The 57,671-nt window shown below is 41.9% G+C and carries 45 protein-coding genes, 2 tRNA genes, 1 rRNA gene and 1 riboswitch (1 of these 49 running past the window's edge); of the genes, 2 read left to right on the forward strand and 46 right to left on the reverse strand.

Going from position 1 to position 57,671, the window contains the following annotated elements; translation table 11 throughout:
- The 32 genes from BLO53_RS09225 to BLO53_RS09380 all read right to left on the reverse strand — a co-directional run.
- Positions 1-232: ribosomal RNA gene (locus BLO53_RS09225) — 16S ribosomal RNA — on the reverse strand; the annotation flags it as partial.
- A gap of 158 nt (positions 233-390) precedes the next feature.
- Positions 391-479 (reverse strand) — tRNA-Ser (locus tag BLO53_RS09230).
- A 56-nt stretch (positions 480-535) separates the two neighbouring features.
- Positions 536-621: transfer RNA gene (locus tag BLO53_RS09235), tRNA-Ser, on the reverse strand.
- Between the two features lie 262 nt (positions 622-883).
- On the reverse strand, positions 884-1,936 hold the full coding sequence (locus BLO53_RS09240) for a glycosyltransferase family 4 protein (protein WP_092060800.1): 1,053 nt from the start codon (positions 1,934-1,936) through the stop codon (positions 884-886).
- Positions 1,937-1,979: 43 nt separating this feature from the next.
- The gene (gene ispD / locus BLO53_RS09245) at positions 1,980-2,687 is read right to left on the reverse strand and encodes a 2-C-methyl-D-erythritol 4-phosphate cytidylyltransferase (RefSeq protein ID WP_092060803.1); all 708 of its coding nucleotides are present in this window, start codon (positions 2,685-2,687) and stop codon (positions 1,980-1,982) included.
- A 50-nt stretch (positions 2,688-2,737) separates the two neighbouring features.
- Complete coding sequence (gene tsaD, locus BLO53_RS09250; protein ID WP_092060984.1) at positions 2,738-3,823, reverse strand: tRNA (adenosine(37)-N6)-threonylcarbamoyltransferase complex transferase subunit TsaD; 1,086 nt, start codon at positions 3,821-3,823, stop codon at positions 2,738-2,740.
- A 44-nt stretch (positions 3,824-3,867) separates the two neighbouring features.
- Complete coding sequence (locus BLO53_RS09255) at positions 3,868-4,434, reverse strand: DUF6715 family protein (protein WP_092060805.1); 567 nt, start codon at positions 4,432-4,434, stop codon at positions 3,868-3,870.
- Positions 4,435-4,493: 59 nt separating this feature from the next.
- The gene (locus BLO53_RS09260) at positions 4,494-5,414 is read right to left on the reverse strand and encodes a ribonuclease Z (protein ID WP_026488752.1); all 921 of its coding nucleotides are present in this window, start codon (positions 5,412-5,414) and stop codon (positions 4,494-4,496) included.
- A gap of 32 nt (positions 5,415-5,446) precedes the next feature.
- The gene (tsaB, locus tag BLO53_RS09265) at positions 5,447-6,682 is read right to left on the reverse strand and encodes a tRNA (adenosine(37)-N6)-threonylcarbamoyltransferase complex dimerization subunit type 1 TsaB (protein ID WP_092060807.1); all 1,236 of its coding nucleotides are present in this window, start codon (positions 6,680-6,682) and stop codon (positions 5,447-5,449) included.
- Between the two features lie 23 nt (positions 6,683-6,705).
- Positions 6,706-7,143: a tRNA (adenosine(37)-N6)-threonylcarbamoyltransferase complex ATPase subunit type 1 TsaE gene (gene tsaE / locus BLO53_RS09270; RefSeq protein ID WP_026488750.1), complete on the reverse strand. Its 438-nt coding sequence runs from the start codon at positions 7,141-7,143 to the stop codon at positions 6,706-6,708.
- Positions 7,144-7,247: 104 nt separating this feature from the next.
- Positions 7,248-8,027, reverse strand: a complete 780-nt coding sequence (locus tag BLO53_RS09275; RefSeq protein ID WP_092060809.1) for an ECF transporter S component — start codon at positions 8,025-8,027, stop codon at positions 7,248-7,250.
- A gap of 129 nt (positions 8,028-8,156) precedes the next feature.
- Positions 8,157-8,274, reverse strand: a riboswitch (FMN riboswitch).
- Positions 8,275-8,350: 76 nt separating this feature from the next.
- Positions 8,351-9,643, reverse strand: coding sequence for a UDP-N-acetylglucosamine 1-carboxyvinyltransferase (locus tag BLO53_RS09280; RefSeq protein ID WP_026488748.1), 1,293 nt, complete (start codon positions 9,641-9,643; stop codon positions 8,351-8,353).
- A gap of 112 nt (positions 9,644-9,755) precedes the next feature.
- Positions 9,756-11,345, reverse strand: a complete 1,590-nt coding sequence (locus tag BLO53_RS09285; protein ID WP_092060812.1) for a M23 family metallopeptidase — start codon at positions 11,343-11,345, stop codon at positions 9,756-9,758.
- Between the two features lie 33 nt (positions 11,346-11,378).
- Positions 11,379-11,876 carry a hypothetical protein gene (locus BLO53_RS09290; protein ID WP_092060814.1) on the reverse strand — a complete coding sequence of 166 codons (498 nt, stop codon included), beginning with the start codon at positions 11,874-11,876 and terminating at the stop codon, positions 11,379-11,381.
- A gap of 257 nt (positions 11,877-12,133) precedes the next feature.
- Positions 12,134-12,790 (reverse strand): GTP pyrophosphokinase, encoded by a 657-nt coding sequence (locus tag BLO53_RS09295; protein WP_092060816.1) that lies wholly within the window; start codon positions 12,788-12,790, stop codon positions 12,134-12,136.
- A 32-nt stretch (positions 12,791-12,822) separates the two neighbouring features.
- Positions 12,823-13,761 carry a glycosyltransferase family 2 protein gene (locus BLO53_RS09300; protein WP_092060818.1) on the reverse strand — a complete coding sequence of 313 codons (939 nt, stop codon included), beginning with the start codon at positions 13,759-13,761 and terminating at the stop codon, positions 12,823-12,825.
- A 112-nt stretch (positions 13,762-13,873) separates the two neighbouring features.
- Positions 13,874-15,223 carry an LCP family protein gene (locus BLO53_RS09305; RefSeq protein ID WP_092060820.1) on the reverse strand — a complete coding sequence of 450 codons (1,350 nt, stop codon included), beginning with the start codon at positions 15,221-15,223 and terminating at the stop codon, positions 13,874-13,876.
- A gap of 97 nt (positions 15,224-15,320) precedes the next feature.
- Positions 15,321-16,727: an undecaprenyl-phosphate glucose phosphotransferase gene (locus BLO53_RS09310; protein ID WP_092060822.1), complete on the reverse strand. Its 1,407-nt coding sequence runs from the start codon at positions 16,725-16,727 to the stop codon at positions 15,321-15,323.
- A 28-nt stretch (positions 16,728-16,755) separates the two neighbouring features.
- On the reverse strand, positions 16,756-17,715 hold the full coding sequence (locus tag BLO53_RS09315; RefSeq protein ID WP_176757228.1) for a glycosyltransferase family 2 protein: 960 nt from the start codon (positions 17,713-17,715) through the stop codon (positions 16,756-16,758).
- Positions 17,715-19,142 (reverse strand): glycosyltransferase family 2 protein, encoded by a 1,428-nt coding sequence (locus BLO53_RS09320; protein ID WP_092060826.1) that lies wholly within the window; start codon positions 19,140-19,142, stop codon positions 17,715-17,717. Before BLO53_RS09320 ends, BLO53_RS09315 begins: the two co-directional genes overlap by 1 nt.
- 21 nt (positions 19,143-19,163) lie before the next feature.
- On the reverse strand, positions 19,164-20,903 hold the full coding sequence (locus BLO53_RS09325) for a phospho-sugar mutase (protein WP_092060828.1): 1,740 nt from the start codon (positions 20,901-20,903) through the stop codon (positions 19,164-19,166).
- A 67-nt stretch (positions 20,904-20,970) separates the two neighbouring features.
- On the reverse strand, positions 20,971-23,064 hold the full coding sequence (locus BLO53_RS09330) for a glycosyltransferase family 2 protein (protein WP_092060831.1): 2,094 nt from the start codon (positions 23,062-23,064) through the stop codon (positions 20,971-20,973).
- A gap of 13 nt (positions 23,065-23,077) precedes the next feature.
- Positions 23,078-25,204 carry a glycosyltransferase family 2 protein gene (locus tag BLO53_RS09335; RefSeq protein WP_092060833.1) on the reverse strand — a complete coding sequence of 709 codons (2,127 nt, stop codon included), beginning with the start codon at positions 25,202-25,204 and terminating at the stop codon, positions 23,078-23,080.
- On the reverse strand, positions 25,201-27,360 hold the full coding sequence (locus BLO53_RS09340) for an SAM-dependent methyltransferase (protein WP_092060835.1): 2,160 nt from the start codon (positions 27,358-27,360) through the stop codon (positions 25,201-25,203). The genes BLO53_RS09335 and BLO53_RS09340 overlap by 4 nt, the downstream gene beginning before the upstream one ends.
- Before the next feature lie 79 nt (positions 27,361-27,439).
- Positions 27,440-28,813: an ABC transporter ATP-binding protein gene (locus BLO53_RS09345; RefSeq protein WP_092060837.1), complete on the reverse strand. Its 1,374-nt coding sequence runs from the start codon at positions 28,811-28,813 to the stop codon at positions 27,440-27,442.
- A 60-nt stretch (positions 28,814-28,873) separates the two neighbouring features.
- A complete protein-coding gene (locus tag BLO53_RS09350; protein ID WP_242875349.1) occupies positions 28,874-29,875 on the reverse strand; it encodes an ABC transporter permease in 1,002 nt (333 codons plus the stop codon).
- Positions 29,872-30,417 (reverse strand): dTDP-4-dehydrorhamnose 3,5-epimerase, encoded by a 546-nt coding sequence (rfbC, locus tag BLO53_RS09355; protein WP_092060841.1) that lies wholly within the window; start codon positions 30,415-30,417, stop codon positions 29,872-29,874. Before rfbC ends, BLO53_RS09350 begins: the two co-directional genes overlap by 4 nt.
- A gap of 35 nt (positions 30,418-30,452) precedes the next feature.
- The gene (locus tag BLO53_RS09360; protein ID WP_092060843.1) at positions 30,453-30,938 is read right to left on the reverse strand and encodes a hypothetical protein; all 486 of its coding nucleotides are present in this window, start codon (positions 30,936-30,938) and stop codon (positions 30,453-30,455) included.
- Positions 30,939-30,996: 58 nt separating this feature from the next.
- Entirely contained in the window at positions 30,997-31,866 is an 870-nt protein-coding gene (rfbA, locus tag BLO53_RS09365; protein WP_092060845.1) for a glucose-1-phosphate thymidylyltransferase RfbA, read from the reverse strand.
- A 12-nt stretch (positions 31,867-31,878) separates the two neighbouring features.
- Complete coding sequence (gene rfbB, locus BLO53_RS09370) at positions 31,879-32,964, reverse strand: dTDP-glucose 4,6-dehydratase (RefSeq protein WP_092060847.1); 1,086 nt, start codon at positions 32,962-32,964, stop codon at positions 31,879-31,881.
- 66 nt (positions 32,965-33,030) lie between these two features.
- The gene (locus BLO53_RS09375; RefSeq protein ID WP_092060849.1) at positions 33,031-34,782 is read right to left on the reverse strand and encodes an LIC_10190 family membrane protein; all 1,752 of its coding nucleotides are present in this window, start codon (positions 34,780-34,782) and stop codon (positions 33,031-33,033) included.
- Between the two features lie 11 nt (positions 34,783-34,793).
- A complete protein-coding gene (locus BLO53_RS09380) occupies positions 34,794-38,450 on the reverse strand; it encodes a GH25 family lysozyme (protein WP_092060851.1) in 3,657 nt (1,218 codons plus the stop codon).
- Between the two features lie 765 nt (positions 38,451-39,215).
- Here BLO53_RS09380 and BLO53_RS19200 point away from each other — a divergent pair.
- On the forward strand, positions 39,216-40,868 hold the full coding sequence (locus BLO53_RS19200) for a diguanylate cyclase (RefSeq protein ID WP_176757229.1): 1,653 nt from the start codon (positions 39,216-39,218) through the stop codon (positions 40,866-40,868).
- 66 nt (positions 40,869-40,934) lie between these two features.
- On the opposite strand, the gene BLO53_RS09390 is transcribed toward BLO53_RS19200, so the two are convergent.
- The 13 genes from BLO53_RS09390 to BLO53_RS09450 all read right to left on the reverse strand — a co-directional run bounded on the left by BLO53_RS09390 (position 40,935) and on the right by BLO53_RS09450 (position 54,851).
- On the reverse strand, positions 40,935-41,285 hold the full coding sequence (locus tag BLO53_RS09390; protein ID WP_026488729.1) for a multidrug ABC transporter: 351 nt from the start codon (positions 41,283-41,285) through the stop codon (positions 40,935-40,937).
- Positions 41,278-41,700, reverse strand: coding sequence for a DMT family transporter (locus BLO53_RS09395; protein ID WP_051196936.1), 423 nt, complete (start codon positions 41,698-41,700; stop codon positions 41,278-41,280). The genes BLO53_RS09390 and BLO53_RS09395 overlap by 8 nt, the downstream gene beginning before the upstream one ends.
- Before the next feature lie 28 nt (positions 41,701-41,728).
- Complete coding sequence (locus BLO53_RS09400) at positions 41,729-42,730, reverse strand: SGNH/GDSL hydrolase family protein (protein WP_176757230.1); 1,002 nt, start codon at positions 42,728-42,730, stop codon at positions 41,729-41,731.
- A 47-nt stretch (positions 42,731-42,777) separates the two neighbouring features.
- Positions 42,778-43,974: a hypothetical protein gene (locus BLO53_RS09405; RefSeq protein ID WP_242875350.1), complete on the reverse strand. Its 1,197-nt coding sequence runs from the start codon at positions 43,972-43,974 to the stop codon at positions 42,778-42,780.
- 395 nt (positions 43,975-44,369) lie between these two features.
- Positions 44,370-45,824 (reverse strand): MBOAT family O-acyltransferase, encoded by a 1,455-nt coding sequence (locus BLO53_RS09410; RefSeq protein ID WP_176757231.1) that lies wholly within the window; start codon positions 45,822-45,824, stop codon positions 44,370-44,372.
- Positions 45,825-45,949: 125 nt separating this feature from the next.
- Positions 45,950-47,161 carry an NAD-dependent epimerase/dehydratase family protein gene (locus tag BLO53_RS09415; RefSeq protein ID WP_092060857.1) on the reverse strand — a complete coding sequence of 404 codons (1,212 nt, stop codon included), beginning with the start codon at positions 47,159-47,161 and terminating at the stop codon, positions 45,950-45,952.
- A gap of 148 nt (positions 47,162-47,309) precedes the next feature.
- Positions 47,310-48,023, reverse strand: coding sequence for an IspD/TarI family cytidylyltransferase (locus BLO53_RS09420; protein WP_026488724.1), 714 nt, complete (start codon positions 48,021-48,023; stop codon positions 47,310-47,312).
- Between the two features lie 97 nt (positions 48,024-48,120).
- The gene (locus BLO53_RS09425; protein ID WP_092060859.1) at positions 48,121-49,053 is read right to left on the reverse strand and encodes a LicD family protein; all 933 of its coding nucleotides are present in this window, start codon (positions 49,051-49,053) and stop codon (positions 48,121-48,123) included.
- Between the two features lie 117 nt (positions 49,054-49,170).
- Entirely contained in the window at positions 49,171-49,956 is a 786-nt protein-coding gene (locus tag BLO53_RS09430) for a hypothetical protein (protein ID WP_092060861.1), read from the reverse strand.
- A 65-nt stretch (positions 49,957-50,021) separates the two neighbouring features.
- Positions 50,022-51,230: a DUF6077 domain-containing protein gene (locus BLO53_RS09435; RefSeq protein WP_092060864.1), complete on the reverse strand. Its 1,209-nt coding sequence runs from the start codon at positions 51,228-51,230 to the stop codon at positions 50,022-50,024.
- Positions 51,231-51,343: 113 nt separating this feature from the next.
- Positions 51,344-51,973, reverse strand: coding sequence for a uridine kinase (gene udk, locus BLO53_RS09440; RefSeq protein WP_092060866.1), 630 nt, complete (start codon positions 51,971-51,973; stop codon positions 51,344-51,346).
- Positions 51,974-52,241: 268 nt separating this feature from the next.
- The gene (locus tag BLO53_RS09445) at positions 52,242-53,180 is read right to left on the reverse strand and encodes a glycosyltransferase family 2 protein (protein WP_026488720.1); all 939 of its coding nucleotides are present in this window, start codon (positions 53,178-53,180) and stop codon (positions 52,242-52,244) included.
- Positions 53,181-53,261: 81 nt separating this feature from the next.
- Complete coding sequence (locus BLO53_RS09450) at positions 53,262-54,851, reverse strand: NAD(P)/FAD-dependent oxidoreductase (RefSeq protein WP_092060868.1); 1,590 nt, start codon at positions 54,849-54,851, stop codon at positions 53,262-53,264.
- 311 nt (positions 54,852-55,162) lie between these two features.
- Between BLO53_RS09450 and BLO53_RS09455 the strand changes: the two genes are divergently transcribed.
- The gene (locus BLO53_RS09455; protein WP_092060870.1) at positions 55,163-56,347 is read left to right on the forward strand and encodes an SGNH/GDSL hydrolase family protein; all 1,185 of its coding nucleotides are present in this window, start codon (positions 55,163-55,165) and stop codon (positions 56,345-56,347) included.
- Between the two features lie 635 nt (positions 56,348-56,982).
- On the opposite strand, the gene BLO53_RS09460 is transcribed toward BLO53_RS09455, so the two are convergent.
- Positions 56,983-57,671: the 3' portion of a lipopolysaccharide biosynthesis protein gene (locus BLO53_RS09460; protein WP_092060872.1), read on the reverse strand. 514 nt of this gene lie beyond the right edge of the window; 689 of the gene's 1,203 nt are visible here — the last part of the coding sequence; the start codon falls outside the window, past its right edge; it ends in the stop codon at positions 56,983-56,985.

The raw sequence follows: 57,671 nt of genomic DNA on the forward strand, positions 1-57,671 counted from the left end.
GAGTTTTTCACACTGAGTCATGCGACTCTAGTGCGCTTATGCGGTATTAACAGTCGTTTCCAACTGTTATCCCCCAGTATGAGGCAGGTTGCCCACGCGTTACTCACCCGTCCGCCACTAAGATTTAACAAGAATCCGCCGAAGCCTCATCAGCGTTAAATCTCCGTTCGACTTGCATGTGTTAGGCACGCCGCCAGCGTTCATCCTGAGCCAGGATCGAACTCTCACGTTTAAAAGTTTGATCTGGCCAGAACTCAAGCTTGGCTTTTTGTTCTGTCCGTTATTTACTAATTTGTTCTGAATAAATTCTCTTAGAATTTTTCAGGGTTGCATTACTGTTTATTTGTCAAGGTGCTTATAATTATGAGCCTTACTAGTTGCATAAGGCAACGCAGAAGGAGGGATTTGAACCCTCGCGCCGCTATTAACGACCTGCACCCTTTCCAGGGGTGTCTCTTCAACCACTTGAGTACTTCTGCAAAATAGTTGATTAACAATAATTATATTGCTGTATAGCAGCGTGTTCATAATTAAGCGGAGCGAAAGGGATTCGAACCCTTGTGGCGTTGCCGCCAAACGGTTTTCAAGACCGCCTCGTTATGACCGCTTCGATATCGCTCCGAGTGTCTTATTATTAAAATAAGATTCGCTTTCGTGTGAGTGTTTGTTTCGCTCACCGCAGCGCAAGATTTATATTAACAAAGCAAACCTAAAGTGTCAACATGTTTTTTCTATTTTTTTTAAAGTTTTTATAATATTACGCTATTTTAGGCAGAGCTTTCACGCTTATTCAAACCACTTTTTCACCATTAATAGCACCAGAAGCCGCATGGTTGATGCATTCTGCAGCTTTTCCCATTTTGCCAAAAATCGCCAAAATCTTTTACAGAATTTTTTTGTAAATTTCCAATAATCTCCTGATATTAGCCTCTACAGAATACTTCTCAACCACTTTTTTCTGGCCCATTTCTCCCATTGAAAGTGCTTTTTCTTTATCACTCATCGCCTTTTCAAGCGCATTCTTTACCGCATTCTTATCCTTGGGCTTAAATAAAATACCATCAATCCCATCATCAATTATTTCAGGAATACCCCCTACAGCACTAGCTGCCACCACACACTTATGCAAAAGAGCTTCTATTATGGATACAGGAAATCCTTCATAATATGACGGAAGTACCAGTACACCACACTCATCAAGGTACTTGTTCTTTTCCTCGCCATTTATCCATCCAAGGTAAGTCACAAAGTCACTGCAGTTTTCCACTTTTTCTTTATATTCAGAGTCCTCATATATTCCGCCTAAATAAAGATGCGCATCCTTATTGACGCTATATATCTGCTTCATTGCTTCCAAAAGCTCATCAATTCCCTTATCCCGGCATATTCTCCCCAGGAACAGCACCTTATTGTAGTCCTTCTCGCCCTGTACATGGCAATCTGCAACCCTTATACTGTTTGGAAATACTTCTATCTTGTCCGGATCTGTTATCTGTCCAAAGAAATCCTTCCACCCCTTAGTCAGAACCAGCATTACATCACCCATGTCCAGAATATTCCGGACATAGTCCCTTTTTGCATCACTTAGCTGTTCATTAAAATAGGTCTTAAAATCCCCTCCATGCTGATGAAGCACTATTTTCTTGCCGCTTTTTCTGGCTCTTTTTATAAAAAAGGACTTCCTCATAAAGCTGGAATCTGAAGAAAAGTGTATATGCACAACGTCGCACCAGGAAAGCTCTTTTACAAAACGACAATAAGCAAAGGCAGCCACCAAAAGCTTTCTTAGTTTGCTGCCCTCTTTCATTGTTCCTATGTACTTAAGACTTACTTCCTGATCAAATCCCGCAGCATAGAGCTCATTGACAACTGCAGATATTCCACCGTGAACGCCTCTATCAGGCCCCACCATCAGCACCTTAATCTCTGTGCTCATAAATTTAAATCTCCCAACGTACTAGTAAATGGTATAAATAGCATCACATATTCCTTAAAATAGCCTCTGCAGAGGGAATATCATCTGGCGTCGTTATTTTTATATTTGTATAAGAACCCTCCACCAGCTTGACTTTTTTGTCAGTAAAATACTCCACAACCATGGCATCATCCGTTATGTTGACACCCCTAGCCATAAGTTCTCCCTCTTCTCTGTCAAGTCGCTGATACAATTCCAGGATCATCTTGTAGGAAAAGACCTGTGGCGTCTGAATAAGCCAGGTATGAGCCCTGTCTGGAGTGCTCTCGGCAAAGCCCTTGTCGTCAGCAATTTTAATAGTATCCTTGACAGGCATACCAACAACACAAGCGCCATACTCCTTTACAGCATGCAATGCCCTTAAGATAATGTCGTCTGTGATAAAAGGCCTTGCGCCATCATGGATAAAGGCATACTCACAGTCTGGAGCTGCTGCCATCAGGCCAAGTCGAACACTGTGGTATCTGGCTAATCCACCTTCCACAATTGCTGTAACCTTATCGAACCCATACTTTTCCACAATATCTCTTCTGACATAATCCACATCACCGCGAGAAACCACTAGGACTATATCATCAATTATGCTTTCTTCAAAAGCCTTCAAGGAATAATAAATTAGAGGTTTTCCCCCAATCTCCATGTACTGCTTTTTAACATCAGAATTCATCCTGCTGCCGCTTCCTGCAGCAAGTACAATAGCCACAGTTTTCATACAAAACCTCCAACGAATCAATCACATACTTATCATTTCAGATCAGACATTCAATTCCCTCTTCCGTGGAATTTGCGCTCTCTGTCTCCTAGTGGCAGATTCGGTACGGCATTCATATCAAGGCCAAATCTCACGCCTTTTTTGTACTCATAATATGCAGCTGCTCCGATCATAGCAGCATTGTCAGTGCACAAAACTGGTGATGGCCTGTAGAACTGTATCTTATTTGCCTTGCACTCTTTTTCCATAAGTTCTCTAAGTCCAGAGTTAGAAGCAACTCCGCCTGCAATAGCAAGCTTATTGTAGCCATATTCCTTGCAGGCCTTGATAGCATGCGATACCAAAACCTCCACAACTGCCTTTTGGAAAGAAGCAGCTACATCGGCCTGATCTAGCTCCTGTCCCTGCATTTTAGCCTGATTTATATAGTTCAGAACAGATGATTTTAATCCGCTAAAAGAAAAATCGTATTCCGCGTCTGGAATCTGCGCCTGCGGGAAAGTGAAAGCATCAGGATTTCCTTCCCTGGCGGCCTTATCTATCTTGGGGCCTCCCGGATAACCAAGGCCAATTGCCCTTGCCACCTTGTCAAAGGCCTCCCCTGCCGCATCATCTCTGGTCTGTCCTATTATCTCGTATTCACCATAATCTTTTACAACAACAAGATGAGAATGGCCGCCGGAAACAACAAGACATACAAAAGGCGGCTCAAGATCCTTATTTTCAATAAAATTAGCGCTGATATGGCCCTCAATATGATGCACACCAATAAGAGGCTTACCTGTGGCAAAAGAAATAGCCTTTGCCTCAGATACTCCCACTAAAAGAGCTCCTACAAGACCAGGGCCGTAGGTTACTGCAACAGCATCAATATCTTTAAGTGTAAGATGGGCTTCTGAAAGAGCTGCCCTGATACACCCATTCATCTTCTCAACATGCTTTCTGGATGCAATCTCAGGAACAACACCGCCGTAAATAGTATGCAGTGCAATCTGAGACGAAATAATATTTGAAAGAACCTCTCTTCCGTTTTTGACAACTGCAGCTGCAGTTTCATCACAGGAGCTCTCTATAGCAAGAATAAGCACATCTCCTGAGTCCTTGACAGCATCGGAATTGCCGTCCTTTATTGACATAAAGATGACACCGTCATCTTCAACATTTTTATCTATCTTCATTATTATCCCTCTTTAGTCTGCCAACCCAGGATTTTCCACCTGCCATCGCCATCCTGTCTTAATAAAAACTGATATATCGCTGGAATTCCAGCTGTTCCCTGCCTTAAATAAATATAGCAGTCAACTGTGCACGCATTTCTACCGTCTAACTTTCCTTCCATGCCTATACGCTGCACCTGATATACTGACATAGAATAATCATCTTTTTTTCTCTGAGTAACTTCATCCTTGATGGACTTGTTGAAATTGACCTGATTATCAAGAAGTTCACTGTCCATGATACCAGATAAAACATTTATCATCTGATCTGCCTGTTCATCTGAATATGTCTCTTTATACATTGTCTGCATGATCTTGCAATAAAACTCAACCACCATTCTAGGGTCAGCGGGATAATTTTTGTCCAAGTTAGTAGTTGTGATCTCATCAACCACTGTAAGCTTGTAGTTCTCACTATTATCGACATGTTTTCCCCTAGTCAGGACAAAATAGATTCCCAGAATAAAAATAGCTCCAAGCAAAACCAAAACTACTGATTTGATAAGTGCAGACTTTGTACTGTTTTCCATTTCCCCTCTTTTCTGGCAGGTCATCCCTGCGCATCAGTTAACAATACTGTTATTACACGTCATTCCTCAAAGCGAAGTTCTACGCTACGTCCGTCCTTGGCTGCAATAGTCTTTGAAAAGATCTTCTTAGCCTCCGGAAGATATTCAGCAGGATTGACCAGAGATGGGCTGTAGTGGGTAAGCCACATTTCTTTTACCTTGGCATCCCTTGCCATTCTGGCTGCCTCATAGAAAGTCATATGCTTGTACTCTCTGGCCTTGGCCTGTTTGTCTGGCTCGCCATACATTCCTTCACAGATAAAAAGATCTGAATCTGCCGCATTTCGAACAATACTATCCGTAGGTCTTGTGTCAGTGGTATAAGTCAGCTTGATGCCCTTTCTATCGGCCCCCAGCACCATATCTGGCGTAAATACCCTGCCATCCTCAAGAGTGATAGTCTCACCCTTTTGCAGGCTGTTCCAATACTGCCTTTCAATTCCTGCGGCAGTTGCAGCCTCTACATTAAACTTGCCCTGTCTCTTAAGGCTCATACTATAGCCATAACAGGTAATATTATGATTAACCTTAAATGCCGTAATACTAAAGCCCGGCATTCCATCAATTTCAAAGGTATCTTCCTCGGTGGTAAGTTCCTTGAATCTTATTTCGAAAGGAAGTTCCGGAGCTATAGTCCTAAGCGCATTTACAACTCTCTCAACCCCCTTTGGCCCAACGATCAAAAGAGGTTCCGTCCTCTCTGCATTTCCCATAGTCAGCAGCATTCCCGGAAGACCTGAAACGTGATCTGCGTGAAAATGCGTGAAGCAAATAACATCAATTGGTTTAGAGCTAATGCCCTTCTTTTTCATAGCGATCTGCGTAGCCTCACCACAATCGATGAGTACGCACTTTCCGTTGTATCTCACCATAAGAGATGTGAGAAAACGGTTAGGAAGTGGCATCATTCCGCCAGTTCCAAGTAAACATACATCTATCATAAATTCCTTATTCCTCTGTAAAAAACTAAATATTACTCTTCCTGTCTACATTTCCAGTAGATGGCAGCATCTTCCTTGGGTTCATCATAAAAACCTGGTCTTAACCCCTCAGACACAAAGCCAAGCCTCTCGTAGAGCTTTATAGCATGTTCATTGCCAGCCCTGACTTCCAAAGTATAGTCCTTGATTCCGATACCACGACCTCTCTCAAGGAGCTGCTTCATCATCTTGTAGCCAATGCCCTCGCCTCTGCAATCTCCTGCTACAGACACATTGGTAACCTCGCCGTCTCCAGAAATATTCTGAACACCGCACATGCCAACAATCCTTCCGGCTTTCTCAGCCACAAGATAAATCGTATCATCCCTTGTAAGAGCTGTAGCAAGCTGGTTCTGAGTCCAGGCCTCTTTTCCAAGATTCTCTTTTTCCAAAAGAGCTGCATCTGTAATATCCTCAGCTGTCATCTGCCTGATTCTGACAATTCCAGGAGTTTTACGGGATTCAAGCTTTCTCTTCTCCCTATCTGTAGTCTCACCAGTGCCTTTTTCCCTGGCTTCCCTTTCAGCCTGGGATAGCCTTAGATACTCAGGTGCAAATTCGTCAGAAGAGACCATCCTGCCCTCTTTAGCATACTGCATAGCAAGAGCGCAAAGCGCTGCTCCACTCTGCCTGTTCTGGTGCATAGGTGCAATAGAAAACGGAACCTTCAAAAGTTCCTCAATCTCATCATGATAAGCTGGAACTCCATCTCCTAAAAGAACCACTGGCTTACCAAGCTCATTGATCCTTGTAGCAATATCCTCGATGGATGTTGCAAACTGCTCATGGATCACCTGCATGTCAAAGGTTCTCTCAAGGCTCTTGCCTTCTGGCGTATTGGGCACAAAGGTATAAAGACCTGTGTACACCTGCTTTCTCTTAGCATCCATCATAGGGCATATTATCTTTTCTACTCCATACAGGTTATACGCAATGGCATCCACTGTAGGAATCGGTATTATCGGTTTATCAAGAGCAAGGGCAAGTCCCTTGGCTGTGGCACTTCCGATACGAAGCCCCGTAAAAGAGCCAGGGCCCTTAGCCACAGCTATAGCATCAATACTGGACAGATCAAGATGTATCTTCTTGCAAATGTCCTCAAGCATTGGCATTAAAATCTCAGAATGTGTTGTTTTATATTGAACTGAAAACTGGGAGACAAGCATATCGCCGTCAGCAATAGCCACAGCTCCCACCAGTCCTGATGTGTCAATTCCTAATATCTTCATAATCTACTCTTTATCTAATTAATTTATTTCTTGGTCATAGTGATCAGACGATAATCAAAACCTTTTTCAAGATTCTTTTCAATGACTATCTCTGTGTAATGCTCAGGCAAAAGCTCCTCTATAAGATTAGCCCACTCCACAAAGCAGATTCCATCTCCATAGAAATAGTCCTCATACCCAATCTCGTCCATTTCGCTCACATCGCCGATCCTGTACACATCAAAATGGTAAAAGGGGATTCGGCCTTCATCATACACCTGCAAAATAGTGAATGTAGGACTGCTGACAGGCCCTTCTATTCCCAGGCCTCTTGCTACTCCCTGGGTAAGCACCGTTTTACCAACTCCAAGATCACCCACAAGAGTATACACCATTCCAGGCTGAGCATTTTCTCCAATTCTACGACCAATTTCAAAGGTTTCCTGAGCGCTAAACGTCTCATGCTTTGTAACAATATCCATAAAAACCTCGCAAAAAACAAAATCTCTCTCTTGTAGTATATCATAAAAATGGCGCCCCTCCAAAAAAGGGCGCCATCTCTAAACTTATTTAGTTTTGAAAATATTTATGCCTCAACAACTTTCTTTTTGGGTACTGCCATCTGGTCAGCCTTAAGAATTGGGCTAAGCTGCTTGTATACAAGGAATGTGATTGCCGAATCAGCAAGTCCCTTAACAAGGTTAAATGGAGCAACTGCAAAGAGGCAGAATGTAGTTACATTTGTGATTGCAGGATTGATTGCAGCTCCCATCTGTACAAAAGCATCAATTCCGCTTCCGAACATGATTGCATAAGCAGGAAGAAGGAAAAATGCATTAAGAAGTGCTCCTACAAGTGAAATACAAGCAGTTCCAACAAAGCAGCTGATAAGGGCAGCTTTTCTTGTTTTCTTAAATCTGTAGATGATTGTTGAAGGCAGAATAAATGCAGCTCCTACAACAAAGTTTGCAATCTCACCTACAAATCCGGATGTTGTTCCCTGAAGAAGGATGTTGAGAGCAACCTTTATAAACTCAATCATTACGCCTACAAGGGGCCCAGCAGCAAATCCGCCTATAAGAGCTGGAATATCACTAAAGTCAAACTTATAAAAGCCTGGCGCAAAGAAAAGTGGAAACTCAAGGAACATAAGAACAAATGCAATAGCTGAAAACACACCAGTTATGGCAATCTTTCTGACGCTTAAAAGTCCTTCTGCATGTCCTGTGAGCTCTTTTTCCTTCTTGCTGGCAATCTTCTCAGCAACGATAGTAATTGCAATAGCGCCTACGATCAAAAGCACCAATGCCAGGAAGGTTGTCCAGTTGTTTCTTACTGTGTCTAATAATGTCTGTGTCTCGTTCATGTTTTTCTCTCCTTTTCACATCGGGTTGATAAAACTGAGAGATTGGGTTCTCGCACCATTATTTTTGGGCAAAAGAAAAAGCTCCAAGTCAAAAACAAGACCTGGGGCTATTAATCCATAAAACCTTTTCTCATTCTTCTCTCATCCAGACTATACTGTCGGTTTTGGAATTGCACCAAATCAGCCGCCTAAGCGGGTCGCGGACTATACCGCCGGTTGGGATTTACACCCTGCCCCGAAGAATCTCTTTTCTAAAACTTATATTAGACTTCTATGTATACTGTTGTCAATACTAATTGCATAAAATTTAATTTTTCTTTTTATCAAGCATGTTTCATCTTAAACTTCTGGATATCTCTGTCGGAGTCCACCTTCTCAATCTGTCCTCCAAGGTCGCGGATCTTCTGATCAAAATCCTCATAACCTCGCTCAATATACTTGATATCCTCTACTGTAGAATACCCCTCTGCAGTAAGAGCTGCAATTACAAGCGCAGCACCTGCACGAAGATCAGGAGCAGAAACAGTAGCACCGGTATACTTGTCCACACCCTCTATGATAGCAGTGCTACCCTCAACCTTGATGCTGGCTCCCATTCTGGTAAGCTCATCTACATACTTGAATCTATTTTCAAAAATGCTCTCTGTTACAATACTGATTCCACTGGCAAGTCCCAAAGCTACTGTAATCTGTGGCTGCATATCCGTAGGATATCCTGGATATGGAAGGGTCTTGACATGTGTGTTCTGAAGTCTTCTGGTAGCTACTACTCTAACCGCATCGTCAGACTCATGGATCTGACATCCCATCTCAATAAGCTTGGCACTTATTGATTCCAAATGCTTGGGGATAACGTTCTTGACAGTAATGTCACCCTTGGTAGCAGCGGCTGCGAGCATGAATGTTCCAGCCTCAATCTGATCTGGAATGATCGTATACTCCGTTCCATGAAGTCTCTCAACGCCCTTGATCCTGATAACATCAGTTCCAGCGCCCTTGATATTAGCTCCCATACTATTAAGGAAGTTAGCAAAGTCAACTACGTGAGGCTCCTTGGCAGCATTCTCTATTATGGTCTTACCTTCTGCCATCGATGCAGCCATCATGATATTGATAGTAGCTCCTACGCTCACAACATCTAGATAAATATGGCTTCCAACAAGTGCATCGGCGCGGGCATCTATTATGCCGTGTCCAATGTTGACCTTAGCACCAAGCGCAGTAAAGCCCTTGATATGCTGGTCAATAGGTCTAAGGCCTATGCTACAGCCTCCTGGAAGAACTACTCCAGCTTGTTTGTATTTACCAAGAAGTGCTCCCAAAAGGTAATAAGAAGCTCTTATTTTCTTAATATCATCGTTATCAAAAATATAATCTTTTATCTGCGAAGCATTTATCTTGACTGAATGTCTGCCAGTCTTCTCAACAAAGGCTCCTGAACTTCTGATAGCCTGGAGCATTGCATTTGTATCTGATTCATCTGGCACATTATCTATATAGACGGTCTCATCTGACATGATAGCAGCGGCCAAAATAGCCAGTGCAGCATTCTTGGCACCGCCAATCTCGACCTCTCCTACAAGGGGATTTCCGCCCTTTATTACATATTTTTCCATGAGCAACCTCTCTGTTGCGTGTACAATCTTCTTAAAACAAACAAATAATATTTATATCACAAACATACAACTTTGTAAAACTACCTCTTAAAAGCATACAACTTATTACGCTTTAATTCAAATAATTAAGAGGGTTCACCTGAGAGCCATTGATAAGAATCTCAAAGTGAAGATGTGGTCCAGTAGAAACACCGGTATTACCTGAAAGTGCAATCTTCTGTCCCTGTGATACCTTCTGTCCTGTAGAAACAAGTACCTTGGAAAGGTGTCCATATCTTGTTTCCCTTCCATCTGCATGCTTGATATAAACACAATAACCGTATCCGCTTCCCCATCCGGCTCTTGTAACTGTTCCCGAAGAAGATGCCATAACAGCGGTTCCTACTGGTGTTGCCCAGTCAACTCCCTTGTGGTAAGTAGAAGCTCCCTTTTTAGGTGCACTTCTTCTTCCAAATCCAGAAGTAAGTCTTCCACCAGAAATTGGCTTTATATAAGTAGGTGGTACAATAGTTCCTCTCTCTACAATCTTGGGAACTGCAGGGTAAGTCACTTCCTCTTTTTCTATCTCTCTGCCATTTTCACTCTTGTCTGTATAGCTTATCAGAGCAACAACCTTACGATGGCCAGCTGATGGCTCCTGTAGGACCTTGGACTGTGTTGTATACCAGCTGTTGTTATCAACATACTGTATCTCAGCCTCATAATCTTCCTCGTAATACTCTTCAACTGTATACGCAACAGAAAGCTCAGGCTCAGGGACAGTAACTATAAGCTCATCCTCGGTTCTTATTCTGGTAAACTCATCCTCAAGAGATTCGTTCATATCTATAAGATCCTGAACAGTAAGTCCATACTCAAGAGCAATTGAACTAAGGGTATCTCCTGATTTAACCTCATAGATCTGATTGGTCTCTTTATCCTTGGTAACTTCATCTATAGCTTCTGAAAGAGGTGTAAGCTCATCATCTGGCAGATAACTCTCAACAATCTCAACCTTATCTTCAAAATCTATGGACATAAGGCCAAGCTTGTAATCGCTAAAGTCCTTGTCATAAGCCAGAGGAGTTGCTTCATTAACAATTTCAGAGATAGTTGCAAAAAAACCTGACTCAGGCATACTTGTCTGGGCTATCTCTTCTTCTCTTTTTACCTCTTCCTTACTCTGAACATTTGTAGTAAGGACGTTAACTTCACGACCTGGGTCTAGTACAAGACTCACATCATACTGATCTTCTGTGTCATAGTTAGAAAGAGCTGTCTCAAGAAGTTTCATAACTTCATCGATGCTGGCAAGATTAACAGAAAACTCATTGATCTTGATTGAATACGCTCTATTAAGTGTGCTCTTCTTGCTGTCATTTAAAACAGTCTCCATATTAGAGGCCACAACAGAAGGGGACTGAACCGTACCCCAGAGTACGTTCTGTCCCTCTACATCAAGATTGGCATTAGCAAGTGTAAGTTCATCTGTGCTGTTGGATATAGATTTCCTGGCCATTCTGAGTGCCTCATAGGCATCATCCCTGGACTCCACCGTTCCAACATCAACACCATTTAATACAACCCTAAAAATATTATTGCCGCCCTTCTGATATTTAACAAAGCTTGGCATAAATAATATCCAAGCCACTATAACCACCAGAGTGGAATGCAAAAACCATATTTTGATCTTATTTCTAAAAACTGTATTTCTAAAAATCATAAATAAAATTACTTCCTAAAAATAGTCGTACCTTTAGATAATACCAAGAAAACGAAGAATATTAAATACTAAATCTACAATTACAAGCAGTATAGTAATAATAGAAAGAGGTAACAGAGCGCTATTCTTGGTCTCAACAGAAACCTGAAGAGTTTCAAGTCTGTTTTGTATATCTTTTATTTCCTCTTTATTTCTGTCCTGGCTCTTCTCTATCACTGCCTGGACGTTTCTATATACCTGAACTCCAACGTCGTGGATCTTTGTCTGATTTTCCTCAAGCTTTTCCTTGTACTGTCTGGTCTCTTCCTTCATCTCCTGAAGCTGATCCTTGTAGTCCCCTGCATCGCTGCGCATTTCCTCAAGAATTGCTCTATATTCCTCCGACGTGCGTTTCATCTCTTCGAGCTGAGCTTTATACTGCTCTGCTTCCTGCTTTATCCTGGCATTCTCTGCAGCCTCAGCCTGTGAATTGGCCCTGATGATATCCTGTGAGCTAAACTTCTCAGCAAGCTTGTTCATAAAGTTTTCCACTGTACTTCCTCCCAACAATTAAAGAATATCAAACAACACAATCATACATTTATTATGCACTTTTAACAAGTTTGACTTTGTAAAAAGATTTTTATTGTCGCATTTTACTATCTGTTCATTAGTTGTTCATAATTTGTTAATAATTGCATTGTATAGTATTTACATAGCCGTAAGGAATACGGCAACTGACAAACGAAAGATAGATTTTTTCATAATAGGGTAGGTGCGGGCGACCGTATCTACCCACTCCTCATTTTTCACACTTTTTCTTCACTAATCGCCAGAATCTCCTCATTAAGAGACAACATTCTCGCATCCAGATCTGCCACCATCTTGGCACATTCATGAAGTTCTGAATTAATATGCGTTGGCGCTTTCCCCTCAAACTTATACTGTATCTTATGCTCAAGAGAAGCCCAGAAATCCATAGCAACAGTACGTATCTGTATTTCCACCTTAACATTAACAATCCTGTCAGAAAGATAGACAGGAAGCGATACTATCATGTGATAGCTCCTATATCCACTTGGTTTGGGGTTCATGATGTAGTCCTTGACTGTAAGGACCTGGATATCCTTCTGATTGCTGATCATTTCAGCAATCTTGTAGATATCAGAAGTAAAAGAACAGATGATCCTGACGCCAGCAATATCGTTGACGTAACGGACCATGTTCTCGATTGTAGATTCATAACCGTTTCTCTTAAGTTTCTTGACAATACTCTCAGGAGCCTTGAGCCTTGCCTTAGTGTGCTCGATAGGATTATACCTGTGCACCTCCTGAAACTCTTCATTGAGAATCTCTATCTTAGTTGTGATCTGCTTGAGAGCAGAATTATAAAGGAGGTTAACTTCCTCCCAGGTCTTAATATCATCAGAAATTCTGATGTTACTTCCAGCAAGATCTAATTCCATATTAGTCTCCTATCCAGCGACGAAATGAATCATCAAACAGTTTCTGCCCAATACTCCTTGTTCATTGAAAAAGCCCTGACAAAGCTCTTTGGAAGCTTCTTGTAGTTCCTGCCTAGCTTGTAGCCCAAAAATCTGCATCCACACATTACAATATAGTGAGGAATGAGATAGGACTTACCGATATGTCTAAAGTGCTGAATTGTCTGTCTGACCATCTTCTTGCCCTCTGACTCAGAGCTGATTCCGCCAAAGATTTCCTGATGATCAGTCTGGGATACGCCAAGATCAAAGTTTCGATGGAACTGCTGCATACAGGTATAGTTGTGGGAATGAATAACTCCAGCCTCTGGAACATAGCATATTGCATAACCCTTCTTGCAGGCATTTCCGGCATAAACCATATCCTCATTAAAGATAGTCTTGTGAGTAAAGCCCCCAATCCTGTCATAAATGTCCCGCCTGTACATAGCACAGACATTTGAGCAAAAATAAGTCTTGATACCAAGTTTCTCAACATCCTTCTGAGTCTTCTTCATAGGCTCATTTGGGTAGTTGAATTTCCTGCTGTATCTCTCAGCAAGATTGCAGTCCGTCTTGGGGTACTGTCTTGCATAAGCTGCCGCAACATCGCTATCAAGAGCCTTAGCAAGACTTGCTATAAGCATCTTGTCCTTGGGAAATGCATCCTGCGTCATCATCAAAAAGAATTCTGCTGTAGAAAGAGCTACTCCCTGATTTCTGGTCTCTCCATGATCAAATTCACTCTTGGTTACATGTCTTACAATTATATTGTCAAATTTCTCCAGAGGGTTCTCTCTACTGGATTTAATCAGTTCATCCCAATAGTGCTCCTCAGTGTTCATGATAATAATATGTTCAGGTCTTATAGACTGTCTCTCCAGGTCATCAATCAATCTAAAAAGTGATATATCTGGTTTGTAGGTGGGTATAATGACATCTACAGTATTCATAAATTCCTCGCAAAAAATTAAGTATTGTAACGAAAAGGGGCATGGGTTGCAATAAACCCTGCCCCTATAATTTTATCAAAAAATGTCCCAATAAGAAATAACGACACGACTCTTAATTCAAATAAGAGCTTGTATCAGACTTGATCTTATCGCTGTACTTCTTAACATCCTCAGATACTGTATATTCAGAATCCTCAAACAGGAACTGATGCAACCACTTTACATTTGATTCAAGATCAACTGCAACTACGCAGCTTCCCTTCTTACCAATTGTACCTGTTGCACGCATTGATTCCTCTGGGAATCCATTGTTATCTACTACTTCGTAATTAGCAATATTCTTAAGAAGAGCAAAGATCTCCTCCAGGTCAAGTGATGTATAAGTCTCACCAAACGCCTTGTTGGCAACTGTCTCAAGCTGTGAATAGCTCATGCCCTTTGCCTTCTCAAGACAAGCCATAAGAACTGTTCTCTGTCTCTCAGCTCTCTTAAAGTCATCTCCAGCAGTGTATCTGATACGGCAGTAAGCTGTTGCCTGAAGGCCATTAAGTGTCTGAAGGCCTGCGCTCTGAACAGGTGTGTAGTTGAGCTTAAGTTCCTGCGCCATAGTAGCCTGGTAGTTGTTAAGGTGAGAAATCTCAGCATCTGTTACCTCGATAGGAACACCGCCAAGAGCATCAACAACATCTGTAAGTCCTCTGAATCCGATAGTGATAAAGTCCTCAATATCCATATCAAGATTCATGTTAAGCATTGAAATAGCCTGCTCTGGACCACCTTCACGATAAGCCGCGTTACACTTAGTGTACTCGTCATTACTAAGGTTAAGATATGTATCACGGTAAACTGAGCAAAGCTTAACTTCTCCATTGGAGTTATTGATAGATGCAATGATAATTGTATCTGTTCTTGTCTTCTTGGTAAGCTCGCCCTCACGGGAGTCAACACCAAACAGTGCGATGTTGGTATAGCCCTTCATCTCCTGGTTATCAGCAACGCCCTCGTTGATACTGTTGTTAATAACTTCCTCATTCATGTTGACCTTACCTACCTTGGTAACATCAACCTTGAAGAATACCTGATAAGCAGCAAATAAAAGAACGCAGGCAACTAAAATCTCTGAGATAACAAGAACAATTCCAAGTGTCTGATTCTTTTTCTTCTTGCCACCTCTTGATCCGCCATTACCAGATCTGCTGCCCTGTCTGCTACCTGATGGGCGGCTTCCAGAAGGTCTTGCTCCACTCCTGGAGCCAGCTCCTGAACGTGATCCGCCACGTGAAGCAGCAGCGCTTCTCTCATAACTCTCAGATGATCTCCTACGAACTGGTCTCTCATCGTAGTCATAATCATCCTCGTACCTGTCACGTCTTCTATCATCTCTGTATCTGTCATCTCTTGAACTTCTCTGTGATGACCTTCTATTATCTCTCTCGTAATATTCGTCGTCACGGTTTCCCATATATATAACCTCCCAACATAATTGCAATAATAAAGGTGGCGTGAAATTTCACACCACCTTACATTTTGCCACAACTATTGAAATAACGCAACGAATATTAATATGCATTTTTATTGACAAAGCCATATCTGATGGTTCCCAGAATGATCTTTATGTCAAAGAGCATTGACCAGTTTTCTATGTAGTAGATGTCATAGTCAATTCTTTTCCTGATAGAAGTATCACCTCTGTAACCGTTTATCTGTGCCCATCCTGTAAGCCCTGGCCTTACCTGATGCTTGACCATATATCTTGGAATCTGCTCCTTGAACTTCTCAACAAACTGAGGTCTCTCAGGCCTTGGCCCCACAAGGCTCATCTTTCCAAAGAGAATGTTAAAAAACTGGGGCATCTCATCAATACTTGTCTTTCTAAGGAAGCCTCCAACCTTGGTAACTCGTGGGTCATTTTTGGTTGTCCAGCCTTTCTTTTCCTCAGCCTCTGTCTGAACCCTCATAGTTCTGAATTTGTACATCATAAAGGGCTCACCGCCAAGGCCAATTCTCTCCTGCTTATAGATGATAGGTCCCTTACTGCTAAACTTAACCGCCAGTGCCGCAGCGATCATAATTGGCGAAAAGAGAATTATAGCAATCAAAGATCCCACGATATCCACAAGTCTCTTTGCAATCCTGTTAAAGGAATTAGTAAGAGGAACATATCTAATGTTAATAACAGGAAGTCCCTGTACATCCTCTGTATATGGATTACTTGGGAAAAGAGACTGATAATCCGGAATGAACTTGGTATGAACACCTGATTTCTCGCACTGAGCCACAAGTTCCTCTAGTATATCATAATAATCAAGAGGAAGAGTGATCGTAATCTCATCATAACTTCCCACAGACAGGTAATCTCCAAGCTGATCTATAGTTCCAACAACCTTGACTCCGTGATAGCTGGTATCAATAGGCACATAGTCATCCAAAATACCTGCAACATCATAGCCCCACTGTGGATTTTCCTGTATCCTGCTGATATAACCTTCCGCAGCTCTTGAATATCCCACCAGCAGAATATGCTTGATATTGTAGCCTTTTTTCCTGATGTACCTTAAAAGCTGCCTGAGAAGTCCATGCGCAACCGTGGTAAAAATCACATTTATCACAGCAAACATAGCGATCATGGTTCGGGAGAAGTCGTTTTGCTTGAACATGAACAGGAAAACCAAAAAGCTCAAAACACCAATTGCATTGGCCTGAACAATGTCGATAAACTCATCCCAAAGCTTGAGTGCACGCCTTGATGTGTATAGATTTACCATGTAATAAAGGAAAAGATATCCAGGCACCAGAAAATAAAGCGCAGAAAAGTAGGTCTCCATTGAAAGACGGCCACCTGGATTTCTATCGCCGAGGAATGATTCAAACTTGATATAATAGGACAACATGTAGGAACCGGCTACAATCAGCCCGTCCACTACTACATGGGCCCTATTCAAATGTGTCTGGTTGTCTTTGATCATCTATATGCTCCAAGCTACCAGCGCGCCGTCAGACAATCCTCTTTATCAGATTTATCCACAGCTCAAACTGCATCAGAATGCTGTAAGCAAACTGCCTTGCGCCAAAGGTAACTCTTTTATCGTAATTTTTTATAATCTTGGAAAAACCTTTTGAAAGCCCCTTTATGTGAGCTCTCCCCAACCCTTTTCTAAGATAAAAAACATGCTTAATTATAACACCTGCCACAAATAATGGAAGGTTAATAATTATCTGCAGTATATTCATATTTTTATAGATAAAGTATAAATTATTGGCGGCAGTTAGTTCAACCTTAAATGCATTGTGCCTCGAACCGCTAGAGGCGCTGCCAACATGATATACAATAGCCAGAGGCTCGCAAACATTAACGTACCCAAAGAGCCTTGCCCTGTATCCAATGTCCACATCCTCAAGGTAGCAAAAATGTGCCTCGTCAAAATAGCCAATTTTCTCAAATACTTCTCTTCTATACATGGCTGCACCTGCACAGGCACTGGTAATGCAGGCCCTTCTGGAGTAGCGCTCTTGTGGTTTATCCTTGGAAGGTGAAAAAGCCCATCCAAGAGCACAGTAATAATCGCCTGCATCATCAATATTATGCGGCTCCTTTACTTGGAGCATCTTGGCCTGAACACTGAACACCCCAGGCTTATGGTCAAGAACCGTCCCAAGAGCCTCAATAACGCCCACATCGCAGATGGTATCATTATTTAAAAGAAATACATATTCCGCATTTGTAGCCTTGATACCCACATTTACCGCATTTGCAAAGCCTGTATTTTCAGGCAGGCTCACAATCCTAACGTTTGGAAAATCTCTTTTGACAAGCTCTATACTCCCATCGCTCGAGCCATTATCCACAAGAATTATTTCCATATCCCTGTAGCTCTGCTTCTGAAGGCTTTTAAGACAGTCAGTGAGATATTTTTTCCCATTGTAATTAGGGATGATAACTCCAACTTTCTTCATTATTTCACCCTTTTAACGGCCTTGGGATCCCATACCACCCTAAGGCCTCTTCTTTTCATTTCTTCCCCGAATCTGATACTCATCTCCACAATAGCATCCGGAGTAAAAGAACTAAGTCCATCCCCAGTACTTACCTTGCCATCAAGAGTCCCGTCCAGAGCACAGATATATGAATTCTCATATTTTACCCCTGTTATCTGTTCATAAACAGGAATAAGATCCTCTCTCACGGCTATACATCTAACATCCACAGCATAGCAATCCTGCTGCAGAGACGCTCTGTGCTGTAAGCCGCCGCTATACCCTTCAGGAAGTCCTGCATACATAAGGCTTTTGTCCTTAGTATAAGCGCCGCCTGCAATTCTCCCCTTTTTATTAAGGATCTTGCCTCCAACGCAGCCCACATCACTTCTACAGGAAAAAATATTGGGAACATAATTTATCCTGTAAAATCCAAGATGAGGAAGAGGCTCAACCTCAGACTTGATCCTGTATCTGTTGCACAGATCAAGAAGTGCCTTTTTGCCCGCCTCATAGGCATAAGTCTTGCTGGCAGGATTGGCCGCTGTAGAAGCGCTATGGCACCTCCAGTGATACAAGATCTTTCCAATGTGAGCTATCTGTCCGGAAGCAGCAGGCATCTCAAGAGTTGCCTCAGCACAGGCCCTTAAAAACAGGTCAAAATCCTGAGCCCCGTCATAATCTCCGCGCAGCTTGAGTCTTCTAATGACATCAGCTCTCATAACAGTAAAATGGCAGATATAGTTATTGGATAAGAGTAGATCCATGTTAAAGGCTGGCTTTATATGGGGTTCCACATACTTGCCCTTACTATCATCATATTTATCTTCATCAGAATAAATAAGTCTCACAGGACAACTTCTATAAACTGACAGTTTATTCTGTTTCATGCTCTTTCTGATTACTCTTGAAACCTCATAGAGCGCATCAGGAGTTAGGAAATCATCATGGTCCAAAAGACCTATGTAATCCCCGGTTGCCTTCTCAATACCTTTATTGGTATTCTCTGAAATCCCAGCATTTTTATCAAGGTGATAATACTTGATCCTGGGATCCTTTTCCCCATACTCCCTGGCAAGATCAAGGGGCTTTGGAGAAGCATCTGCTAAAATAAGCTCCCAGTCACCGTAGGTCTGATTTATCACCGACTCGATCATTTCCTTTAAGTACTTTTCCGGAGTATTAAAAAGAGGAACCACAATGCTAAACATCGCACAGTTCCCCGCTTTTGCAAGGAGTTTATACTCTTCCCTCTGCTCGTTTAGAGCAGCCTCATTGCAGGGCACAAACTCATATTTATTTTTTATTTTATCTGAAACACGTTCAAGGGCTGCAAAAAATGCGGCCCTTGTACCATTGCGTTTCTGATATGCAATTGTCTTACGGACCGCATTTATTATTCCCATAATACCCTTTTCAAATAAAGATTAGCCTATAACAGCCTTTACAGCATCTGTAAGTTCATTCTGAAGCTTTTCTGCATCTGCTAGATCTTTGCCCTTTACTCCCATGTAGAACTTGATCTTGGGCTCTGTTCCTGAAGGTCTTGCGCAGCACCATGCATCATCATTGAGAGCAAAGTAAAGAACGTTAGAGGTTGGAAGACCTGTCTGACCCTCTTTGCCAGATGCCATATCAAGAGTCTTGCCTGTCTTGTAATCTCTGAACTCCTCTACAGTCCATCTTCCGAACTCCTTAGGAGGATTCTTACGAAGCTTATCCATAAGAGCTGCGATCTGCTCAGCGCCCTCTTTACCCTTCATTGTGATAGAGTACTGGCCTTCCTTGTAGTAGCCATACTCCTCATACATATCGATCATTGCATCCCATACGCTCTTGCCCTGCTTCTTGTAGAAGGCTGCAAGCTCGCACAGCATCATAACTGCAACTACAGCATCCTTGTCTCTTGCGTGAGTTCCTGCAAGACATCCATAAGACTCTTCAAGACCAAATACATAATTGTATGACTGACCATTCTCTTCAAAGAGCTTGATCTGCTCACCGATATACTTAAATCCAGTAAGAACCTCGATATAATGAAGGCCATACTTCTTGGCAACAGCCTTGGCCATATTAGTTGTAACGATAGTTGTTACGAAAGCAGGATTAGCTGGCATTGTGCCAGTTGCCTGTCTCTCTCTTAAAATATAATCTCCAATGAGCATTCCGGACATATTTCCTGTAAATGCCACATACTCGCCTGTCTTTGTATCTTTGGCATAGATTCCAAGTCTGTCAGCATCAGGGTCAGTTGCAAGTACAATGTCTGCATCCTTCTCTTTTGCCAGCTTGAGTGCAAGCTCGAAGGCCTTAGGATCCTCTGGGTTAGGGTAAGCTAGTGTAGTAAAGTCTGGATCTGGAAGTTCCTGCTCTGGAACAACAAATACATTCTTGAAACCAAGCTCCTTGAGAACTCGTCTTACAGGAAGGTTACCTGTGCCGTGGAATGGAGAATATACGATAGTGAACTTCTCAGCCATCTCATCGATAACATCCTGATGAATGATCTGCTTCTTAAGTTCAACCATGTACTTGTCATCAATTTCCTGACCAAAAGATACATAGAGCCCCTGGGCAATAGCATCTTCCTTGGACATTGTCTTAACCTCATGGTAATCAGTGATAGCAACTACCTCTGAAATAATTCCTGTGTCGTGAGGTGGTGTGATCTGCGCACCATCCTGCCAGTATACCTTGTATCCATTGTACTCTGGTGGATTGTGGGAAGCAGTTACCATTACACCTGCAATACATCCAAACTCTCTAAGAGCAAAAGAAAGCTCTGGAGTAGGACGAAGAATATCACTTACATAAGCCTCGATTCCGTTAGCTGCAAGGCAAAGAGCTGTCTCATCGGCAAACTCTGGTGAAAATCTTCTACAGTCATATGAAATAGCAACGCCCTTCTTGGCAGCATCTGGTCCGCCGTTCTTCTTGATATAGTTGGCAAGTCCCTGTGTAGCCTTACGAACCACGTACTTGTTCATTCTATTAGTACCAGCTCCTATAACGCCACGAAGACCGCCTGTACCAAACTCAAGCTCTCTGTAGAACCTGTCCTCAACCTCTGCCTCATCATTTCTGATGGCCATAAGTTCCTGTTTGGTCTCGTCATCAAAATAAGAATCATTAAGCCAGTATTCAAGCTGTTTCTGAGCATCACTCATAATTATTATCCTCCTCGTGCTCGGTTAAAAACCTTATACATTTTGAATTATAACATATTTTATACATTTACTGCGTTCTCAAGCTGGAATAGCCCTCAACATTTAAGCTGAAATCACTTCTATCCAGTGAGAAGTTCGGGTTGTAGTAAGGATCACCTTTATCAAGCACTTCCTTCCACTTTGTGCGGAAATGCTCTGACTCTTTCTCATAACGCTGTGCATTCTTGCCCTCAAGATCAAGTCCTCTTGAAAGAGACTCATAATGGAACAGCTCTGCAAAAGGAGTAAATACATTAAGGTACCCTTTTTCGCGAAGCTTTAAGCAGAAATCCACATCATTGAGACTTACTTCAAAGGTCTCATCAAAGCCGCCAACTTCATCATACTTTTTGCGGCTCACCATAAGGCAGGCACCTGTAACTGCGCTCACATCCTGAGCATAGCACAGCCTTCCCATATATCCAAGGTTCATGCCAGCCTGGCCATAATGTGAATGACCGGCAGTTCTGTGGGCTCCAAGCTTTAGAACAACGCCTGCATGCTGGATCTTTCTGTCAGGGAAATAAAGCTTGCCGCCAACGGCTCCAACATCATCTCTCTGAGCATACATAAGAAGCTCTTCCATCCAGTTTACAGTAATAACCTGTGTATCATTGTTCAAAAGAACTATGTACTCACCGCTTGAGCATTCTACTCCGTAGTTCACTACCGCAGAATAGTTAAATGAAGGCTTGCTGCCATCTGCGTTAAGGTGAGCTCCGTTCTCGTAAAAATCAACTACCTTGACTATGTCTTTTAAGGCACCGTTTTTAAGTTCTTCATAGTAGCCCTTGATTTCTGCTCCAGTGCTGCCGTTTTCCACAACAATGATCTCATAGTTGTCATAAACTGACTTCTCAAAAATAGAATCTATGCAGCGCTTTAAGTCCTCTGCGTGCTCGCAGTTAGGGATCACTATAGAAATCTTGGGAGTTCCAATAACTTCATAAGTAATCTTAAAGATTGTCTCAAAAGCCCTCGTACTTGTGATCTTGAAGTGGTCATAGCCATGGCGTCTTAAATGATCTGCCACAGCTCCTTTTGCTGCCTCAATTGCATAAGGCTTGGCACTGATACTGGATGCTACGCTTCCTGCATGACTTCTCCAGTAGTACAAAAGCTTTGGAACATGGACTATGTGCTGTGCTCTGTCAGTGAGTCGAAGGATCATATCGTGATCCTGGCTTCCATCAAACTTAGTCCTAAAGAGCTCTGTTCCATCTAAAAGAGTTCTCTTAAACACGCTAAAGTGGCAGATATAGTTGTTGGCTCTAAGATTATCAATAGCATAATCAGGCTTAAAGTGCATGGTTATCATCTTGTTGATATCATCACCCTTAAAGGTTGTCTCATCACAGTAGATATAATCAGCATCTTCCTCATTTATAGCCTTAACATACCAATACAGAGCCTCTGGATGAAGGATATCATCATGGTCAAAAAGACCTATGTACTCGCCCTCTGCCATTTCCAGGCAGTGATTAGTGTTTCCGGCAATTCCCTCATTCTTTTCAAGTTTCATATAAGAAATCCTTGAGCCGTCCTGAAGACCCCTGGTCCTGTCTTTAAAACGATCAAGGCTCTTTAAAGCCTCTTTATCCTTGGCCTTATACTCATCAACTATAGACCTTACAAGCTCAACATGCTCACTGTCAGAGCCGTCTGCAAGGCACAGCTGGAAGTTACCATAGGTCTGGTACAAAACAGACTCTATCATGTCCCTTAAAAACTTCTCAGGAGTGTTGTACAAAGGTACTAGTATGGAGATAAGTGGCTCTTTTTCGAAAGCCGTGCTCTCCTGAGCTTTTCTCGTCTCATCACTTGGAAAACTCTCTGTTCCATAATGAGTCATGGCTTTTTTTTCAATCTGCTTGTACTTGATCTTGGCTATAACGCCTCTAAGTGACCCCTGGTTTCTCAGACGGTCTCTTTGTCTTATCACAAAGTGCATTGCATTTCTTGCTGGTGTACTTGCCTTCCAAATAGGATTATTTTTAATCCTGTCCAGCTTAAACTGAAGCTCCTGATTCTTGTCCTCGACTTCAGCAAGTCTTTCAGCCAGATCTGCACTCTTTAATTTTTCTCGCTCATAAGCGGACTTATAATCAAAATCGTCCTGCATATTCTTCTTTCCTTTATTTTATTATAAGTACGTTAGGGACCCAGTTAACAAGCTTCGTCCTTCCCGTCCTGTCTATTGCAAGCATTCCTATCTGGTAAAATCCAGGAATCAGCACTCCCTTTTTGATCTTGAGCTTATAGCCTGTAAGATCAACATTTACCTGATCCTGCAGCCTTACTCTAATGTCAGGCCTGTACCAGGTATATAAGGAGAAGCTGTAGACCTTTGAGTCCACAGGGCCTGCCCCGCTTTCATGCCTCTCAACCCTTCTAAGAAGCAGCTTTTTGTCAAAAATAGCATTGTCAGAGCCAATTACAAAACTATAGCCCTTAAGATAATAGCCATCATCGACTCCATCTGCCACTACGCCATAGAGCCAGTTATCTAAAGTTCCGTTATACTCACAGCCAACTCTCAGACACTGATCTTCCCTTGCGCCTTTGATTCCCTTGTCGTGGATCGTAACGTTTGAATAAGGAATATCCTCAACAGCCGTGTAATCCTCTCTAGGGATAATGGCAGAAATAGTCTCATCCTCTGTCAGATGAGGGCTATAGAAAGGATCAACATTGTATAGATGTGAATGCCTTCTCATAAGGGTATCTCCCTCAACTGCAAGCCTTTCCATCTTCTTGGGATCCATATTATCAAGTCCCCTTGAAAGAGACTCATGGTGCTTTAAAAAGATATGATTACAGCATACGTTGTAATAGCCCTTTTCAAAAATACTATAGCAAAAATCCACATCATTAAAGGCAACCTTAAGCTCTAGTGGAAATCCTCCCACATCATTAAACTTCTGCCTGCTGATAAGAAGGCAGGCTGCTGTAACACCTATATTGTTATGGATTCCTCTGTTATATCCAAAATAGTGGCTCTTATTGTCATGCATCTTCTGCAGCTTGTGGACAGGGCCACGCCTTACATTGGCGATACCAGCATGCTGGATAAGATCTGTATCCGGATAAATAAGCTTGGCGCCAACTGCCCCGACATGACGAAGCTGAGCCTGAGATACCATCTCACGAAGCCAGCCTTCCTTGACGCACTCGATGTCATCATTCAGGAAAAGAAGATACTCTCCCTGAGTATTCTTGGCACCCTTATTACACATAGCTGAGAAATTAAATTCATCAAGCTTGTAGAGATAATTTATTCTGGTAAGCCCGTTCTTTTTGGGAATCTTACCAATGAACACTCCATATCTTACACGGTTCTTGGCTTCACTACCATTATCAAGAACCACAATGTCATACTTTATCTTGTCACTCTCACTTGTAGTCTCAACAATTGACTCAAGGCAGCGCCTTAAGACCTCCGGATGATCCTTGGAGGGGATGACAATGCTGACTGTAGTTTCCTTTTGCAGCATATGCCTTGAATTGTGGAAATGACGCCCATAAAAAACATCCTGCTCAGGATTCCTGTGGAATAAAACTTCCCTGATATGTCCAATTGGGAACTCTATTCCAGTTCTTTTCGCAAAAGCATGCTCATGAATAGCCAGCATACAGAAAAGAACATCCGCTGAAAGCAAGGATGCTTCTAATCCCACCTGTTCAGGTGAGTTCTTTTTATTGGCAGTGCCACCAAGCATTCTGACAGCACTATCATATTCACTGGAAGCTTCATGCATGGTTCGCGCTCTGCATGCAAAAAAGCTGCCGATGTAGAAAGCATTCAAATAGGAATCCGGAGACCAGTCTGGCTTAAAATACGGATGAATGTATTTGCCTTTTTGGCCAAGCTCATCCTCATCTCCGTAAACAACATTGTGCTCAGGATGAGCGATAAAGTACTGCTTGACTACTTCTGTAGCTCTTTTTGTAAGCTTACCCTTGGGACTTACAAAAAGATAAACCGCATTCTCATCCCCTTCATCATTCCCAACTTCCCATATCTTGGCATAAGGAATGACCTTGACCTTGGGCTCAGGAAGTCTATGCGGAATCACTTCTCCTGTCTCTAAGGTCTCATAGCTAATAGGAGCCTCTACCTTCATAACAGGCTCTTTTTCCTTGGCATGCTGCCATTTGTCATAGGCTGATGACTTGGCATCTACCATTTTATTGTATTTAGTTATTCGCCTGTTTGTAAGAACTGATTTAACAAAGCCCCCTGACATATCCCCTTTTGTCACTCCTCTTCGTCTCTATAGTAGCGCTGCTCGCGCTTTTCAATTATCTTTCTGCTTATCTTCTGCAATATTCCTTCCTTTTGCTCAGAAGAAGCAGGCGCATCATCTATAGTAGCCACTGCTGCCTCTGCTGCATTCTTGGGAAGAAGCGTCATAATAAGCTTAACACACAGGTGATTTCTCTCCTGAACACTTAACTTGTCGCTTGTAAGTCCAAATTCAATATTCGGATCGTCTGTATCAAAGATCATGGAATCATCAGAAATCCAGTTACCATTTACAGGGTGAATAGACACATCTGAAACACTGTCCGCAAAAGCTTCCCCATTCCAGGTGGCACTTACAATTGTCACAAGACATGGCGCAAAAGCCGGATCAATTCTGACTGTCTTGCACTTTGCATCAACTCTGATATCAAGACTTACAGTATTCTTCTCATCATACTGCTCCTCTGGGAAAATAGAATCCTCTTCCGAATATCCATTGCCCTCATCTAAATATATCTGAATACAGTCATCTGGTCTTGCTGCCTGGCTTGTAGCTGCAAGTTCCTTGGGAACAAGAACCTTTCTGCCTATTTCCTTCCAGATTTCAACCATAGATTTACGGTTTCCTGTAACATACTTCTGGAAAGCATATTCCTCATCCAGTAAGACCTTGGTATCCTCTTCGGTAAGTCCCATACGCTCGTAAACAGGCTTGGGATCGAACTTTTCTCTTTTCCTGTCTTCTAATCTGTAGCAGTAAAGAGCTCTCCATACCTGCTCCTTGGCAGGGATGCACTTACCATAGGTCCACTCATAATCTATTATAGTCCAAATAGGCCCATTTACCATAATATTGGAAAAAATAAGGTCGTAGTCGGACACTGGATAATCAGGCTTATAGTCAATCCTCTTGATATACTCATTAAGAAGAGCATTGAAGCCGTCCATATCATCCTTGTCTATGCACTCATCAAGAAGGGACGCCAGTGGAACTCCGTTGACAAAAGAGAAAATGGCACAGCCCTCTTTTTCATCAAGCTGACAGTCATTGATCTCAAGATCTCCACCTTTATACTTCTCAACAAGGCCTGCATATGCATCTCTAATGCCGAAAACATGCTCTTTTGCTGCCTCTGTAAGAGGGAATTTCTTTATGATCTTTCTTCCTGATCTGCTGATTGCAATATCAGTTCTGATCTTGAAGTCATCAACTCTGTCGTTACTATACTTACTGTAGATAGTATCAAAGCCAGGGCCTAAGATAACCTCAAAGGAATTGGCAAAATCAGGATACATTCCATCTCTTACAAGCTCTTCATAGGCGTGTTTCTCATTAAAGAGAACCATCCTGTCTCTGTCATAGTTTCTGACATTATCCTGAAGTTCCCCAAAACCAGGGAGATAGTAGTCAGAATGAAGAAGAGTCATAAGCTTGTAGTCAGGATATGGGTAGTAAAAGTGGTAGTCATTCATGCCACATTTTTTGAATATATTGATAAGACCATTTCTAGTAAAGGTCTTGGCCACGCTATCCTCGTTGTAGCCCTCGATCCCTGAAAAATAGGTTCCAAGATGATCCTCGGCGCATCCTGCAAGATACTTAAGTCCCATCCTGTTCTCAATAGCAATGACAATACGTCCGTCCTTTTTAAGGTGGCGCTTCATCATGCGAAGGAACTTCTCATAAGGATTCTCAGTACCTATGTAACCTTGTGCGTACTCAAATACACCAATCAAGAAGATATAGTCAAAATCCTTAGGAAGATCTGGCTCCACATCTCTGAAGTTTCCAATATGAATTGTGACATTATCGCAGTCCTGGTTTCTGGTTGCATTGATCTCAGAACGTCTCCTTGAAAGATCACAAGCCACAACCTCTCCGGCCTTCTGAGCCAGCATCCCAGTAATAGCGCCGCATCCAGAGCCTACTTCCAAAACCTTGGCATTTTTTGCCATAGGGATCCATTCAACAATATTGGCCCTCTGCTCGGATAAATGATAGAGAATAGGCCAGTTGCCCCTCTCCTCAATTACCTGTGGATACTCTTCTTTTTTATATTTTTTTACAATCTCAAGAAGGTCGTTCTCTATAGCTCCATCACTATAAAGATCAACCCCGGAGTAATGCTTGAAATTCAGTGTAACGTTACCAATCTTTATCTCTTCCTGCATTTGTTCGTTCCTCACAAATGCTTCGCACGTAATTCCAGCTGCCTTAGGCAAAGTACATGCTCACACTCGTATCATTTTTTTAGTCTGCATCAGTAACAACGCATTTAGAATTCATATCGTAGTATCCGACTGTGTTCTTGTCAGAAACCACCGTAATATTAAGCGCATCATAAAGTCTGTGATACACTGTAAAGTCATTTTGCTCAAAGCCTGTTACTCCAAAGCTTACAAGATACTCTCCGCCCTGAAGTGACATATTCTGGGTAAAAGAAATATCTTTTACCTCTCCAGCCTTGACTGGCTCAAGGAAAGCCTTCTCCACCATGGAATTGGTACCTGTTATCTCGATGCCCATGATGTTCTTGAAGGTGAAAGCAAAAATAGGGGCCGTGATATCCCTGTTAAACTTAACCCTCATGTGGATAGTAAAGTCTGTTCCCTTGATGATAGAACTGGTTCTGGTGCCCTTTTCATCTGTAGCATAAAACTCAACTATAGAAGCTGCGCCATCGCCATATTCAAGGGTATCCGGGTTTTCTCCGGTAGCTTCGTTAGAACTATCAGCTTTTCCAGAAGTTTTTTTCTTGTTATCCTTGGCTGAGCTGTTTCCTGCAGATACCTTGGCACTTGCCCTGTCATCAGCCTTGGCTGCCGCATCCCTGATATCATCATCATCTAAAAGATTCTTGACATCACCTGCTGATGGAAGTGGATACTGACCTACAAGAACCTGCTTGTAGATATCGATCATCTTCTTGGGAGTTCCCTCGCCCAGGAGCACACCCTGATTTAAAAGAACCGCTCTGTCGCAGTACTTGCTGATACTTGAAAGATCGTGAGAAACAAAGAGAATTGTCTTTCCCTGCTTCTTGAATTCTTCAAACTTGTGATAGCACTTAGCCTGGAAGAATACGTCTCCTACTGAAAGAGCCTCATCTACAATAAGAATCTCAGGATCAATATTGATGGCAACCGCAAAGGCAAGTCTTACAAACATACCACTTGAATAAGTCTTGCAGGGCTGATATACATAGTCGCCGATATCAGCAAATTCAAGGATTGCATCAAGTCTTTTTGTTATCTCTTCTTCAGAAAAGCCAATCATCATACCATTGAGGTAGATATTGTCGATTCCGTTATACTCCATGTTAAAGCCAGCTCCCAACTCCAAAAGAGCTGAAATATGGCCATTTACGTTCACTTCACCAGATGTTGGAGATAAAACTCCTGTAATGATCTTGAGGATTGTGGACTTACCAGAACCATTTGTTCCGATGATACCCACAGTTTCTCCCCTGTAGACCGTAAGATTAACATCATTAAGGGCAAGGTGCTCCTTAAAGGTCTTCCTGCGGGCAAGTCCAAGAGAGTCCTTAAGTCTGTCCATCGGCTTGTCATATAATTTATAGGATTTAGTGAGGTGTTTGACCTCAATTGCTATGTCATTTTGCATTTATGTCTCCGATTGTATGGCTACGGTAGTATATAAGTTACGGGATTGACTTGCCGCGCCTTACAGTACATCTGCGAAGTGTGGCTTAGAGCGCTTGAATACAAGTGTTCCAAAGCAGAACGCAACTACCACAAATAGCCAGAAATAAGTAGATGAGTAGAAGTGTTCAAAGAACCAGAATTCACCTGAAAGTGTATTTCTGTAGCCTTCTACGATATAAGTCATTGGAATTAGCTTTATTATCCACTTAAATTTGTCAGGAACAATCGCGATATTCCAAAGGATAGGTGTTGCCCACTGAAACAGCTGAAGTCCGATACTGATTATCTGCTGAAGATCCCTGAAAAATACCACAATAGCGCATGTAGCATAGCTAAGGGACAGAACCAGCATAAATTCACAGATAATGTAGTAGATAAATTGTATCCAGTAAATGTTAGGATAATAGCCATATATACAGGCAATTATCAGCATTACGCCTATGAAGAACACATGAATGAACATAGCTGCAATGATCTTGACCAGAGGCAGAATACTTATCTTGAACAAGACCTTTTTAACAAGGTAGTTATACTCAAGAAGAGAAGTGGTGCCATTCATCAGTGCCTCAGAAAAGAAAAACCAGGGAACAAGACCTGCTGTCAAGAATAATACATAAGGCATTTCAATGCCGCCTGAAACAGCCTGTGCCCTTTGTTTGAAGATCACATCAAATACAATATAGTACATGACAACAGTGACCACCGGCTGAGCCAGTGCCCACACTATTCCCATATATGAACCCGCGTATCTCTTTTTAAAATCATTGATAGACAAACGTCTGATAAGGTTTCTGGAATTCCAAAGCTCTATCGGAAGTACTGTCAGCTTATCATACCAGGCAAAGGCCAGTATGCAGCTTACTCCAATAAGAAGGCAGCCGCAAATCTTCTTGAGCCTTTCTGTGTCCTGATCTGCCAGCGGGTTATTATGCAATACTAGTATCAGCGCAAGTGCAAGAGCCAATACATAGAAAATGCCCAAGCCTACACGCTTGGGAAGTTTTCTTAACCCCTTATTCAATATTCCTTGATTCCTCCCCATTTTGTATCCTTGTCAGAGAAAATGAGTTCTACGCCTTCCTGAAGAGGCCATTCTACGCCAATATCAGGGTCATTCCACTTAAGGCCGCCCTCATCATTTGGATGATAAAAATCTGAGCACTTGTAAGCAAACTCAGCGTAATCAGAAAGAACTAAAAATCCATGAGCAAATCCCTTAGGTATAAAGAACTGCTTCTTATTCTCTGCTGAAAGAACTACTCCAAACCACTTTCCAAAGGTCTTACTACCTTTTCTAAGGTCAACAGCTACGTCAAAGACCTCACCATTTATACAGCGAACAAGCTTATCCTGAGGAAATTCCTTCTGGAAATGAAGGCCTCTAAGTACACCTCTTTTACTTGCTGACTGATTATCCTGAACAAATTCGCAGGTAACTCCTATTTCTTCAAAATCTTTTTTGTTGTATGTCTCAACAAAATATCCTCTGGCATCACCAAAAACCTGAGGAGTGATAACCTTAAGTCCCTCAATCTCGCATGTTTCAACTGTTAACTTACCCATTACAAACATCTCCGTTATTACATTTTTTCTTTTATTCAGGGAATATTCCCAACTGGCGTTCCACTTACTGTCTGGCCTGGTGGGATGTTGCCCTGTGGCGGCACAGATCCTGAAAGCCCCGCTCCCGGCATATCCGGAAGAGTATCCGGATTTTCAAGTTCACCGATCACCGCAGTGCCCGCACTTCCTCTTGAATCCTCTAGTTCAGCGCTTGAGCCTTCTGAGCTTCCTGTATCTGAGCTTTTCTTTTGCTGTATTACTACAACTGCAGGAATTTCCTCAGTCTCGTCAAAAAAGCTATCGTCATACATAAAGCCATTTAGATCATTGCCAATCTGCTGGGCATAGCCAGCATCCTCCAGGGATAATTCACTGGAAGCTTCTGAAGGCGCAGCATTATCAGAACTTTTTCCAAAAAGTCCATTGATCTTATCCACATTTGTGGCATAGATGATAACGATTATCAGGATAAAAGCACTAAAAATAGTTAGTAAAGCCATAGTGAATACTTTTTTATCCATATTGCTCCGCCCCCACAAATACTATCTCACGAATCGTGCAGTAAATGCACGATTCTGATTATAATCCGTTAGCAACTTCTACCAGATATTTACCATAATCTGTCTTCATAAGTGGCTCAGCCAGCTTAAGAAGCTGCTCCTTGTCGATAAAGCCTCTCTTATAAGCAATCTCCTCGATGCAGGAAATGTAAAGGCCCTGTCTCTTCTGGAATGCACATACAAAGTCAGAAGCATCAAGAAGTGAATCATGGTTACCTGTATCAAGCCATGCAAAGCCTCTTCCCATAGTCTCTACAGAAAGCTCGCCTCTTCTAAGATACTCATTGTTGATGCTGGTGATCTCAATCTCGCCTCTTGCTGAAGGCTGTACATTAGCAGCGATATCAACGACCTTGTTGTCATAGAAGTAAAGGCCTGGAACAGCGTAGTTACTCTTTGGATGCTCAGGCTTCTCCTCGATGCTGATAGCCTTGCCATTTTCATCAAATTCCACAACGCCATATGCTCTTGGATCTCTTACATAATAGCCAAAGATTGTAGCTCCGCTCTCTCTTGAAGCCACTTCTCTAAGGAGCTTTGAAAAGCTCTGGCCATAGAAAATATTATCGCCAAGTACAAGTGCAACAGAATCTGAACCAATGAACTTAGCGCCAATGATAAAGGCATCAGCAAGTCCTCTTGGCTGATCCTGAACTGCATATTCAAACTGCATTCCAAGCTGCTTACCACTTCCAAAGAGCTCTTTAAATGCAGGAAGATCTCTTGGTGTAGAGATGATCAGAACCTCTCTGATACCTGCAAGCATAAGAGTTGACAGTGGGTAATAGATCATTGGCTTGTCATATACAGGCATCATCTGCTTGGACATTGCCCTTGTAAGCGGGTATAGTCTTGTTCCTGATCCGCCCGCTAATATAATTCCCTTCATGGTTAAATCTCCTTACTTGTTTCCGTACATCCTAGAATAGTATTTTTCATAGTCACCACTTGTAACGTGTTCCATCCAGTCATGGTGCTCAAAGTACCACTTGATTGTCTTGCGGATGCCTTCGTTAAACATTGTCTCAGGCTCCCAGCCAATCTCAGCCTTGATCTTGTCAGGTGCGATGGCATATCTTCTGTCGTGGCCCTTTCTGTCAGCTACATACTTGATAAGGTCGTATGTAAGGTGAGCCTTTCTAGGATCTGAATCATCAAGCTCATCTCTGAGAACATCGATGATTGTCTTAACGATCTCAATATTCTGCTTCTCATTGTGACCACCAACATTGTAAGTCTCAAAGAGTCTGCCCTTTTCCTGAACCATGTCGATAGCCTTGGCGTGATCCTCAACATAGAGCCAGTCACGCACGTTTTTACCATCGCCATATACTGGAAGGTCCTTGCCTGAAAGCGCATTGTTGATGATAAGTGGAATAAGCTTCTCAGGGAACTGATAAGGGCCATAGTTATTAGAGCAGTTAGTAATGTTAGCTGGGAACTTGTAAGTATCCATATATGCCTTAACAAGCATATCTGAGCTAGCCTTACTTGCTGAATATGGGCTATGAGGTGAATATGGAGTTGTCTCATAGAAGTAAGCATTTGGATCATCATCAAGTGAGCCGTATACTTCATCTGTAGAAACGTGGAGGAACTTCTTGCCCTCCTTGTAGCTTCCATCAGGAAGCTCCCATGCCTTCTTGGCAGCGTTAAGCATTGTAGCTGTACCAAGAACGTTTGTCTGAACAAAAACTTCAGGATTAACGATAGATCTGTCTACATGGCTCTCAGCTGCAAAATGAACTACTCTGTCGATGTCATTCTCTTCGAAAATCTTATTGATAGCATCTCTGTCGCAGATGTCAGCACGGATAAATGTGTAGTTATCACGATCCTCAACATCGCGAAGATTCTCAAGATTTCCAGCGTATGTAAGAACATCCACATTGATGATGCGGATCTCGTTATCATACTTCTTGAACATATAGTGAATGTAATTAGAGCCGATAAATCCCGCTCCACCTGTTACTAAATAAGTTCTCATCTTATTTACCTCTTAAATTTCAAATTTTTACTGACTAAGTATAACACATGAACTATGCAAGGGCAATTATCGAGGCATGAAGCCCTCTTTCACTGTTTTTCCAATGGGTTTTGTCCTCTCCACCATTCCTTCGTAGCAGGAATTTGGTGTGTAGTAATAACTATTTTTTTCATCACTGGAAATATATACAGTAACTCCGTCAAGATCCACCGCCTCAACATTTGAATCTTCAAAGGGAATCGGCACAATATAGTAGTTCTCAGTAAGATGATGCTTAACAAATACCATGTTGTCGGTAAAATAGTTGTCTATCCAGCTTGCAAAATTAATAAAAATAACTCCTATTAAAAGTGCCAGGACTATGGATTTCTTTTGCACCATAACAGAGGCATTCTCGCCTATCATGCACAAGGGCAAAAGAAGTAAAAATGCAAGGCCATATCTTATAAATGGCGCAGTCATAAACCACAGGATAAGATTGGCAATGATGCATCCGTAAAAGATGACCATGCCAGGCCTTAGACTCTTTGAGGCAAGTCTTCTTACAAAAGTAACAGCCATAAGGAGGATTCCCAGAATCTGTGAGTAAATCAGCATTTCCTCGTAGTGTGCCTTCTCGCTCCACCATATAGGAAGCCAGTCAGAAATTGGGGCGTGTAGCTTTTCAACATCATAAAGGCATCTTCCCCAAACCTTGATCTGGGCCGCATCGTGCCTTAGGTAATCGGCAGGAACCTTCCATACCAGGTTAAAAAGATCTATGGAATCCACCGGATAGATCAGCCAGCCAGATAATATGACGTTCCTTGCAAGAAATGGCGCGATACAGATAAGGCCAATTATCAGGTAGGATACAAGTTCCTTCCACATTTTTTCTTTTACCAAAAGAAAAAGAGGAAATACCACAAGGATAACCATAGCCGCAGCGGAGAGCTTCATTGACACTGCAAACACTGAGAGCAGTGTCAGGCGCCCTGTTACTGCAATGTCTGAAGTTGTTTGGGTTTTATTTACTGTTTTCTTATCGTCTGTTTTTCTGGTTCCAGTGCTATTGCTGCGTCTTTCAACAAAATGCACTGCCCACTCGCACAAAATGTACATTGCAAAAAACATTGTGCCGTAATCTGTTGCAGGGGACTGAAGGCCCACCATCTCAGTAAATGCATAGATAACGATGGCAATCCTTGCAAAATCTCCCACATGAGATTCATGCTCTTTCCAGTCAAACAAGCCATTTACTGCATAGCAAGTGTAAAGAGCCATGACCGCGCCAGTTACAGTGTGAAGGGCAAAGGGCAGGATAAAACTAAGTGTAAACAAGGCGCAGAATGACAGATATGCGCTGTTGTAGCCAAAGTGCTGCTGCAGATTGGCAAGCCCCTTAACAATCCCGTATTCCTCAATTACCCTTATGGCCTGGGCATGATAAATCCCTGTATCTGTATGGAATTTTCCCCTAGACGTAAAAAAAGCCGCCGCGAGAATTATAAGAGTATAAGTCAGGCCGCAAGTTCTATTTTTAATAAATATGGATTTGAGTTTGGTAAGGGATAAAGATAATTCTTTTCGCAAAAAATATCCACAAACCGCCAGTGTTATTAGCATCAACACGTGGCATATTGCTCCAACCTTGTAGAAAAGGCTGAATATTTCCGCATAAACAGATAGAGCCACGAAACCAGTCGTGGCAATTCCTGTGATAGAAAGCCTATCAAGGTCCACCACCGGGATGAACCTTGATAAAGCCTTATTAACTATGATTCCTGCCACAAGACATATGGCAAGCATGTATGCAAAACTAAGTAGAACTATCAGCATAGTATCTCCAATCAGTAGCAGATGTTCATATCAACGTTTCCTGAAATACCTGTAACTCTTCCCTTGGAAGAATACTGCCACATATCATATCTGGAGCCATTGTAAGTAACTGCTTTAGCGTATTGAGCAAGCCAGATACGATAGTTTGTGATCTGTGAAGTATTGATGTAGCTTGTAAACCAGGTCTTGTTTGCATAAACACCAGCTTTGTATCCAGCGTTCTGTATTGTTCCGCAGAAAGCCTTAATATTGGCGGTTCTCTGAGCTGCACTAATGTTATCTCCACGGCCATGGCTGGCTTCCACATCCAGGTAAACAGGATATGAAATGTTGTAGCCCTTGATCAGATTGATAACCATAGAAGCCTCTTCTACAGCCTCTACCTCATTGACAGCCTGGGTAAAGAAATATACACCAACTCTGATTCCAGCGTTCTGAGCCCCCTGAATGTTTGCTCTGAACTTAGGATCCTCAATAAGTGCTCCCTGAGATGATCCTCTGTATCCGCATCTGATGATAACAAAGCTTACTCCGGAATTCTTAACTGCCTTCCAGTCAATGTTTCCATTCCACTTACTAACGTCAATTCCCATTGTACCCTGGCCTGCCTGAAGTGCTCCGTCAGAACCAAAGGTGTATTTTGCTCCCTGAATAACCTGCTCGCCAGTTACATAATTGCCGTTCTTGTCGTAGAAATAAGTCTTGCCGCCTATTGTCTGCCATCCAGTATATCTGTAGGCTGTAGCAGCCTTTCTCTTATAGAGCTTAGCTCCTGAGTAGTAATCCTCGTAAGTAGCTTCTCTGTAGGTTCCATCAGACTTAAGAACGTACAGAACATTTCCGTTCTTGTCCTTTAAGGTTGTACCTTTGCCAACAACTTTAAGTGCTATCGTATTATCGGCATATCCTGTAGCCTTAACAGTGATAGTAGCATCACCTGCTGACTTACCATTGACTGTGGCTTTGTCAGAAATTGTAGCGACATTAGTGTTGCTGGACTCCAGTGCAATAGAAGCATTCTTGTCTGTTGAAGAAAGCTTGATTGACTGTCCCTCGCAAAGAGTGATCTTGGTGATGGACATTGGGACTTTGTTTCCCTCTTTTGCTGTTACTTCAACGTTTATAGTAAGTGGCTTATATGCGCTGTTAGCTGTAGTATCTGTTACTGTGATTGTTGTCTTATTAGCACTAACACCTGTAACTTTACCATCTGCTGTTACTGTAGCAATCTTCTCATCAGCTGACTTATATGTAAGCTTTGCATTTGCAGGCTCTGTAACTTTTATCTGTACGGTATCTGAAACCTTAACTGTAAGAGAAGTACTCTCAGCCTTCATTTCCTTGGCATCGGCCTTAGAAACTGTAACAACAACCTTAAAGTCATTATACCCAGTAGCCTTGATAGTGATATTAGCTGTTCCCTCGGCTACTGCCTTAACGTTACCATCCTTATCAACTGTTGCAACTGAAGTTTTGTCTGATTCAAAAGATGCTGCTGACTGAGCAGGATCTGTAACCTTAATCTGTGTTGTGTCGCCAGCCTTCATCGCAAGTGTGGCTGGTGCACCCTGGATATTCTTCTTATCTGCAGGAGTAACCTTTATGGTTACACTGCCATCGTTGTAACCCTCAGCCTTTATTGTAATCTTAGCTTCACCTTCTGCAAGTCCCTTAACTGAACCGTCAGATGAAAGCTCAACCTTGTCATTTCCAGAAGCTATAGCATAAGATACGCTCTTGCCATCAGCAGATGCACCAATTGACTTAGTTTCACCAACTTTAACATCAATTGTTGATCCGTTGATTGAGAAGTCCTTTTTCTGCTCAGGTACATCTTCAACAGTTATAGTTACTGAAGCTGGTTCGCAATTCTCTGCAGATGCGGTAATTGTGGCAGTCCCTGCTTTCTTGGCTGTAAGAGTGGTACCGGAAACAGAAACTACTTCAATATTATCTGAAGAGTATTCTACGGTTTTACTTGTTCCAGTTGAAGAAATAGTCTGCGTTTCACCAACCTTCATAGTTTTATCTAGATCAGAAATTGTAATCTTATCTTTCTGTGGCTGAGTTGAAGATTCTCCAGAGGACTCTCCATTTCCTTCTCCAGGATTCTCAACTGTGCTAGATGAACCAGTACTAGCTTTTCCTCTTGCAAATCCAAGGAACATCCACTTTCTTGTTCCCACCATAGATGTGCTTGATGGATTAGGGATGTCATCTTTTTTAACTTCTTCATATGTGAAGTTTCCATCGGAGCTCTCGCCAACGGCTGTCTGAGTTGATTCAACCCATTCAACTGTATCTTCAAGCTTGGACTCTACCTCAGTCTTAACAGCTGTATCTTCCTTGGCTGCATTGACCTGAGACTCCTTCTTGACCTCGTTGCTGACATCAACTGCCTTCATCTCAACTGTATCTTTTACAGTTACAGTCTTAGTCTTGATCTCAAGTTTGTAATTCTCGTATCCTTCAGGAAGGGCCTTAGGAGTAACCTTGTACTCACCCTTAGTGATATCTTTTTTATAAATGATTCCGTCCTGGTCATGGTCATTATAGGTAACCTTAGTTCCGTCAGGACCTACAACCTCAATCTCAAGAGGAAGGTTAGCGACAAGCTTGTTGGTTTCTGAATTTATGAACTTAACCTTGATGTCGCTCTTGATACTTGTAACAGTCATCTTGATAGTTACATTCTCAGCATCATCGGCAACCTCAACCTCTTCTTCCTCTGCCATATTGTCCTCAGAAACAAGCTCTGCTGCCATAGCTCTAGCTCTTTCTGCATCAGCCACAGCTATTAGTCCACTCTCTCCAACAACCATGTCATCGCCAATTGTCATTGTAGAACCAACATCAGCAAAAGAAGCCAGCTGTGATCTGTTGTTTTTAGCTGATACATAAAAGGTAGCTGTTAATATTCCGCCCGCAACCAGGAGAATTGCAAATATAGCAGCAATCCTTTCTACAGCAGTTGTCTTTGATAGGAATGCAATAATTCTTGCTGGGAATGAATCTCTATCATCCCTGTCATCTCTATCTCTGCGACGATCTCTCCTACTACGACGCGAGCCTCTGTCATCTCTTCCACCAGAACGTCTATTGTCACCAGGATAATAAATATCCTCATCTACATCATCATTCTCAGGATAGTAATCTTCCTCAGGATAATCGTCGTCCTCATAACGATCGTCTATCTCATCTTCTTCTGGATAGTCATCCTCTTCGTAACGGTCATCTATTTCATCATCTTCTGGATAATCATCTGGATAATCATCTGGATATTCATCATCCTCATAGCGATCGTCTACTTCATCTTCTTCCGGGTAATCGTCATCGTCCTCATAGCGATTGTCTACTACCTCATCTTCCTCTGGATAGTCATCTTCGTAACGATTATCCACTTCGTCCTCTTCTGGATAGTCATCTGGATATTCATCATCCTCATAGCGATCGTCTACTTCGTCTTCTTCCGGATAGTCATCCTCTTCATAGCGATCATCTATCTCATCTTCTGAATAATCATCATCTTCGTAACGATCGTCGTCATCCTCATAATAATCAGCATCATCGTACTCTTCATCGAAATCCTCATCGAAATCAATGACTTCATCACGATAATGCTCTCTTTCTCTCTTTCCCCTAGGTTTATTTCCAAATAATTTTTTCATACTTTTTATCTCCCTTGGCTTATGCCAAAACTCCACCAAATATAGAGCTATTGTATCACTACGCCCATCATATAGGCAACCTTAGCAATAAAACCTTCTTGTTATGCATTTATGTCTGAGCTGTTCCCATCGCTATTTCTCGGCTAAATCGCCATCTTACCCTTCTAAAAGCAGTTGAAGTTGCCCTCAAACATGCGGAAACTTGATTCTAAGGAATATGCATGTACTTCGAGAAGTTTTGAATTCTGCTGCATACACGCGGAAACCTAATCACAAAGAATGCGCATGTACTTCGAAAAAGCTTGAATTTGGCTGCATACACGCAGATAGTAATTTGCAGCTTGTATACATGTACAATCTATTCTAGCGCTATCATCAGGAAACACGCCAATATAGATACTATTGAAATCCGCGTGTATATTCATGGGCAGAGAAATTATCAGGATACATGTGCTAAGAATGGAAGCAGACAGCGCATGTATATTCATACAATAGATAATATCAGGATACACGTACTTAGAAGTAGAGACTGGTGGCGCGTGTATGATAGATTTCCTGGACATTTTCCGAATACCGAATACACGCGGATTCTGCGGGAGTAGCAATCCGCATGTCAAGAGATTTGCAAATAAAGAATATCTCACTCGTTTCCCAATTGTTATATCAACCTTTAATATATATTTAAGAATAGATATTATCGAAATATAGTATTATTTATAGTAGATAGTATTTATTGTGAGAGCTATGTCTTCAAGGAGGGGTGCTATGTCTGCGAAGATGAAAAATATATTTCGAAAGTCCCTGATAATAGTCATTTTACTTGCGCTTGCAACAACTAGTAGCGGATATTCTGCTAATACTGAAACAAAAGCTGACGGCAACGATAGTGTGGTGGATTTTGAGCATAATCTCGATGATTATGTGCCCGCCAAGAAAAAATACAATTTCTACTTCACTTATAAGATAGTTCATCCCTGGTGGGACGCAGTGGCGCTTGGGATGGAGGATGCTCAGAAGAAATATCTGGAAAACGGGATCGTCATTACTTATGAGTATATGGCTCCTGATGCCGCTTCTTATGAAGATCAGACCAAGCGCTTATTGAAGGCTCAGGAAGGAAACTACGATGTAATTGGCGTGGATGTGGCAGATGATGAAAAGATAGAATCCCAGGACGATCTTCGTGCAGCTATAGGCAGGATGAAAACTCTTTTGTCCCTTAACCGCTTCGCTCTGGTAGATAAAGATGACATAGTTTACACGCAGTATACCACCTATACCGGTGGAAGCAGGCATCCTTTCCTGGCAAGGAAAACTCTGGACGACAAAATGATAAGCACCGTATTCATCTATGGTTCATCCAAAGAGCTCTGTCTTGCTATTCCAATAGATATAAAATTACTTGGAAAACAGTTTAAAGCATGCTTTGTTCAGATCAATATAAATGACATAGTTGAACTACTTGCTTTTGATGATCAGGAAAGTACTCATTTTGCGCTGTATTCTACAAATGGTGGAAACCTATCTGAAACTGAGCTGGGCCCAATTATAGGAACAAAAAATATTTTTGATGCCACAAAAGGTACTGTTTCAGATGAAAAGTGGAATTCATTCCGGGATGATTTTGCAAATGAGAAAAAGGGAACATTAACTTTTACTATAAGAGACGACGTAGTAGATACTATTTTCTATCAGCCCGTGCCAGACACCGGATGGGAGCTGGTTGTAATGATCCGCGAGAGTGTTATTCAGGATCAGATCAAGGAAATCAGCGATCAAAGTCTTGTCGCCAATAACATACATATAATATTCCTGCTTACGGTAGCTACTATATTCTCAGCTATTTTGTTCTACATGATAAGGCGTGTTACCAACGATAAGCTGGAAGAAGAAAAAGAAAACAGCAAAGTCTTCAAGAGCATGGCAAATACAGATTCAATGACAGGAGTCAGAAATAAACATGCCTACATGGAGACGGAATCTCAATTAAACATCAGGATCCGTGAAGGAACCATCGAAAAACTTGCCCTTGTTGCTTGCGATATAAATGGACTAAAATATGTCAACGACACCCAGGGGCATGCTGCCGGCGATCAGCTTATCAAGGATGCAAGCGCTCTTATTTGTGATCTTTTCAACCATGGTTCTGTATATAGAACAGGTGGTGATGAGTTTGTTGTTCTTTTGCTGGGAAAAGGTTACGATACCAGAGGTGAAGTCATTGAAGCCTTTAATAAGCAGGTAGAAGAAAACATCAAGAACAATGGTGTTGTTGTTTCTATTGGCTATGCAACACTTCAGCCGAATGATGAACAGTTACATGATCTGTTCGAACGAGCAGACCACATGATGTATGACCGCAAAAAGCAGTTAAAGAGCATGGGCGCAAGAACTCGAGAATTTGATGAAACCAATTAATACAATGAGGCTGCCTTAAATCGGCAGCCTCTTTACATGTCCCAAGCGCATCAAAAGCGGGAAGTTTTACCCTAAAATATTAAATACCATGATGCCGCCTATTATAAGCAGGGCACCAATTACCTTTTTGCTGGTTATCTTTTCCCCAAAGATAAATCTGGACATGATCATCACAAGTACATAATTAACAGGCTCCATTACTACAGTTCCCATGTAGCCAAGCTTATCATCGCCGTAGCAGACGATGCAGATTACCATGGACAACACTAAGAGTCCGTACCCTATTATCACGTAGGGATTCAAATACTCTTTGATAAAAGAGCTATGCTCCTTGTTGGCACTCTTTTTAAGGAGCATCTGTGAACTGGCTGCAATGATCTCAGATAGCAGCATCAGCAAAAGAAAAACATTAAACATCTCTGTTCTCCTTTCCGCCTGCATCTGATCCATCCACACTATCATTAGCATTTCCGGTATTATCCTCATCAGTTCCCATATTCATGATCACAACACCCGCAATGACCAGCAATACTCCAACAACCTTCCAGGGTGTGATTCCTGTGGAAAAGAGAAGGAAATTCCAAAGCATTGACCACAAAAGTGTGATTGCCTTATTGGCGCTGGCAACCGAAATCTGAAACTTCTTTATCATCTGCTGCCAGATAAGTGCGTAAACTGCAAGGATCACAAACTCAAGTCCAAAAAACAGTATATATTTAAATGATAAAAATGGATGTTCTGAAGCCAGCTTCCCGGCCACAGTTGAAAGGGAATACACAATAACTGCGCCCTGAAGCTGCAGGATATCCACAATTCCTATTTTCTTTTTCAATTTTTATTTCTCCGTTAACTCTACAGTCTTAGTTATCCCCTGGATATATTGCCTCCACGAAATGCTGTGCTACATGCTCGTTGCAGGCTTCGTTCACATGAATAATGTCTGTAAGCATCTGATCTGCATTGTCCTCATCGATAGTTCCATAATAATTGTCGATAAAAGAGACACCTCTTTCACCGGAAATGTCGATCATAAACTGAAGATATGTTGTAAGTTTGCCGTTTCCAAGGTCTACTCTGTCTCCACTTACCATGCCAGTTGAATCATAACCATAGCACATGGTAAAAGACATACATACGATCCTGATAAATGGATACTTTTCCTGAAGTGCCTTGATTCCTGCATTGAGCGCACCTCTGTAGGTAATAGGATTAACGTCGTTATTAGGATCCATACCGGCTCTTCCATTTAAGTAGTCCTGAGCATTGTAGTAAATAACAATTGTATCAACCTTGTTAAAATCAAGGTTCTTGAGATTGTCGATTGAAGCCTGATATGTTCCATTATCGAATTTGCCGGCATTCTGCTCCATGAGACTATAGTCCCCGCTTGCGATGCTGTTTGCCACATTTATGAAGCTGAAAGCATCGATTGCATCGCCATCGTAGAAGTTTGCGTTCTTATTGGCAACACAGGACGCTGGGAATCCACAATTGATCACAGTTGCACCAAGTTTCTGGGCCACTTTGTTGCACACTCCGTCATCTCCCTGCATATGAGTGATGGCGTCATTCCCCAGAAACAGGATCGTCTCCTCGTCATCGTACTCATGCCCCTCTCTATTAGCCTCAGGCAAAAGAAATATCTGGTCCAGAACCTCTATCTCCATGCTGCCAGTCTCAGTCTGGTCAAGCTCTGCTGTTCCCTGATTCCACTTAACAAGCTTAAATACTGAAAAAGCTATTACCGCAAGGATTATTCCAATTACAACAAAATGAAACCACATTGGTATGTCTGAGAAGCTAAAACTCTTCTTGTCAAAGTTTTCTCTTTTGCCTCTTGTTTCACGTTCATTTCTGTTCATAATGTAAGTCATGGCATCTATGTGCCACAGGCTCCTTTCATGATTTTTTATCCCCAGTCAGTTGATAATAATGTTTCAAAGTCGAACCCATCTATTATAGCACGCATTTTTGAAAGTGCATCTTCCATCTCTTTTGTCGACTTTATCTCATGGTCACCTTTCTTAAAACATTCTACCATATATTTGTTTATCTCCGGTTTATAGTGAGAATAGTCCGCATAGTTATTGAGGTCTGTCACTTCATCCATGTCCTGGAAGTAGAAAAGATGCACGTTATCATAATCTAGTAACCTGTCAGCCACATACTGGTACTGCGTAAAGGTTGCTTCAAGTGTATTTTCCTGCATCACGTTGTGCCAATACAAAATGCTATAGGGCGGAAAGAAGAAGTAAAACTCCGTCTCAGGATGTGCCTCTACGTAGGGAAGAATATTGACATCAAGATTCTCCTGCGTTGCTGGTATAAGTGTGTCTGCAGCCATCTCTTCATCCACCTTCTCAGGCTCTTCATAGGTGTGCATAACCCACTGAATGTTGTAATATTCCGGAGTCCACCAACTAAAATAAATTTCAGAAAGATCTGAACCCTTGCCCTGAACTATAGGCCTGAAAATATATTGAAACAAGACATCCTTGTTCAGCAGATACTTAACATCATTAAATATATTGTCATCATACAGATACTCAGGCCTTGGATACTTCACAGTGTCTGTATCTGCCGCCATTACAGGTATATCCATTGCAAAGAACACTGCATCCATGCCGTTTGTCTTCCTGGACAAGCTGCCTTCGTCATAGATAATTTCCAGAATATTGCTGTCATCCTTGGGATAAGCCCCACTGTAACTAAGTTTCAAAGTATCAAATCCGCAAATATCCTTGAAATCATCCGTGTCAAAGTTTACTGTCATTGATGATCCTATAATGCAGGCATTATAGGTCATATTCCGCGCCATTCCCGGATTCTGGCTCAGCTGATTATCCACAATGTAGGGAAAATCCGCAAGCGGCGCATGGTAGTGGAAGAACGGATCAACATAGGCCACAAGCGCCGCCATAGCACACAGCCCTGCAAACACCAGCGCCAGGAGTAGGGCAAGGAGTCTTGCGTAGTGCTTTGTGTTGTGCAAGTCTTCGTTAGCTGTTTCGTTAACTGTTGATGTATTCTGCCTGCCTGTACCTTCTGGCTTATATTCTTCTGTATTCTTAATTTTGTCTTTAGTTTCTTGCATCATTTCACTCATTTCTTATACTCAAATCTACTTTCCATTAACTTGCATATAAAGACTTCCGAAGAGCCTCTGTTCTTGGCTTACACGAAAATCTAATCTTCCTGCACTTTCGTATAATCGCCTCAGAAGAACCTCTTACACGAAATCTACTAGTTCATGCACTTTCGTGTAACCACTACCGTAATGCCCCACCCGAGACCCTTATATGCAAATCTACTTTCCATTAACTTGCATATAAAGACTTCTTAAGAGCCTATATTCTTGGCTTACACGAAAATCTTATCTTCCTGCACTTTCGTATAACCGCCTCAGAAGAACCTCTTACACGAAATCTACTGTTTCATACACTTTCGTGTAATCACTACTCTAACGTCCTTCACGGAACCCTTATATGCAAATCAATTTTCTCAGAAATTCATATACAAGAATGTACTTACGCCGCCAAAGCTTACAATGCACCACAGCAGTAGAAAAGCCGTAACAAGCGTTGTCCACAGTCCTATCTTGCGCTCCCTTGCCTTCTCCTGCGCATTCTTGCAAAAGAACACCATAACGACAGAGCCCACAAGAAATATCCACAAGCACAGTTCCCATACAAATCCAAACCTCATAAGAGGTGTGACCTTTATCACATACCACAATTCATCAAGCTGGAATATAGAACTCATGCCTGTTCCAATCTTCCTGATGCCGCCTACAAATATCTGTCTGAACAGTCCAATAGCCTGTCCTGCATTCTCAGCCCTAAAGAAAACCCAGGCTGCGGTGACATATATGAATGTAAACAATTTACCCAACAAATTCCTCAACGATATGCCGCGAATCACCACAAAATACGCTGATCGATCACCATCTCTTTCAGGATTACGATTTCTGCCAGTCCAGGAAACAACCTTCCTCTGATTCGCATCTTTATGCGCGTTCTTACCAAGTGCCATTGTCACCACAAACAAGACACCATGCATAGCTCCCCAGATGATAAAGTTCCAGCCGGTTCCATGCCAGAACCCGCTCAGGAGAAAGACAATCATGAAATTCAGGTACATCCTGCCAGCTCCCCGCCTGTTTCCACCAAGGGGAATGTACAAATACTTGGTAAAAAACTTAGTGAGAGTGATGTGCCATCTTTTCCAAAAATCCACAATGCTCACTGCCTTGTATGGAGAATTAAAGTTAAGAGGAAGCTCAAGCCCCATCATCATGCACACGCCACTTGCCATATCGCAGTAGCCGCTAAAATCAAAGTACAGCTGGAAGGAATAAAACACCGCTGTCAGCACAGCCTCAATACTTCCAAGGCCCAGAAGATTCTCATACCCATAATCCACAGCCTTCCCAAGGGTATCCGCCATGATCACCTTTTTGAATAGTCCCAGGGAAAAGAGATATAGTCCTCGCAGCACCACCTCTGCATCAAAGCTTTTTTCACATGCCGCTTCAACCTGCTGCCTGTAGTCACCATATCCCATAAGTGGCCCCTGAAGAAGCTTTGGGAAAAAGAGAATGTAAGACAAGTAGTCTAAAAGACTAAACTCCGCGATTTCGCCTCTTCCCAGATCTACAATATATGAAATCTGATTAAAGGTATAAAAACTGATAGCTATAGGAAGAAAAGCTCCCCACAACTTAAAGAACAAAAGAAGTACAAGATTAGTAATAACTCCAACAGCCATCCATATATGAACTGGAGCTATCTCTTTTTGCCCAAAATGAAGCCTAACCCTGCTATCTCTCATGAAAGCCATAGGAATTGCAGTGCAGGCATTAAGACACAGACTTATCAGGATTATGCCAAGATTCTGCATCCCAAAAAGCCCATAAAAGCACAAAGATCCCAGCACAATCCACAAATCTACCAGCATCTGTGCCTTTCCTTTTTTGCGCCCCACTCTCTTTATCCAGTTAAACCCAATAATAAAAATGGGCAAAAATAAAAGCAAAAACTCATACGAATTAAATGTCATTGTTTTCCAGCACCCTATAATGATCAATACATATTTATTATCTCCACAAAATGTTCCACGCCTGTATTTAAGTCAAAGGCTTTTTTCCAGCCAATTTTCTCAAGATTAGCCGGATCAAGAATTTGTTTATTTATCGGTGATTGGAGGCTCTTTTCCCTTGCATCAGCCTCCTTCACCAAGACATTGACTCCAGTAACTGACGCAATAAGCTCAGCCAGGCCCTTGATAGTTATTTCGTTTTCTCTTGAGCAAATGTCAAATACCCGGTTTTGAGGTTCAAACTCTTTATCTCTCATGGCACCTAGTTCACCACTTAGCATGGCGCTGACAATTCCGGATGCGGCATCTGCCACATAATTGTAGGAGCGAAGCTGAGTACCTGCGCTATTAAGGACAATATCTTCGCCGGCTACAGCTTTTTTAGCAAACTGGACATGGGCTCTGTCATCAGAGCCTGTGATTCCAGGGCCGAAGGTATGGCATGGGCGGACAACCACTGTATTTATGTGTGAAAGACACATGGCTTCCGCTGCTGCCTTGCTCACAGGATAGCAGGAACGAGGGCCTCTCTGGGTCACCTCATTTTGAACTAATTGCATGTAAATCCGTACAGGATCATACGGCTTTGATTCACTTGGACTATCCGAATCAAGTACTGGCTCATCCAAAAACTCATCTATCAACGCATCCTCAGAACCAGAACCTGAAATAGCCATATTCCACTTATCAGCCCAACTTTTTCTATCCTCTTCATCCAGGGAATAAACTTCTCCAGAAGACACATACACAAACTTCTGGCAGCCATGGCTTCTGCCATACTCCAAAAGTCTTGCTGTTCCGCAGATATTGCCCCTTACTGTCTCATCAGAATGATCTATAAAGGCTGACGGAAAGGCATTTCCAGCCGCATGGATAATGTAATCCACATGCTCATCTGGTAATTTGTCAAAAGAGCTATCGTCGAGAATATCAAGACTGCAGAACTTCAAGTAACCAGCCCCCGCAAATCTGCTAAATCTTTTTTGAAGCTTTTCAGTATTCCTACCGCAGGCAATAACATGTATTTCTCCGTACTCGCACAGTTCATCAACAATAAAGGAGCCAATGGTTCCACTAGCTCCTGTTACAAGCACGCTCATTCCGCGCAGTTTCTCGATTCCGAGAGTATGCTGCGCCGCTGTGTGCAAATCCTCTATATACAACTTGCTATCATATATTGTTTTTTCCCTGTCCAACTAACTTCCCCCTGTTTTCTCTATGTCAAACTCACCTTGATTTTCTCTTATCTCGAGCCAATACGCAGCTGCGTGGCTCCATTTAGTCCACTCACATTGACATGTGTTGCAGTTTATTTATGCCACTCTCATTGACATATGCTGCAGCTTATTTAAGCCACTCGCTTCTCTTGCTGACAAGAAGTGCCTTGAAAATATCGATATCTTCAACTGTTGTAAGTTTGATATTCTTCTCAGACCCCTGGGAGAAAAAGACTTCCCTGCCCAATTCGATCATAAGTGTGCAGGATGCAACTGAAGCTGTGATTCCCTTTTCCAAAGCTTCCCTGTGAAGGTCGCAGATCTGGCCAATCTTAAAGCCCTGTGGAGTCTGAGTTCTCTTTAGGTTATCTCTTGGGTAGGATTCATCAGACTTAACACCATCTGTTGTTGTGAGCATAGCTTCCGCACAGGGAATTGCTGTGATGGCGTTTCCATGCTGCTTGGTCTTCATGATACAGTCAGAAATGATCTCAGCAGAAACCATAGGCCTTATAGCATCGTGAATCAGTACAATATCATCCTTGTCAAAATGCTTCTCAAGCTCATATACACCATTTCTAATGGAGCTCTGGCCGTTTTCGCCGCCATGAACTATATACTCAAGCTTATCGATATTAAACTGCTTGGCGTATGCTGACACCATCTGCTCCCAGCCTTCAACGCACACAACAGCTATAGAATCTATCTCTGGATGATTTTGAAAAGCCTCCAGCGTATACACGATTACTGGCTTTTCATTTACAGTCAGAAACTGCTTGGGAATATCCTGATGCATCCTTGCACCTGTTCCACCTGCAATTATAAGAGCTACTGTTTTCATAAAAACCTTCTTTCCGAAATACAAAATACAAAATTCAAAAAATCTATTCTGCTACTAATTCAATAGACGTTACAACTTAAATCTCAGCCAATGCTCATCACTCCTGGATCACATTGACATGCATTGGCACGCGCTTATCCTCTGGTGGCAAAGACATATAATCCTTGTAAGTCTTTCTAAGCCACTTATCATGATTCTTGGGAATAGGGAACTCTTTTCCCCTGATCATGCCTGTATCTGGCCCATAGATCAAATGCTCCGCGTCAAAGTCAAGTCCCCAGTATCTGGGATCTGGCTGTTCATTAGAAATAAAGATGAATCTATGACCTCCCTCTGTATCCGTACCTGATTCTGTATCAGCTTTTGTGCCTGTGCTAATGTCAGTACCAGATTCATTGCCAGCTCCTGCCTGGTCTCGTACAAGCCCCGCAAGACCGCCCTCCGCCTGGATATTAATATATCTATGAGCGATCCACTTAAATGGGATCAGCCTTCCCACACCAGCCAGGACAAAGGCTACCGCCTTCATGATTCCCTTGAACTTACTATAGTCAATAAAAGGCCTGTGGCCCATGGCCAGAGCATACAAGAGCTTTAACCTTGTAAGCTGCCACTTGTGGTTATCTGCCTCCACATCAAACACAAACAGATCCAGTGTAGGATGTGAATATCTGTTATCGTAAAAGTCCTCAGCCCCAAAGGTTGTGCCCTCGTAGGTAAGCGACTGATCTGCAATCTTGGTTATAAAGTCAAAAAATTGTGGATATCTCTCAAATCTTAGAAGTTTAAATCTCTTATCTGCCTCATTCTCATAGACTTCCAGAAACTTCTCATAATCTTTTCTGAGGAAAAGAATATCCACATCATCATCCCATGGAATAAAATCCTGATGCCTTACAGCCCCAAGAAATGTGCCTCCATGCAAAAAATACTGAATACCGTGCTTTTTACAAATTCTGTCCACCTCGCACAACATGTCAAAATCTGACTGGTGAACCCTATCTAAATATTCCTGAATCTTTTTATCCATTGTACTACCTGAATTTCTATATTTCTTTCATTGTGCTGCTATCACCAGACAAGCACACTGTCGTAATCCGCCTTACATAGTATACGTGATAGCCACTATGCATTCCTCATATCTGTCTCATCCCCCGATGATCTCAGGATCAGCATAAATATTGTAGCCATGCATGCTGGTCACAAGCTCAAAGCCAAGATCAAGCAAATCTCCATCTATCTTTCTATCTTCAGCAAGGATAACATAGCTGCACTTGGTCTCTCTTGTAGCCTCAGCAAGTGCCTTGGCATCAATTACCTCGGGCTTTTCCATAACTTCATAAACATGATTGTAATAACCCCATTGAGTTACCACTATATCACGACCAAAAGGCATAAGTATGTCAGTATCATACTGCCTTACAAAATGCACCAGCTCAGAAGGGAAGGCTGCGCGAACTCTGGGCTCTCCATCCTCAGGCGCGATCACATCACAAATATCAATAACCTTCTGTGGAATATGGTATAGATTCTCAGCAACTGTCATATGCCTGCTGGCATACACCAAAGAACCTGTAGACGCAATAATAGCAAGCGCCGCCACGAAGGCAATCCTCTGATACATACTCTTTTTCAGGGAAAAGATAAATCTGCAGGCGGCAAAACCAATGACCACATACATTGGGATCAGCCACATAATCCTATAATAAGTATCACTTCCATCGTCAAAAACCGCCACATACAAAATCTTTGTAACAGGGAAAAGAAATCCCAAAAGTATCAGAAGCGGCACTATCCCAAGCATTATTTTCTTTTTTAAGCTCTTTTCACATATGACCAGGTAAATAGCCGATGCCAGAAACATTAGAAGAATCGCCCCGTTCCCGCCATAGAGCTTTAAGTCTACCCAGCACTCCATGAATATTCCGTACATAATGTCCTCACTAAACTAATCTGCTTATCTATATTTGCGTTTCTATATTACGGTTATCTGCACAATCACCTGTGGAGCAACATCCAATATATCCATACATAAATCATGTTGGGGATCACGCAGCATATAGCACCAAAGATAACCCGAAAATTTCTCTCAAATAAAAGAAGTACCAGCGTAAAGAGAGCGCACAAACCACTTCCAAAGAAAACGCCCAGTGAAGTACATACTCCTGAGAGCATATTTATAAGTGCCAGGAAAATCCAAGGCGAAATCCGATAAATAAGCTTCGCTTCCCTATATTCCTCGTAGGACTCTGTCGCCATAGCGCTTTTTCCACCAAAGATGGATCTTCTTTTGCTATCTTCCAGCATCCAGAGGAAAACCCAGAAAATCAGCGGAAATACAAGGTTACAAACAATTGTCTTGCCCTGCCAGGTCCTGGTCAAAAAGAATGTGGCCGGTGTGTAGATTGACACATTTCCAAACATCATAAGGAATGAGACAATGATCATAAATACTGGAATAATTTCCTGTCTTCTTCTAAAAAGAATCCTTGCAATCTCAACATAAACCAGATAAACAAATGGTATTACAAGGACCGGGATTACTGAGTGTGAAACAATAGTCGTATGTATTCCACAGGCTCTCCCTATAAAAGCTGTCCACATTGTGATAACAGCCAGCGCATGCCTGATGTCAAAAGATGTTGACATTCCAGTGTATGGCAAAATGGTATTCATGACATCTGCCTGTTGCGCCAGAAGCGATTCTACAACATAATAGGCATCATCACCATCAAAGCTTGCAAGCACCACAGCAAGCACCATCTGAAGTAGAACAAGTGCAAAGAAAATTCCCCAGTAAATCCTGCTCTCCAGAGAGTAATTGAGTTTGAGCATCCGTGGATCAGACCTTGGGCTTAATAGCTCATGGGCCGTCGCATGTGTCTCTCCAGGGAAAATAGATAACAGGGACAGGCCCTTTTTCCTTAGACAAAAGATAAGTCTAAATAGTCCACATCCGGCAAGTATCAGCGTTGCCACCAGATAATACTTCGTACAATAAGAAAAAGCATTGTAGACATAATGAAGCATACATGGTATAGCGATGACTTCAAACACCGCAAAATATACCACGTAGCCAAGAATCATAGTAATGCCCACTGTCCTTCTGACAATCGGAAGCATGCCATTTACAAGAACTCCGATCAAAAATGGAACTACAAGCAAAAAGAAAATTAGTTTTATTACTGACCAAGCAACTATAATCAAGCCAACATCCACCTTTTTCACACTTATTTAATATCATCTATTCGACATATTGATTTTATCTAGACCTTACCAGCAAAATATTAGACATATTATAAGTCGTCAAGACGATATTCTCAGTCCCTGTCAGTGTTAAGCACGAGATTCAAGTGCTCCTGCAGGATGCTGATACCTGTCAGGTTCTCACCACCTCTAGGGATGATGATATCCGCATACTTCTTAGAAGGCTCAACAAACTGCTCATGCATAGGCTTAACAGTTTCAGCATACTGAGTAAGGATTGAGTCAATAGAACGAGCCCTCTCAACCATATCACGGCGGATTCTTCTCATGAGTCTCTCATCCGCATCTGTTTCAACAAAGACCTTGATATCCATAAGGTCTCTGAGTTCCTTATTTTCCAGGATAAGGATACCCTCTACAATAATTACCTTTTTAGGCACAACATGCACTGTGGCATCTGATCTGTTGTGAACAGTGTAATCATAAACAGGCATATCAATTTCCTGATTATTCTTAAGTTTTTTTACATCCGCGATCATAAGATCTGTATCAAAAGATTCAGGGTGATCGTAGTTAAGGCGTGACCTGTCCTCATAGGAAAGATCATCATGTGCCTTATAATATGAGTCATGGTTGATAACTACAATGTCATCACCAAATTTCTCCTTGATCCTGCGCACAATAGTGGTCTTACCTGACGCTGTTCCTCCTGCTATTCCTACGATACAAACCTTATTAGACATAAAATTTCTCCTTTAACTATTTATACATGACACTTTTATCACGTGATATACATGTAAACATGTAAGCATTATGGTCTATGACACCTATTTTATATGATATACGAATTGCTCCATGACTTCGTCATTCTCGCAATTCTACAAATATTCGGAAATCGCTAATTTGCTTCGCAAATTGCTTTTTCCTCATATTTGTTCGGGTCATTAGACCATAATGATATACATGTAAACATGTAAGCATTATGGTCTATGACACCTATATCATATTATATCAAAAGTTGATTCTCTTTTCCTCAACTACAAGCGGTCTTCCGATGACACGAGTATTGATATTCAGGATATACTCACCCATAAGCCCGATGAAAAAGAGCTGTATAGCACCGATCAGGAACATACCAATGATCATTGGTGCGTAGCCCGCATGGAAGCTGTACCAGTGAGTAAGCTTAAGTACCAGATATACAAAGGCAACGATAATATCAATAAGTGCACATACAAAGCCTGCAATAGTGCACAGGCGAAGTCCTACCTTGGTGTAAGAGGTGATGCTCAGCATAGCTGCATCATACAAAGTGTAAAAATTGTTGTGCGTCTTGCCGGCGCGGCGCTGAGGCTGTTCGTACTCAACAGTTGTCATGTTGAAGCCCTCGCCATACTCGGCAACGATGCCTCTTATGAAAGGCACTGGATCATTGAGCTTTCTAAGAAGCTGGATAAAGGTCTTGTCATAAAGACCAAAGCCTGTAAAATGCTCGATCATGCGGACATTACTCATGTTCTTTATCATCTTGTAATACATTGTTCTAAGGAAATAGATAAAACCGTTTTCCTTACTTGATGACTTTATGCCGCTGACAATCTTGTGGCCCTGCTCCCACTTTTCCACAAATACAGGAATAAGCTCCACAGGATCCTGGAAATCTGCACAGATAGGAATAACGCAGTCACCATCAAGGCTGCACATTCCGTGAAAGGGTGAATTGAACTGACCAAAATTTGTGACATTAAAGATAGCCTTTATCTTGGGGTTACCCGCGCAGATGGACTCTATCTTATCTCTTGTGCCATCTGTTGATGCATTATCAATAAAGACAATCTCGTAGTCGTAACGAGACAACTTTTCCTTAAGTACTGTTTCTACTGCTGTAGAGATTCCCTCTACGTTTTCCACCTCGTTAAAGCATGGAATCAAGATACTGATCTTTTTCATAAAACTCCTTTGTTTTTTCAAATATGAAAAATGCGGCGCAGAATAAAAACACCGCCCCGCATTATACCCCTATTTGAAATTTTAGTCTACTTCTACTTCATCCTCTGCCTCTGAAACGCCCTTTTCATCGGCTTCGTGGTACTCTTTTTCCGTATTGACATTCCAGATATTAGAACGATCAGTTTCACCGCTAATAATATTCTTGACAGTCTCAAAGGATGTGCACATTGAATGGTCAATATTATTATATCTGTGCTGTCCGTTACGTCCTACGCAGTACAGATTGTCGATAGTGTTGAGATATTCAACAAGCTTATCCATCTCTTCATAAGTATCAAAGTAAGCTGGATATGCCTTCTTGACACGCTCCATGTGGTAGTCCATAACTTCTGAAGCATCGCTGATAAGGTTAAGAGTAACCATCTCATCGATAGCCATCTTGGCAAACTCATCCTCTGTCATATTCCACATGTTGTCGCCTTCAAAGCAGAAATACTCAAGACCAACCCATACGGTATGCTCAAGATCTTTTACCAGGTAAGGAGACCAGTTGTTGTAAATCTGGAATCTGCCCATCTTAACAGTTCTATCCTGAACGTAAACCCAGTTATCAGGAACGATATTGCCAATAGTCTTGATCTTAGTCTTGTTCTCAAGGTTGAGCTTAGGAACAAGGACACCAAGAGTCATGTAGTCACGATAAGGAAGACCTGCAGCAATCCTTGCTGGCTCTGCAGGAACATCATTCATTCCAGCAACCAGATCCTTGACAGGCATTGAGCTTATTACTACATCGCCGTCTATATCTATCTCTTTACCATCCTGAAGATAGGAAACACCTACGATATGGTTGCCCTTCTTGCGGATCTTAACAACCTTGGCATTCATGATAATTGTTCCGCCAAGCTTCTTGATTTCTTCTGCAGTAACATCCCAGAGCTGACCAGGTCCAAGCTTAGGATAGCTGAACTCCTCGATAAGAGAAGTCTCAACCTTACCGCCAGTCTTGCCAGTCTTCTTGCGGAAGGCATTTCTCAAAACCTCTAAAATAGAAACGCCCTTAACTCTCTGAGCTCCCCAGGAAGGATCAATCTCAGATGGGTGTCTGCCCCAAAGATTCTCTGTATAATACTCAAAGAACATGGAATAAAGCTTCTTGCCAAATCTGTTGACATAGAAATCCTCCAAAGACTTCTCCTGTCTCTTGAAGATCATGGCTCCAATGTAGGAAAAGCCACAGGCAATGGTCTTTAAAAGACCCATGTTCTTGAAGGTCTCAACCTTAAGTGAAATAGGGTAATCATAGAACTTACGATCAAAAAAGATTCTGGAAACCCTGTTACGACGAAGCATAACTCTGTCTTCTTTCTCAGGATCAGGTCCACCCTCAGTAAGCTCCATATGCTTGTCAAGAACAATATCATCATATGAAGGATGTCCCTGAGTTGGGAGCATATTCTGCCACCACTCATTAACCTCAGGTACCTTGGAAAAGAACCTGTGGCCACCCATATCCATACGGTTTCCTTTATAATTAACAGTTCTGGAAATACCTCCAAACTGCTGTGTCTCTTCAAATACAATAACCTGATAATCCTGTGACTTGGTCAAAAGCTCATAGGCCGCTGTAAGGCCCGCAGGTCCAGCTCCGATTATCAACGCCTTCTTCATACGCACTCCCTCTAAACTTCAGTATTCTAGCGTTAGTTTCCAGGAAAGTGCAAAACTCTCCTAATACAAAAACCAACATATGTAGTATACATTACGCGCTTTTATACTTCAACATTTGAGAAAAATTTATTATTCAGCGTACTTCTAATTACCAAATAATAAATATTATTGCACCGCAATCTATGTTTTTTGTAATTAACGGAATATCGTAAATTCTTTAAGATTTTCTTAATCTTGTTTCCAAAATCTTCACAGCATGAATTTTAGTGATAAAATGGCAATTGGAGTATTTAAAAGAGAGGTTAAAAGATATGAAGAAGAAATTCGCTGTACTTACAGCACTTACACTATCATTCTCAATGATACTTTCTGGATGTTCTCTTGGAAAAGATGATTCCAAGGAAGCCACAGAATATATCAATGACGAAAATGTTGATGCATCAGATGATGCAAGTCAGGATATTTCCAGTAACATCATAGTTGCTGACAGTTTAGAAGAGCCAGATTACAATGATCCTACAGCTGGTGCCAGTGTAGAAGTTACTGAAACTCCTCAGGAAGAAAACCCTGTTGACGACAACCTTGTAATGGTATTCTTTGGAGACAGCCAGATGGCTAATGGCCGAGGCGATGGAACTGATATCCCGACACTTGTTGGCCAGAGAGTTCCCAATGCCACAGTATACAATCTTGGAATTGGCGGAACAACCGCTGCATTTAAAAGAACATCTGCAGGTTACCTTGACTATGAAAACTGGACAGATAACTGTTTTCTGGGAATGACTTATTGTCTGTCTGGCCAGGTAGACAGAAACAAAGTTCTGGCTGAGAGTTATCCTGATGTTCTTAATACAATGAACCAGATTGATCCATCTCAGGTAGATTATTATTTTATTGAATATGGTTTCAACGACTTCATGATGAAGACTCCACTTGATATCAATGATCCCGATGGTAACCCAACTGATTTGCCTCAGGAATATACCTTCTACGGATCACTTTCCTATGGTATTTCAGTTCTTAAGAGAATCAGCCCTCAGGCCAAATTTGTTATGATATACCCATTTTACGGAATCTACAAGGACGGCAATGGCGCATATCTTGGAGATAGCTTTGTTGTAAGTAACGGAATTGGAACACTTGCTAATTACGCTGATAAGATGGGTAACGTTGCAGGGGATCAGGGAACCTATATTTTTGATGGTATGTACCACACAAAGTGTGATCTCTACGTAGATACTCAGGAGCAGTACCTGCAGGATACAGTCCACTTAACAGAGACTGGCCGTAGGATCATGGCAAGACTTATTGCCCACATTCCTAACGGTGTAGAGGGTTACGAGCCTACAGCTTACAGAGACGGTGACTTCATCAAGATTGCAGAGTTCAATCCGGATGAGACTTACCGCATGGATCCAGCTACTCTTAAGGAACACTTCTCCGACCAGTACGACAAGTACATTAACGGTGACTACATCCTCGCTCAGCCACAGTGATGAACGCCGCAATTTTCTGATTTAATGAATTTACAAAAGGTCTGGTGACACCAGAGTCCTACAGCACATGATTTTTGTTCCGTCAAACCAAACATTCCAGCGAGCCCATAGCATCAATTTAAAATGCACAGGCATTTGAAATTGATTGGTCTCGCCTCCATGGTTTGAAACGTCACAAAATATCATGCACTCGTACTCCTCCGGTGTCCCCAGACCTTTTCTCTACCCGGAAAACCTACGTAACCACAATAAGTATCTTTTTCTCAATCATGATACTTATTTGGCTGCAAGAGCAAATATCGCTTGTGACACTTACGCACGAAGCACAGTTGCTTTAGCCATATTTATCATCTCATACCGATGCGCATCCTCGTAGTGTTTAATATCTTAAGAAATCCAGAGAAATTTACTATGATAATGCTAACACATATAAGTTCAGGTATTCAAAGGGCCAGGCCGCGTTAGTACAGTAAAAATGCACAATATTTTGTGACGTTCCAAACCGCGGAATCGAGACCAATAAGTCTCAAGTGCCTTTGCACGCAGAGACTTATGCTTTGGGCTCGGTGAAGTGCTTGGTTTGGCGGAACAAAAATTGTGCGTTTTGTTGACGCAGACCAAAGGGCCGTACGTTATCACAATCTTCTAATACCAATGACTGCAGTTGCTATGAGGCGGATGAAGTTAACTGCGACAAGTCCAATGGCCATACCAAAGAGGCCCTGGATAAATGTAAGTGGAACAACAATTGCCGCAAAGGCTACGATGTAGATCACATTGATCACAAGCTGCATCTTCTCTTTCGTAAAACTCATGATTATGACCATAAGAGATCCCGAGATGAAATACAGAATCTGACCGAGGTTTGCCAGAAAGAAATAGTCCTGCGCCTCTTCAAATACATCTGGATACATGATTTTTACAAACACCATGGAAACCACAGTGCACACAAAGGCTCCAATTATAGACAATACAGCCATTGCAACACCGATAAGTCCAAATTTCTTTTTATCAAGCTTTATCTTATAGTTAGTAAAATAGCTGATGATTATGCCATTAAGCGGTGTTGTAAGCATAGCAACAATCTTACCTATAAGGCTTGCTGTGTAGAACACTGTTACTTCTCTGGCGCCAACAGCAAGTCGCAGAAGTAACCTGTCTGAATTCAGGATAAGTGCACCAATAAGGTTACTTGCCGATATGATCCAGGCTGACTTAAGATTATCCTTATAGCTTGCAGATAACTTGGTAAAGGGGGCTCTGAAAATCTTTCCCCTAACTACTGTATAGGCAATGCCGAACACTTCTCCCACAAGAAGGGTGA

The organism is Butyrivibrio sp. INlla14 (assembly GCF_900102515.1).
Classification (GTDB): Bacteria; Bacillota; Clostridia; order Lachnospirales; family Lachnospiraceae; genus Butyrivibrio.

Coding starts and splice junctions, on each gene's coding strand:
- BLO53_RS09320 (WP_092060826.1), bottom strand. CDS start 19,142: ATGGGAATAATAAATGCGGTCCGTAAGACAATTGCATATCAGAAACGC.
- BLO53_RS09330 (WP_092060831.1), bottom strand. CDS start 23,064: ATGCAGGACGATTTTGATTATAAGTCCGCTTATGAGCGAGAAAAATTA.
- BLO53_RS09315 (WP_176757228.1), bottom strand. CDS start 17,715: ATGAAGAAAGTTGGAGTTATCATCCCTAATTACAATGGGAAAAAATAT.
- BLO53_RS09240 (WP_092060800.1), bottom strand. CDS start 1,936: ATGAGCACAGAGATTAAGGTGCTGATGGTGGGGCCTGATAGAGGCGTT.
- BLO53_RS09345 (WP_092060837.1), bottom strand. CDS start 28,813: ATGCAAAATGACATAGCAATTGAGGTCAAACACCTCACTAAATCCTAT.
- BLO53_RS09450 (WP_092060868.1), bottom strand. CDS start 54,851: ATGAAGAAGGCGTTGATAATCGGAGCTGGACCTGCGGGCCTTACAGCG.
- BLO53_RS09360 (WP_092060843.1), bottom strand. CDS start 30,938: ATGGATAAAAAAGTATTCACTATGGCTTTACTAACTATTTTTAGTGCT.
- BLO53_RS09310 (WP_092060822.1), bottom strand. CDS start 16,727: ATGATCAAAGACAACCAGACACATTTGAATAGGGCCCATGTAGTAGTG.
- rfbB (WP_092060847.1), bottom strand. CDS start 32,964: ATGAGAACTTATTTAGTAACAGGTGGAGCGGGATTTATCGGCTCTAAT.
- BLO53_RS09285 (WP_092060812.1), bottom strand. CDS start 11,345: ATGATTTTTAGAAATACAGTTTTTAGAAATAAGATCAAAATATGGTTT.
- BLO53_RS09425 (WP_092060859.1), bottom strand. CDS start 49,053: ATGGATAAAAAGATTCAGGAATATTTAGATAGGGTTCACCAGTCAGAT.
- BLO53_RS09420 (WP_026488724.1), bottom strand. CDS start 48,023: ATGAAAACAGTAGCTCTTATAATTGCAGGTGGAACAGGTGCAAGGATG.
- udk (WP_092060866.1), bottom strand. CDS start 51,973: ATGTCTAATAAGGTTTGTATCGTAGGAATAGCAGGAGGAACAGCGTCA.
- BLO53_RS09400 (WP_176757230.1), bottom strand. CDS start 42,730: ATGAACAGAAATGAACGTGAAACAAGAGGCAAAAGAGAAAACTTTGAC.
- BLO53_RS09405 (WP_242875350.1), bottom strand. CDS start 43,974: ATGAGTGAAATGATGCAAGAAACTAAAGACAAAATTAAGAATACAGAA.
- BLO53_RS09280 (WP_026488748.1), bottom strand. CDS start 9,643: ATGGAAAAATATGTAATAAAGGGCGGAAATCCCCTTGTAGGAGAGGTC.
- BLO53_RS09275 (WP_092060809.1), bottom strand. CDS start 8,027: ATGAACGAGACACAGACATTATTAGACACAGTAAGAAACAACTGGACA.
- BLO53_RS09410 (WP_176757231.1), bottom strand. CDS start 45,824: ATGCTGGTAGATTTGTGGATTGTGCTGGGATCTTTGTGCTTTTATGGG.
- BLO53_RS09295 (WP_092060816.1), bottom strand. CDS start 12,790: ATGGAATTAGATCTTGCTGGAAGTAACATCAGAATTTCTGATGATATT.
- BLO53_RS09300 (WP_092060818.1), bottom strand. CDS start 13,761: ATGAATACTGTAGATGTCATTATACCCACCTACAAACCAGATATATCA.
- BLO53_RS09260 (WP_026488752.1), bottom strand. CDS start 5,414: ATGATAGATGTATGTTTACTTGGAACTGGCGGAATGATGCCACTTCCT.
- BLO53_RS09380 (WP_092060851.1), bottom strand. CDS start 38,450: ATGAAAAAATTATTTGGAAATAAACCTAGGGGAAAGAGAGAAAGAGAG.
- BLO53_RS09305 (WP_092060820.1), bottom strand. CDS start 15,223: ATGGGAAACCGTGACGACGAATATTACGAGAGAGATAATAGAAGGTCA.
- BLO53_RS19200 (WP_176757229.1), top strand. CDS start 39,216: ATGTCTGCGAAGATGAAAAATATATTTCGAAAGTCCCTGATAATAGTC.
- BLO53_RS09455 (WP_092060870.1), top strand. CDS start 55,163: ATGAAGAAGAAATTCGCTGTACTTACAGCACTTACACTATCATTCTCA.
- tsaD (WP_092060984.1), bottom strand. CDS start 3,823: ATGTCAATAAAGGACGGCAATTCCGATGCTGTCAAGGACTCAGGAGAT.
- BLO53_RS09375 (WP_092060849.1), bottom strand. CDS start 34,782: ATGCTGATAGTTCTACTTAGTTTTGCATACATGCTTGCCATATGTCTT.
- BLO53_RS09340 (WP_092060835.1), bottom strand. CDS start 27,360: ATGCAGGAAGAGATAAAGATTGGTAACGTTACACTGAATTTCAAGCAT.
- ispD (WP_092060803.1), bottom strand. CDS start 2,687: ATGAAAACTGTGGCTATTGTACTTGCTGCAGGAAGCGGCAGCAGGATG.
- BLO53_RS09255 (WP_092060805.1), bottom strand. CDS start 4,434: ATGGAAAACAGTACAAAGTCTGCACTTATCAAATCAGTAGTTTTGGTT.
- tsaB (WP_092060807.1), bottom strand. CDS start 6,682: ATGAAGATATTAGGAATTGACACATCAGGACTGGTGGGAGCTGTGGCT.
- BLO53_RS09325 (WP_092060828.1), bottom strand. CDS start 20,903: ATGAGTGATGCTCAGAAACAGCTTGAATACTGGCTTAATGATTCTTAT.
- tsaE (WP_026488750.1), bottom strand. CDS start 7,143: ATGGATATTGTTACAAAGCATGAGACGTTTAGCGCTCAGGAAACCTTT.
- BLO53_RS09445 (WP_026488720.1), bottom strand. CDS start 53,180: ATGAAAAAGATCAGTATCTTGATTCCATGCTTTAACGAGGTGGAAAAC.
- BLO53_RS09390 (WP_026488729.1), bottom strand. CDS start 41,285: ATGTTTAATGTTTTTCTTTTGCTGATGCTGCTATCTGAGATCATTGCA.
- rfbC (WP_092060841.1), bottom strand. CDS start 30,417: ATGGGTAAGTTAACAGTTGAAACATGCGAGATTGAGGGACTTAAGGTT.
- BLO53_RS09430 (WP_092060861.1), bottom strand. CDS start 49,956: ATGTACGGAATATTCATGGAGTGCTGGGTAGACTTAAAGCTCTATGGC.
- rfbA (WP_092060845.1), bottom strand. CDS start 31,866: ATGAAGGGAATTATATTAGCGGGCGGATCAGGAACAAGACTATACCCG.